We start from the raw sequence: 57,671 nt of genomic DNA on the forward strand, positions 1-57,671 counted from the left end.
CACATGCCGCGCGACTCGGCCTCCAGCAGGCGCTCCGCGATGCCGTGCAGGGCCCACGGGTTGGCCTCCTCCAGGAAGGCGCGGTTCGTCGGGTCCAGGACGTACGTCTCGGTGAGCTTGTCGTACATCCAGTCCGCGACCACGCCCGTCGTGGCGTCGTAGCCGAAGAGGTAGTCCACCGTCGCCGCGAGCTCGAAGGCGCCCTTGTAACCGTGGCGGCGCATCGCCTCGATCCACTTCGGGTTCACCACGCGGGCGCGGAAGACGCGCGAGGTCTCCTCGACCAGGGTGCGGGTCTTGACCGTCTCCGGGCGGGTGGAGTCGCCGATGTAGGCCTCAGGGGCGGTGCCGCGCAGGGCGCGGACCGTGGCCACCATGCCGCCGTGGTACTGGAAGTAGTCGTCCGAGTCCGCGATGTCGTGCTCGCGGGTGTCCGTGTTCTTCGCCGCGACCGTGATGCGCTTGTAGGCCGTCTCCATCTCGTCCCGGGCGGGGCGGCCTTCCAGGCCCCGGCCGTACGCGTAGCCGCCCCACACCGTGTAGACCTCCGCGAGGTCGGCGTCCGTACGCCAGTCGCGGGAGTCGATCAGCTGGAGGATGCCGGCTCCGTACGTGCCCGGGCGCGAGCCGAAGATACGGGTCGTCGCGCGGCGCTCGTCGCCGTGCTCGGCCAGGTCCGCCTGGGCATGGGCCCGGATGAAGTTGTCCGAGGCGGGCTCGTCCAGGGACGCGGCCAGGCGTACCGCGTCGTCCAGCAGGCCGATGACGTGCGGGAAGGCGTCGCGGAAGAAGCCCGAGATGCGGAGGGTGACGTCGATGCGGGGGCGGCCCAGCTCGTCGAGCGGGATCGGCTCCAGGCCCGTGACGCGGCGCGAGGCCTCGTCCCAGACCGGGCGGATGCCCAGCAGGGAGAGTGCCTCGGCGACGTCGTCGCCGGAGGTGCGCATCGCGCTCGTGCCCCACAGGGACAGGCCGACGGAGGCCGGCCACTCGCCGTTGTCCGTGCGGTAGCGGGTCAGCAGGGACTCGGCCAGGGCCTGGCCCGTCTCCCACGCGAGGCGGGAGGGGACGGCCTTCGGGTCGACCGAGTAGAAGTTGCGGCCGGTCGGCAGGACGTTGACCAGGCCGCGCAGCGGGGAGCCGGAGGGGCCCGCCGGGATGAAGCGGCCGTCGAGGGCGGCGACCACGTGGGCGATCTCGTCCGTGGTGCCGGCCAGGCGCGGGACCACCTCGCGGGCCGCGAAGGACAGGACCGCCGCGACGTCCGCCGGGTGGTCCGCCGCGACCGTGGACACGGCGCCCGGGGACCAGTTCGCGTCCTCCATCGCCTGGACCAGGGCGCGGGCCTGCTCCTCGACCGTGTCCGCGGAGGTACGGGTGGCCTTGGACTCGTCCAGGCCGAGCGCCTCGCGCAGTCCCGGAAGGGCCGTCGTACCGCCCCAGATCTGACGGGCGCGCAGGATCGCGAGGACCAGGTTGACCCGTGCCTCACCGGTCGGCGCGCCGCCCAGGACGTGCAGGCCGTCGCGGATCTGGGCGTCCTTGACCTCGCACAGCCAGCCGTCGACGTGCAGCAGGAAGTCGTCGAAGCCGTCGTCGTCCGGACGCTCCTCCAGACCGAGGTCGTGGTCGAGCTTCGCGGCCTGGATCAGGGTCCAGATCTGGGCGCGGATGGCCGGCAGCTTCGCCGGGTCCATGGCGGAGATCTGGGCGTACTCGTCCAGGTGCTGCTCCAGCCGCGCGATGTCGCCGTACGACTCCGCGCGCGCCATCGGCGGCACCAGGTGGTCGACCAGGGTGGCGTGCACGCGGCGCTTGGCCTGGGTGCCCTCGCCCGGGTCGTTGACCAGGAAGGGGTAGATGAGCGGGAGGTCGCCGAGGGCCGCGTCGGGAGCGCAGGCGGCGGACAGGCCGGCGTTCTTGCCCGGCAGCCACTCCAGGTTGCCGTGCTTGCCCAGGTGGATCATCGCGTCGGCGCCGAAGCCGCCGTCCTGCGCGCGCGCCTGGATCCAGCGGTACGCGGCCAGGTAGTGGTGCGAGGGCGGCAGGTCCGGGTCGTGGTAGATCGCGATCGGGTTCTCGCCGAAGCCGCGCGGCGGCTGGATGAGGATGAGGAGGTTCCCGCGGCGCAGGGCCGCGAGCACGATGTCGCCCTCCGGGTTGGCCGAGCGGTCCACGAACATGTTGCCCGGGGCCTCGCCCCAGTGCTCGGTGACGCTGTCGCGCAGCTCGGCCGGGAGCTCGGCGAACCAGCGCTTGTAGTCGGCCGCCGGGATGCGGACCGGGTTGCGGGCCAGCTGCTCCTCGGTCAGCCAGTCCTGGTCGTGGCCGCCGGCCTCGATCAGGGCGCGGATCAGCTCGTCGCCGTCGCCGGAGACCAGACCGGGGATGTCCTCGGTCGGTCCGAAGTCGTAGCCGCCCGCGATGAGCGTGCGCAGCAGCTCCACGGCGCTGGCCGGGGTGTCCAGGCCGACCGCGTTGCCGATGCGGGAGTGCTTGGTCGGGTACGCGGAGAGGACCAGCGCGACCCTCTTGTCGCGGCGGTCGATGTGCCGCAGGCGGGCGTGGCGTACGGCGATCCCCGCGACCCGGGCGGCCCGCTCGGGGTCGGCCACGTAGGCGGGCAGGCCGTCCTCGTCGAGCTCCTTGAAGGAGAACGGGACGGTGATCAGGCGGCCGTCGAACTCGGGCACCGCGACCTGGGTGGCGGCGTCCAGCGGGGACAGGCCCTCGTCGTTCTCCTCCCAGGCGGCGCGCGAGCCGGTCAGGCACAGGGCCTGCAGGATCGGCACGCCGAGACCGGCGAGCGCGCCCGCGTCCCAGGACTCGTCGTCGCCGCCCGCCGAGGCGGTGGCGGGCTTGGTGCCGCCGGCCGCGAGGACGGTGGTGACGACCGCGTCGGCCGACTCCAGCGCGGCGATCAGCTCCGGCTCGGGGGTGCGCAGGGAGGACACGAACAGGGGCAGGGCCTGGGCGTCGTGGGCCTCGATCGCGTCGCACAGGGCGTGCACGAAGGACGTGTTGCCGCTCATCTGGTGGGCGCGGTAGTAGAGCACGGCGATCCGCGGGCCCGTGGTGGTCCCGGGCGTGCGCTCCAGCGGGCCCCAGGTGGGGGAGGCGGCCGGGGGCTCGAAGCCGTGGCCGGTCAGCAGGACGGTGTCGGAAAGGAACCGGGCCAGCTGCTCCAGGTTGGCCGGGCCGCCGTGCGCGAGGTAGCCGTGGGCCTCGGCCGCGATGCCGATGGGGACCGTGGAGGCCTCCATGAGCTGGGCGTCCGGGGCCTGTTCGCCGGTCAGGACCACGACCGGGCGGGTCTGGCCGGGGGCGAGGAGCAGGTCGAGGCCGTCCTGCCAGGCGCGGAGGCCGCCGAGGAGGCGTACGACGACCAGGTCGACCCCGTCGAGGAGTCCGGGGAGGTCGTCGAGGGGGAGACGGGAGGGGTTCGCGAACCGGTACGGGACGGGGCCGTCCGCCGTGTTCGCTGCGCGGGCGCTGAGCAGATCGGTGTCGGACGTCGACAGCAGCAGGATCATGCGGCGGCAGGCCTTCCTCGGGGTTTCCGCGCCCCGGGCAGTGTGAGGACAGCGGGAGTTCCTGACTCACCCCGGGTGCGGGATCGCTCCGCGGGGTTCACAGTGGCGGGACCGCGCCGGAATCGCACCGGGCTTCCTCCCATGTCGCCGTCCTCGGCGACGGCGGGCCGTATGGTCCGCCGGAAGGTCATCTTAGGGGCGAGTGGCGGGCGGCTCCCGCCGGGGTGGGCGGGGTGGCGTGCGGGGCGCGGCGCCGTTGCCGGGGCTCTGCCCCGGACCCCGCGCCTCAAACGCCGGCGGGGCTGAGGTCGCCTCGAGCGTCGGCGGGGTCGGAATCGCTGGTCGGGGTGGTGACGGACACAGGTCCGGGGGTCGTAATCGTGGGTATGCTCGCGGCCATGCCCCAGCCCCCTTCCCCCGCATCGCGGGACGAACCCGTCATACGGGAGCGCGGTGACGCCTGCCCCGGCGCGCTGCGGCTGCACGCGGCGGACGACGGGTTCCTGGCGCGGGTCCGGCTGCCGGGCGGGCTGCTCACCGTGCGGCAGGCCTCGGTGCTGGCGCTCGCCGCCGACCGGTTCGGCGACGGGCACCTGGAGCTCACCTCGCGCGGCAACGTGCAGCTGCGCGGACTGGCCGACGGGTGCGGCGGCGGGCTCGCGGAGTTGCTGGACGGGGCCGGGCTGCTCCCCGCTCCGAGCCACGAGCGGGTACGGAACATCGTGGCCACGCCGATGTCGGGCCTGGACGGTGCTGACGGCGCTGACCGCCCGGACGGTGCTGACGGCCCGGCGGGCCCGGACGGCCTCGACGCGCCGGCCCTGGCCATGGAGTTCGACCGGCTGCTGTGCGCGAGCCCCTGGGCGGCCGGGCTGTCCGGGCGGTTCCTGTTCGCCTTCGACGACGGGCGTGGGGACGTGGCCTCGCTCGGCCCGGACGTGACCGTCCTCGGTCGCGCCGCCGGCCGGGCGCTCGTCCGGCTCGGCCGCGCCGCCGACGCCGTGGAGCTGGCCGGGCCGGACGCGCCCCGGGCAGCGCTGGCGGCCGCCCGGTACTTCCTCGACGCCGCCGCCGAAGCCGGCACGCAGGCCTGGCGGGTCTCCGAACTGCCTGCCGAACACGCCCTGAGAACAGCCGAGTTCGTCCGGCGCCTCGAGGATGCGGGGATCGCCGCGCATGCCGTCGGCGCCGTGGACTGGCCCTACGCGGCTCCGCCCCGGCCCGGGCCGCACGGCGCGGGCGGGCGCGACCGCGCCACGCTGTGCGTGCTGCCCCCGCTCGGCCGGGTCGGCTCCGCCCAATGGCGGGTGCTGGCGGCGGTCGCGGAGGAGGGGGGCGGCGGGCTGCGCGTCACCCCGTGGCGCAGCGTCGTCCTGCCCTCGGTGAAGACGGACGCCCCCGCCCGCGTCGAGGACGCGGGGCTCGTGATCGCTCCCGACAGCCCCTGGGAGACCGTCACGGCCTGTACGGGGCGGCCCGGTTGCGCGAAATCCCTCGCGGACGTGCGCGCCGACGCGCGGGCCGTCGCCGACCGGGCGCGCGGACCGCTGCCCGTGCACTGGTCCGGCTGCGAGCGCCGCTGCGGCCACCCGCGCGGCACCGCCTGGGTGGACCTGGTCGCCACCGGCGCCGGATACCGGATCACCGCCCCCGGCCGCCCCGTACCCCACGACGTACGGCCCCCCGAACTTGCCGCGGCACTCGCGGACGCCCGCAACGACCCCGACGTAGTGAAGAAATGAGCGAGTACACCGTGTTTGAGTACGAGAAGGACGGCGCGGCCATCTACCGCCAGTCCTTTGCCACGATCCGCGCCGAGGCGGACCTCTCCGGGCTGCCCGACACGGTCGCCCAGGTCGCGGTGCGCATGATCCACGCCTGCGGAATGACCGACCTCCCGCAGGACCTCGGGTACACCCCCGAGGTCGTGCTGCGCGCTCGCGCGGCGCTGGAGGCGGGCGCGCCGATCCTGTGCGACGTGCAGATGGTCGCCAGCGGTGTCACCCGTAAGCGGCTGCCCGCCGACAACGACGTGATCTGCACGCTCTCCGACCCGGCCGTACCGGAGCTCGCCGCGAAGATGGGCACCACGCGCAGTGCCGCCGCCCTGGAGGTCTGGCGCGACCGCGGCCTGCTGGAGGGCTCGGTGATCGCCGTCGGCAACGCGCCGACCGCCCTGTTCCGGCTGCTGGAGATGATCGAGGAGGGCGCCCCGCGCCCCGCCGCCGTCATCGGGGTCCCGGTCGGCTTCATCGGCGCCGCCGAGTCCAAGGACGCACTCGCCGCCCACCCCTCCGGGCTCGACCACCTGATCGTACGCGGCCGGCGCGGCGGCAGCGCGATGGCCGCCGCCGCCGTCAACGCCATTGCGAGCGTGGCCGAATGAGCGCCGCCGAGGCCAAGGGGCGGCTGTACGGGGTCGGGCTCGGCCCCGGCGACCCGTCGCTGATGACCCTGCGCGCCGTCGAGGTGATCGCCGAGGCCGATGTCGTGGCCTACCACAGCGCCCGCCACGGCCGTTCCATCGCCCGCTCGATCGCCGCGAAGCACCTGCGCGCCGACCACGTCGAGGAACCGCTGGTCTACCCGGTCACCACCGAGACCACCGATCACCCCGGCGGCTACCAGGGCGCGATGGAGGAGTTCTACGAGGCCGCGGCCGCCCGCCTCGCCGCCCACCTGGACGCCGGCCGGACCGTCGCCGTCCTCGCCGAGGGCGACCCGCTCTTCTACAGCTCGTACATGCACATGCACAAGCGGCTCGCGGACCGGTACGAGACCGAGGTCATCCCCGGCGTCACCTCGGTGAGCGCAGCCGCCGCCCGGCTCGGCACCCCGCTGGTGGAGGGCGAGGAGGTGCTGACCATCCTCCCCGGCACCCTGCCCGAGGAGGAGCTCACCGCGCGCCTCGCCGCCACCGACTCGGCGGTCGTGATGAAGCTCGGCCGGACCTTCCCCGCCGTGCGCGGCGCGATGGAGAACAGCGGCCGGCTCGCCGAGGCCCGGTACGTCGAGCGCGCCACCATGGCGGGCGAGCGCACCGGCCGCCTCGCCGACACCGACCCGGAGTCCGTGCCGTACTTCGCCGTCGCCGTGGTCCCCAGCCGCATCGGCAACCCGGGCAGCGTGCCGTCCGGCCCGGGCGAGGTCGTCGTCGTCGGCACCGGCCCGGCGGGACCGCTGTGGCTCACCCCGCAGACCCGGCGCGCGCTGGCCGACGCGGAGGTGCTGGTCGGCTACACCACCTACCTGGACCGGGTACCCGTCAGGCCCGGCCAGATCCGGCACGGCTCCGACAACAAGGTGGAGTCGGAGCGCGCCGAGTTCGCCCTCGACCTCGCCCGGCGCGGGCAGCGGGTGGCCGTGGTCTCCGGCGGCGACCCCGGTGTCTTCGCCATGGCCACGGCGGTCCTGGAGGTGGCCGGGCAGGCGGAGTACAAGGACGTGCCGGTACGGGTCCTGCCGGGGGTGACCGCGGCCAACGCGGCGGCCGCCGCGGCCGGCGCCCCGCTGGGCCACGACTACGCCACGATCTCCCTCTCGGACCGGCTCAAGCCCTGGGAGGTCATCGCGGAACGGCTGCGCGCGGCCGCCGCGGCCGACCTGGTGCTGGCCCTCTACAACCCCGGCTCGCGCAGCCGGACCTGGCAGGTGGCCCAGGCCCGTGAGCTGCTGCTGGAGCTGCGCTCGCCCGAGACCCCGGTGGTCGTCGCGCGCGACGTGGGCGGCCCGGCGCAGTCGGTGCGCGTCGTCACGCTCGCCGAACTGGAGCCGTCCGAGGTGGACATGCGCACGATCCTGCTCATCGGCTCCTCGCAGACCCAGCTCACCGACCGGCCCGACGGGTCGCGGATCACGTGGACCCCGCGCCGCTACCCGTGATGACCGGGTGAGGCGGAGCGGAACGTGAGGCAGGCCCGGGGCGAACACCGCACCGGGCCTGCCCGCGTACCCGGGCCGAACGCCTCGGGGTGCCTCAGCCGGCCGCGGGCGCGCCGACTTCCGCTGCCGCGTCACGGGCCAGCCTGAACAGCACGTTCGGACGCAGCGGTCCTTCGGGCGCGTCGGGGTCGTCGAAGTTGCAGGCCGGGTCCCGGGTCATGCCGATCCGCTGCATCACCGCCTGGGAGCGGAGGTTGCCGGCCGTCGTCACGGCGAGGCCGTATCCCCGCCGGTCGAACGCGGCCCGGAACCGCACCACGGAGGCCTCGGACTGCCCGCGGGTGAGCAGGTCGCCCAGGTGTCGGCGCACTTCGGGATCGGCGTTCATCTCCGCCCACGGGTCGAGGTCGGAGTCCCGCCATGGGCGCAGGACGAGGCGGTCGGTGTGCAGTGCGGTCATGCCTCCCACCCGACGTGAGCCCCGCCCTCCGGGCAATCCGTTTTCCCCCAGGGCGGAACCGCTCCGCGCCCGGCGCGCTCCACAGGCGGAGCCGACGGCCCGCCCCGAACGGGGCTAGGCTCGCAGCCAGTCGAGGACGGCCTCGACCGAGTCCGCCTCCGGTACGCCCTGCGGTACCGCAGGGCGGCGCACCACGAGGACCGGGATACCGGCCTCGCGGGCCGCGGTGAGCTTGGGGGCGGTGGCCGAGCCGCCGCTGTCCTTCGTCACCAGGACGTCGATCCGGTGCCGGGCGATCAGCTCCCGCTCGTCGTCGAGGGTGAACGGGCCCCGGGCGAGCAGCACTTCGAGCTGCGGCGGAGCCGGCGCCGCCGGGGGGTCCACCGAACGCACCAGGAACCAGGTGTCGGTGAGGTGCGCGAAGGTGTGCAGGCCCATCCGGCCGGTGGTCAGGAACGCGCGGGAGCCGAGGCCGGGCAGCAGCGCGGCCGCATCGGCGAGGGATTCCGCGAAGGTCCAGTCGTCGCCGGGTTCCGGCGTCCAGCCGGGGCGCCGCAGTGCCAGCAGCGGGACTCCCGTGAGCGCCTGCGCCTCGGCGGCGTGGAAACTCATCCGCTCCGCGAAGGGGTGGGTGGCGTCGATGACGCGGGTGACGTCATGGGCGACGATCCAGGCCGCGAGGCTCGCGATACCGCCGAAGCCGCCGATCCGGGTGTCACCCGGCGGGAGCACGGGCGAGGCGACGCGGCCCGCGAGCGAGGTGGTCACGTGGCACGAGGGGTCGGGGGCCAGTGCCTCCGCGAGGCGGCGGGCCTCCGTGGTGCCGCCGAGGATCAGGACGTGGTGGGCGGGGAGGGGGGACGGTTCAGCAGACATGCCGGTCGCGTTCGGGCGAGTACAGGTGGCTGTCGCGGAACTGCTCCGCGCCGAGCGTGCGGCCCACCATGATGACCGCGGTGCGCACCAGGCCGTGCGCCTTCACCTGCTCGGCGATGTCGGCCAGGGTGCCGCGCAGGATCAGTTCGTCGGGGCGGCTGGCCATCGCCACGACCGCCACCGGGCACTCGGCCCCGTAGTGCGGCAGCAGCTCGTCGACGACCCGGTCCACGTAGCGGGTGGCCAGGTGCAGCACCAGCAGCGCGCCGCTGCGGCCCAGCGTGGCCAGGTCCTCGCCGGGCGGCATCGGGGTGGCCTGCTGGGCGATCCGGGTCAGGATCACCGTCTGCCCGACGGTGGGGACGGTCAGCTCCCGTTTGAGGGCGGCGGCCGCCGCGGCGAAGGCCGGCACGCCCGGGACGACCTCGTAGGGGATGCCGGCCGCGTCGAGCCGCCGCATCTGCTCCGCGACGGCGCTGAAGATCGACGGGTCGCCGGAGTGCAGCCGGGCCACGTCCAGGCCCGCGGCGTGGGCCCGTAGGCATTCGGCGACGATCTCGTCCAGGTTCAGCTGCGAGGTGTCGACCAGCCGCGCGTCCGCGGGGCACTCGGCCAGCAGCTCGGGCGGTACGAGGCTGCCCGCGTACAGGCAGACCGGGGCGGCGGCCAGGGTCCGGGCGCCGCGCACCGTGATCAGATCGGCGGCGCCGGGGCCCGCACCGATGAAGTACACGGTCATGTTCGATCCTTCTCCTCGGTCGACCCGGCGATGGAGCCGTCCGACTTCGTCACTGACCACTGGGTGACCGGCATCGCCTGCCGCCACCCCGTGAAACCGCCGACCGGCACGGCGTGCGCGACGGCGAGCTTCACCAGTTCGCCGCCGTGGCGCCGGTAGCGCTCGGTGAGCGCCGCCTCCGACTCCAGGGTGACGGTGTTGACCACCAGACGGCCGCCGGGGGGCAGCGCGGCCCAGACCGCGTCCAGCAGGCCGGGGGCGGTCAGTCCGCCGCCGATGAAGACGGCGTCCGGGGCCAGCAGCCCGGCCAGTGCCTCCGGTGCGGCGCCGATGACCACGCGCAGGCCGGGTACGCCCAGCGCAGCCGCGTTACGGGTGATGCGCCCGGCCCGTTCCGGAACGCGCTCCACCGTCACGGCCCGGCACGAGGGGTGCGTGCGCATCCACTCGATGCCGATGGAGCCGGAGCCGCCGCCGATGTCCCACAGCAGTTCGCCGGGGGCCGGGGCCAGCGCGCACAGGGTCGCGGCGCGGACGTGGCGCTTGGTGAGCTGCCCGTCGTGTTCGTACGCGGTGTCCGGCAGGCCGGGGGTCGCGCCGAGGCGCGGTGCGTCGTGGGCCGGGTCGCGGCGGCAGTCGAGCGCCACCACGTTCAGGGGGTCGCCGGGCGCGTGGTCCCAGCCGTCGGCGTGCCCCTCGTACGTGTCCTCGCGCTCGGACCCGAGCTGTTCCAGCACCCGCATCCGGCTCGGGCCGAAGCCCCGCTCGCGCAGCAGGGCGGCGATCTCGTTCGGGGATCCCGCTCCGGCGCTGAGCACCAGCACCCGGCGCCCCTCGTGGAGCGCGGCCGCCAGGCGGGCCACCGGGCGGCCGACCACCGTGACCACCTCGGTGTCCTCCACCGGCCAGCCCAGCCGGGCGCAGGCGTAGGAGACCGAGGAGGGATGCGGGTGGACCCGCAGGGACCGCGGCCCGAGCTCCTCGGCGAGAGCGCGGCCGATCCCGTAGAACATGGGGTCGCCGCTGGCCAGTACCGCGATGCGGCGGCCGGCGTGCTCGGCCATCAGCTTCGGCACGGCGGGCCGCAGCGGGCTCGGCCAGGCCACCCGCTCACCGGCGCACTCGGCGGCCGGCAGCAGGTCCAGCTGGCGCGGCCCGCCGATCAGGACCTCGGCCGAGGACAGCGCGGAGCGGCCGGCGCCGGAGAGCCCGGCCCAGCCGTCCGCGCCGAGGCCGACGACCGAAACGGGCAGGGGGGGCGGCGGGGAGCTCACTGCGCGGTTCCTCGGGGACGGGATGGGGAAAGCGGGCGGACCCGCAGCCTACTGGCCTGCGGATCCGGGGTCCGCGCCCACCCTCCGAACACCGTCGGAGCACCCGCCGAACACCCTCCGAACACGCTCCGAGCACCCTGCGGGCCCTCGCGGAGCCACCTCGGACTACCCTCGGTAACCCACCGCTTCACGAGGGAGTCGCCATGCCCGGCTGGAACGCCACGCACATCCCCGACCAGAGCGGCCGGACGGCCGTGGTGACCGGCGCCAACAGCGGCATCGGCTACATCGCCGCCCGCGAGCTCGCCCGGCGCGGCGCCTCGGTCGTGCTGGCCTGCCGCAGCGCGGCCCGCGGCCGGGCCGCCGTGATCCGGCTGCGCGCGGAAGTACCGCGCGCCGAGGCGGAGTTCATGGCGCTGGACCTCGCGGACCTGGCCTCCGTACGGGAGTTCGCCGCCGCCTACGGGAGCCGGTACGGCGTCCTGGACCTGCTGATCAACAACGCCGGTGTGATGGCGCTCCCGTACGGACGGACCGCCGACGGCTTCGAGACGCAGTTCGGGGTCAACCACCTCGGGCACTTCGCCCTGACCGGGCTGCTGCTGCCGCGCCTGCGCGCCGCCGCGCCCGGGGCCCGGATCGTCAACGTCTCCAGCGGCTTCCACGTGCTGGGGCGGATCGACCCCGCCGCGACGGACCTCGCCGACCCGGGCGGCGCGCACGGCTACCGGCGCTGGGTCGCCTACGGCCGCTCCAAGACCGCCAACCTGCTCTTCACGCACGAGCTGTCCCGCCGCTTCACGGCTGCCGGCTCCCCCATCACCGCCGCCGCGGCCCACCCCGGCTACGCCTCCAGCAACCTGCACTCCGGGGCGTCCAAGCTGGAGGGCCCCACCCTCAACTCGCGGGTGGCGGCCTTCGGCAACGCGGTCCTCGCCCAGCCCACCTCCTCGGGCGCGCTGCCCACCCTCTACGCGGCGACCGCGCCCGGGGTCCGGCCGGACGCGTTCATCGGACCTCGGTTCGGCTGGCGCGGGGCGCCCGCGCCGTTCTGGCGGGCCGGGTGGACCCTCGACGACCGGTCCGGCGAGCTGCTGTGGGCCGCCTCCGAGAAGCTGACCGGGGTCTCGTACGCCGCCCTGCCGCGCTGATCCGGCCGAGAGGGTCGCTGCGGGGGCGCCCCATGTGATCCCGTCCGCCCCCGGGTTGCCCCCGGGCGCCCCGAACCGTGCCTGCCCCGCGGCGCCTCGGGCGCAGCAGAATCTGCGGCATGAACGACGACGAGCCGGACAACCACCCAGATCGGGTCAGGCGGGATCGGGTCAGGCGGGATCGGGGCGCAGGGAACGCCAGATGTGGTCGGGGAGGTAGCGGGCGGCCTCGGTGAGGTCGATCTCGTAGGTGCTGGACAGCCAGCGCCGGGCCGCTTCGGCGAGCGGGCCCATGACCAGCACCTCGATCACGGGGGCCGGGAGCGGAGCGATCTCGCCGCGCTGCATGCGCACCCCCAGCCACTGCATGATGGCCGCGAACTTGTCCGCCTTGGCCGCGCCGATCTCCTCTGCGTGCGCCACCAGATAGCCGGAGTAGGCGGAGGCGTGCAGGAACAGCGCTACGTCCCGGTGCTCCTGAGTGAACGTCAGGTAGGCCGTCACCCAAGCGTGCACTCCCGTACGGGCGGTACGGCACCGGGTGAGGGCGGCGACCATGTCGTCGCACAGCTGGTCCATGCATCGGATGTAGAGGGCGGCGGCGAGGCCGTCGAAGCTGCCGAAGTGGTGGTAGAGGCTGCCGAGGCTGACCCCGCTGGCCGAGACGACCGAGTTCACGGTGAAGCCCTGCTGGCCGGATTCGGCGAACACCCGCAGCGCGGTGGTCAGGAGCAGGTCGACGGTGGCCTCGCCGCGTTGCTGCTTTGGAGACATGGTGCGGTCCCGTCGGTCTGCGTCCTGCGCTGCCCGCACTGTGGTGCGCCGGCGCTGCGCGACGAGCCTAGCAACTCCGCCGAACCGGAGGGCCTTTCCGGAGGCACCCACCGGCGTGGGTGGGTCGGTCAGGGTGCGGGGGACGTGGTGGAACGTTCGTACAGGGCGCGCACGCCGTCGCCGAAGCGGACGCTGTACGAGGTCTCCTCGTCGCCGCCCCCGTCCCGGCCGCCGATCACCCCGATAAGGGTGCTGCGGCCCGTCGTCACCGGACCGCCACTGGTGCCGTTGGGCACGTCGGCGCAGTCCAGCCGCACCTGTGTCGGGCCGGCCGCGACGGCGGTGTTCCGGCATTCCAGCGGCTGCTCGGAGAAGTTCGGATAGCCCACGAGCCGGGCCGGCGCGGGCAGCTCGGCCCCGAGGCTCAGGGTCATGGCCCCCGTGACGTCCTCCAGCCGCTGGCCGGGATAGCCGGGCCGGCGCAGCCGGAGGAAGGCGACGTCGTGGTCGGGGTCCTGGTCCTGCGTCCAGCGCGGGTCCACGTCGATCCGGGTCGGCACCCAGATGCCGTACGGAGCCACACTGTCCCGGTAGCCGGGGGCGAAGGCGAGGTTGGTGCGGAAGCCGCCGGCGTACACGCAGTGCGCGGCGGTGGCGATCAGGTCGCCGCCGGGGGAGTGGACCACGACGGCCGAGCAGTGGTGGTCGGGGTCGCCGTCGCCGCCGGGGGAGAACAGGGCGCCGACGGCGGGTTCGGCCGGGGCGGGCCGGGCCTCCAGGGGGTCGGAGGGCTGCCACCCGGCGTACCGCCAGTCCGGCGCCGGGCCGCCGTCGGCGAAGGCCTTGCCGTCCGTGGGCGGTTCCGGGGCGTCCTGGACGATCCCGTCCAGCACGGCGGCCGCCGTCCTGTCGGCGCGTTCCGGGTCCTGCTGGTAGACCCCCTGCGCCGGATCGCCGTCGGCGCGGTTGGCGGCGATGCCCCGCAGCTCCCAGGCGGCGTACCCGACGCCCGCGAGGACCACGGTGCACAGGAGGCCGACGACCATGGATCCCCGTGCGGGGACCCGGCTCCGTCTGCGCTCCCGGTCCCGCCCGTCAACCCTGCCGACCATGTGTTTCTCCCGCCCCAGACGCTTTCCGGCGCTTCGTTCGATGGGGGAGCGGCGGCTCGGGTTCCGGGAACGGGACGTGTCCGTTCTCACAGCCGGCCGCACCGCCGTGTGCACGTCCCCCTCTCGCCTTCCGTGGGTCATCCAACCCCCTTACCCTCCTCGCGACTTGGGATGGACATGATCGACGGCGCGATCGACGGGAGTCCGAAGGATGAGCATGCGGCCCACAACGTCGCCCCCGCCATCGACTCCGCCCGCCCGCCCGCCCGACCGAGGCCCAGGCCCGCGAGCGCCTCGCGCTCCTCGCCGGCCGCCACGCCACGGTGGTCTCCGCCGACTGGTACCCGCTGGCCCGGGTCCTGGGGACGGTGGTGCCGCGCGGCGAGGCCGTCTCCTCCGGATCTTGCCGGGCCGGCGTGCCGAACTCCGCGTTCCATGGCCCGTGTTGCCCGTGCCGGGCTATGGTGCCGGGCGGGGGACGACTGCGCGAGGGGGCCGGGCTGCGATGCGTTTTCTCTTTGTTCACGGTACGGGGGTACGGCGCGAGCGGCACGACCGGCTGTTCGCGCAGGTCCACGAACGGCTGACGGCGAGATTCCCCGACGCTGCCGTCGACTCCTGCTACTGGGGCGACCGGTTCGGCGCGACCCTCGGCGCGGGCGGCCGCTCCGTACCGGGACTGCGCCCCGGCCCTCAGGACGCACCCGACCCCGCGGACGCGGAGACCGCCGAATGGGCGCTGCTGCTCGCCGACCCGCTGTGCGAGCTGCGCGTCCTCGCCGAGGCGGGCCCGCAGGGCGCGGACGGGGACAGCGCGGACGACCCCTTCGCGATGCCCGGCGTACAGTCCGCCGGGGCCCGGGTGCTCGGGCTGCTCGAAGGTCTGCCGCCCGAGCCGCCGCGCACCGGCGACGAGCTCGGCGCCCTGCTGCACGGCACCGGCCTCGCCGCCGACTTCGCCGCCGCCCTGGACTCCACCACCCGTTCCGCCGAAGCCGCCCGGGCCGGCGAGCGCGCCGCCGACGAACCGCAGGCCCGCGAGCTGGCCACCGCCCTCGCCCGGGCCGTGACCGCCGCCGCCCTCGCCGCCGCGGGGGAGGAGGCCGACTGCACCGGAACCGAGCGCGACCGGCTCGTCGAACTGCTCACCGCCCGCCTCGGCGGTGACGGCCGCGTCCCCGGCGCCCGCGTGGCCGCAGTCCTCGGCCGGCTCGCCCTGCGGGTCACCACCCAGCCCCTGCTCAACGCCCGGCGCGGCTCGCTCACCGTCGGCGCCACCCCCGTGCTCGGCGACATCCTGCGCTACCAGTCCCGCGGCCGCGAGCTGCGGGAGTTCCTGCACGAGCGGATCACCGCCGAGCCGGGACCGACCGTACTGATCGGCCACAGCCTCGGCGGGATAGCCCTGGTCGACCTCCTCACCCTCGCCGCAGCCCGCGGCGAGGCCGTCCCCGGGGCGGAGCTGCTGGTCACCGTCGGCTCGCAGGCCCCGTTCCTCTACGAGCTCGGCGCGCTCACCGCGCTCGAACCCGGCGCGAAGCTCCCCTACGGCTTCCCGCGCTGGCTCAACGTCTACGACCGCCACGACGTGCTCGCCTACCTCGCCGGGCCCGTCTTCCCCGGCGACCCGCGCGTCACCGACCACGAGGTCCGCAGCCGGCAGCCCTTCCCCGCCTGCCACAGCGCCTACTGGAAACAGGACTCCCTCTACGCGCGCATCGAACAGGCGGTGGCCGAAGCGGAGATCGGGTGACCCCCGCCGACTTCCTGCCCCCGGCCCTCGGCCCGCAGCGCACCTTCGCGCTCGTCGCCGGCGTCGAGCGCTACGAGATCAGCCCCCGCTGGAACCTGCGCGGTCCGGCCCGCGACGCCCTGCGCTTCGCCCGGTGGCTGACCGGCCCGGCCGAGGTGCCGCCCGGCAACGTCCGGCTGCTGCTCTCACCGCTCGAGGACCCCGACGCCCTCGACTGGCCGGACTCCCCGGGCATGGCCGCCCTGCGCAGCGCGTACCGGCCGGCGACCGAGCAACACGTGAAGGCGGCGCTGCTCGACGAGCTCCCGAAGTGCGACGGAGACCTGCTGTGGATCTTCTGGGCCGGACACGGCTACCTCGGGCCGCGCCAGGAGCTGATGCTGCCCTGCGCCGACGCCAGCAGCGGCCTGATCAGGCACCTCAACCTCGACTCGGCGCTGCGCTGGTGGCGCACCGACCTGGTCGGACAGCGCAGCTTCCCGCTCCAGGCCGCACTCGTCGACTCCTGCCGGGTCGACGCGCCCCGCGACGCCCGGTGGAACTTCGGCAACAACGACTACGGCGGAGGGAGTACGGTCCCGGGCCGCCGGCAGTTCCGGCTGTACGCCTCCCGCGAGGGCGAGGTCGCCCGGAACGATCCCGAGCGCGGAGCCGGCCGGTTCACCGAGGCCCTGCTCGGCGAACTCGGGGGCCGGTCCGTCCGGGAGAGTGTCAGCGGCCTGCCCGGCGCCGCCCTCAGCATCCACCGCTCCTTCCAGGAACTGCGCGAGCGCGGCGAGGGCTGGCAGCTGCCCCAGTTCATCGTGGACCGGAACTGGGACGCCTGCTCCTTCCTCGACGACGAGCTGTCCGGCGCCGGACCGGCCGGGGCGGCCCGCCTCGACCAGGAGGCCTGGGACGCGCTCGGCGAGCTCTTCGAGGGCCGCGAACTGCCGCGCTGCGCCTACGAGGCCTACGCCTGGGCGTTCAAGGCGGCCGGCTGCACCACCCCGGCGCGCGGCGGCCTGCCCGGGGACGACCTGCTGGAGGTGGTCCAGGACCTGGACGAACGCCAGGGCGGGTGCGACGGGATGCCGCTGGCCGTGCCCTTCGTACGGTTCCTCGCGGACCGGGCCGCCGCCGCGGGCGACGTGCGCTGGGCGGACCGGCTGACGGACTGGGTGCGCGCGACCCGCGAACGCCTCGCCCTGCCGGTGCTGCGGCCGCCCCCGCCCCCGGCCCGCCGCAAGGTCCTGCACGTTCGGCTGGAGACGCCGCCGGGCGGCGAGTCCGGGTTCCTGGCCCGGATGTGGCTGCGGGGCGAACGCATGCAGCACATATGGGAGTCGGAGGGTCAGCCGGTACCGCTGGACGAGGTACGGGAGGAACTCGTCCGGCAACTCGCCCTTGCCGGAGGCGCGTCGGGACCCGGCGCCGCGGCCGGGCAGCAGATGCACGAGGCGGTGGACCGCGTCGAGTTCCACGTGCCGTACGAACTGCTGGACGCCGACTTCGACCAGTGGCAGGTACCCCGCGGCCCGGTCGGCCGGCGCCGCGCCCTCGGCCTGCTCCACCAGGTGGTGGTGCGTTGCCCGGACGAGCGGGCCGACACCCGTGCCGAGTGGCACGCCACCTGGCGCTGGCTCCACGACCGGGGCGGCCGGCACCCCGATGCCGTACGGGTCGTGACGGACGCCGAGGTCACGGACACGCTCGGCATGGAACTGGCCGCCGGGCCGGAGCCCGCCTGCGTGCTCGCCCACACGACGGCCGCCCCGCACTCCGGACTGCTGGAGGCCGTACTCGAAGGCGGTCTCCCGGTGGCCGTGTGGCGGCGCGGGGGCGGCGCACCCGCCACCGCCCTCCTCGACCTGCTGGCCCCGGCCGGGCCGGACGGCCGCCCCGACCCCGGCGCACTGGACGTACTCGCCCTGCCCGCACGCGTGCGGGAGGTGCGCCGGGCGGCCGTCGGCGCGGCCGCGGGAGCCGCGCGCGCCCACCAACCACCCGCAGGGGGAGACCGGTTGGTACTCCTGTGGGACGATCCCGACGACATGCCGGGCCTGCGGTCCCTGGCCTGACCCCCGACCCCCCGACCCCCGACCCCCGACCACCGACGGACGGCGAAACCGAAGATGGAGGCAGAGGCAGTGGCGAAGGACTGGTGGCTGTACCACGGGAACGGCGAGGGCGCGGCCCGGCGCGCCCGCCTGGAGGCCGGATCCCCGCCACCCTGGCGGGACTTCGGCGGCGCGCTCGACCCGGGATACGCGCCGCCCGGGTGCGCGGGAGAGGCCTGGCAGCGCACGGCGGGGCGCGGCGAGGGATACGTACCCGACGAGCCGGAGAAGGACGTCGTCAACACGGCCCTGCACCTGCGCAGGCCGCTGCTGGTCACCGGAAAACCGGGCGTCGGCAAGTCCACCCTCGCCTACAGCATCGCCGCCGACCTGAACCTGGGGCCCGTCCTGCACTGGCCGATCACCAGCCGGACCGTACTGCGCGACGGGCTGTACCTGTACGACGCCGTCGGGCGCCTCCAGGAGGCCGGGATGGAGCAGCTGCGCACGCCGGGCGGGCTGCCCGCCGCCGGGACCGCAGCCGCGACCGCCGCCGGGACCGCAGCCGCGACCGCGACGGGGGCCGCCGCGGGGGCGCCCGTGGAGGACACCCCCTCCGCGCCCTCGATCTCCCGCTACCTGCGCCTCGGACCGCTCGGCACCGCCCTGCTGCCGCAGGACCGGCCCCGCGTGCTGCTCGTCGACGAGATCGACAAGAGCGACATCGACCTCCCCGGCGACCTCCTCACCGTCTTCGAGGACGGCGGCTTCCTGATCCCCGAACTTGCCCGCCTCGCCCAGGAGGACCCCGCCGTCGCCATCGGCACCGACGACGACCCCGACGCGGTCGTACGGATCACCCAGGGCCGCGTCCAGTGCCGCTACTTCCCCATCGTCGTCCTCACCAGCAACGGCGAACGCGACTTCCCGCCCGCCTTCCTGCGCCGCTGCGTCCGCCTCCACCTGGAGCCGCCCGGACCGGACAAACTCGCCCGGATCGTGCGCCGTCGGCTCGGGGTCGACGTAGCGTCCGGCGAGGAGTACCAGGACCTCGTCCGGGCCTTCCTCGACCGCGGCGAGGACGGGGACCTGGCCACCGACCAGCTCCTCAACGCGATCCAGCTCCGCCTCGCCGGCGCCTGGTCCGCGCCCGCGGACCGCGAACGCTTCCTCGACACCGTCATGCAGCACCTGACCGGGCCCACGGCGTGATCGAGAAGCTGCTCGCGGCCCTCGCCGACGGCGCCGACGGCAGCGTTCCGTACGCCGGCCTCGGCGCGGAGGAGATCGCCGACATCCTGTGGCTGGCGGCCCGGGTCGATCCGGGCGGAGCCCGTACGCCCGCGGACCCCGGCGCCGCCGGCCCGCCGGGCCGGCCGCCACCGCTGCCCGACACCCCGTCACCCGGGGCCGCGGGGCCCCTGCCCGAGCCGGGCACCCCGGCCGGGGCAGAGCCGGTCCAGTTCTTCCCGGCCGCCCGGCGCGACCCGGACGGGCAACCGGCCGAGGACGGCGCCGGGCGCCGGGGTTCCCCCCTGCGACTGCCCCGGGCCGCCTCCCTCGACGACCCGCTCGCCCTCATGCGCGCGCTGCGGCCCGTCGGCCGGCGCTCCATCGGCGGGCCGGGGGAGGAACTGGACGAGCAGCTCACCGTGGAACGCAGCATCGAGCGCATGGTGACCACCCCGGTCCTGCGCCCCGCCGAGAGCCGCTGGCTGGATCTGGCACTGGTCGTCGACACCCACCACTCCATGCTGCTCTGGTCCGACCACGTGGACGAGGTGCGCCGGGCCCTGACCCGCAGCGGGGTCTTCCGTGACGTCCGCACCTGGCACCTGACCGGCACCGCAGCCGGCGCCACCCCGATGGTCACGCGCGGCCACGGCGGTCCGCCCCGCACCCCCCTGGAACTGGCCGACCCCGCGGGCCGCCGACTGATCCTCGTACTCTCCGACACCGTGGCGGGCGGCTGGCGGGAGGCCCCCGTACAGGGCGTGCTCCGGCGCTGGTGCGCGCACAACGCCGTGGCCGTCCTCAACGTCCTGCCCGAACGCCTCTGGACGCGCGGCGCCGTCCGGCCCGTCCCCTTCGCCCTCCGCGCCGAACGGCCGGCCGCCGCCGTCCGCTCCTGGCAGCGGATCCCGGTCGCCCGCCGCGCCGGCCGCCGCCGGGCCGCGGCGGCCGTCGTCCCGGTCGTCGGCGTCGCCTCCGGCAGCCTGGCCCGGCTGGTGCGGGTGGTCTCCGGGGACGGCCGGTGGCGGCGCCTGGCCTGCCTGCGCCTGGACGCGACGGCCGGCACCGCGGCCACCCCGGCGGATCCCGCCCCCGGCGGCGGGCGCAGCGCCCTGGACGTGGTGGAGCACTTCCGGGCGAACGCTTCCCCGACGGCCCAGCAACTCGCCGCCCACCTGGCCGCCGTACCCCTCACCCTGCCCGTGATGACCCTGGTCCGGCGCTCCCTGCTGCGCGACTCGGAGCACGGCCACCTGGCGGAGGTCGCCCTCGGCGGGCTCTTCGAGGAGTGGGGGGACGAACAGGACCCTTCGGAGATGGAGTTCCAGTTCCTGCCCGGCGTACGGGAGACCCTGCTCGGCTCGCAGCTGCGCGGGGACGTGGCCGCCGTACGGGAGCTGGTGCGGCGCCGCGTCTGGGAGTTCATGTCCCGCAACCGGCGCACGGGCCCGGCCTTCTCCGCGACCCGCGTCACCACGGGCCGGGAGGGCAGCCGCCGGGTGGCGGAGGACGCCCTGCCGTTCGCGGTGCGGCCTGCGCGGGATCCGGGCCTGGCCGACCGGGTCGTCCGGGTCCGCTACGACGCGCTGCCCGAACCGCAGGAGGTCGGCACCCTGCTGACGCCGCGACTCGTGCTCACGGTCGCCGACGCGCAGCCGCCGCCGGGCGCGGTGGCCTGGGTGCGGCCCGGCGACCGGGAGATCCCCTGCCGCACGGTGTGGTCGGACGACGCGGCGCCCAGGATGCTGCTGCTCCAGGCCGACGAGGACCTGGTGGACCCCGCCGTGTGCGCCGAGCCGCTGCGGCTGCTGACGGCGGAGGGCCACCACGGCCCGGACCGCCTGCGGATCGACGGCCGCACCGACGAGGGAGACCCGGTCGCACTGACGGGCGCGGCGGCCCCGCACGACGGCGCCCGCAACGGCGAACTCGTCCGGCTCTCCGCGGAACCGGAGAGCTGGACGCACTTCCGGGGCGGCCCGGTCTCCGTGAACGGCATGCTCGCCGGCGTGGTGCACACGGTCTGGCCCAACCGCATGGTGTTCCTGCTGACCGACGCCCTGCTGGAACAACCGGACTTCCGCGCGGTGCTGGAGGGTGCCGGGCAGTCGCACGACACGGCCACCGGGGTGTGTCTGGCGGTGCAGCCCGGCGCCGACGGCATCGTCCCGATCGGGAGCTCGCCGCAGGCGGAGCTGAGGGAGATGCTCGTCGAGCTCATGACGGACACGGGCGTCAGCGGGCGGCTGGTCGAGAGCGAGGCGGATGCGCCCGTTCTCCTCGAACTGGGTGCGCCGGGTGCCCATGCCAAGGCGGGCCGGCTCCTGTCGGAACTGCCCGGCGCACTGGCCCGGCACCGGTACCGGCGGATGGACGGCGTCCAGCCCACCCTCGGCGTGGCCGTGGGCACCGGGACGGCGGAGACCCTCCGGCTCTCCCGGCACCCCGCGATCGTCGGGCTGCTGCGGCGGACCGAACCCGCCGGGGCCCTCGTACTCGCTCTCTCCCACCGGCTGCACGGAGATCTGGACGGTCTGTTCGGGTCCCCCGCCCGGCTTCCCCTGGAGCGGCTGGGCGCGGCCGACGAGGGATGGGTGTGCCCCGCCGACCATCCGCCCGCCGCCTTCCTCGGGCAGGTGCTGATGGAGGCGGGCGCGTTGCTGGAGCAGGCCGTGGACTGGCCGGTCTGCGGAGTCGGCGCCGCCCCGGCCGACCCGTGGGGCTGCATCGGGATCCGGCTGCCCGGGTACGAGCGGTGCCTGGCGCACGTGGACGACGAGCAGCGGCGGGCCCACCTCGGGACGCTGTCACCGGGAGCGCCGGTCGACTTCCGCGGGACCACTTTCGATCACGGTCTGCTCCCGCAGCTCCTGGCGGCACTGGAGCGGTACGGCTCGCCCGCACGGCTGGGAGCGGCCGCCTTCGACCGGGCGTTCTTCGTGGACAGCTGGAACCGGGTGGACGTCGAGTTCGGGGACCGCGCCTCCTTCGTACGGGCCGTCTTCGGCAGCCGAGCCGCATTCGTGGGGGCGACCTTCGCGGGACCGGTCTCCTTCGACGGTGCCGTGTTCCAGGGCGGCAGCGCCTTCGACCGGAGCCGTTTCCACGGGGCGAGCCGGTTCCGTCGTACGGTTTTCCGCGGCCCGGCGGCGTACACGAACGCCGTGTTCCAGGGGGACGTGTCCTTCGCGCGGGCCGTGCTGGAGGACGCGGCGGACCTGAGCGCCATGCACGTGACCGGGACGGCCGACTTCTCACGGACCGCTTTCGGCGGCCTGGTCAGGCTGAGCGGGACCAGGTTCGTCGGGTCCGTCTCCTTCGCCTCCGCGACCTGGGAACGCGAACTGATGAGCTCCGATGCCACGTTCGAGGAGTCGGCCGACTTCCGCAACGCCATGTTCCGGGGCGGGGTCCACTTCCAGGGCGTGCGCTTCAAAAGGGACCCCGAACCCCCTCTCCCCGGCTGGCCGGACCGCTGGAGCGTCGAGCACCTTCCGCACGGCGCCCGGAACATCCGGCTGATCGCTCGCGGCGACACCTGACCGGGCGCCGGCACCGAACTCAGGCCCCGGTGTGCGAGGCCTCCAGATGCCGCTCCGGCCGCTCGGCGGCCACCGGCAGACCGGCCTCGATCTCGTCCAGGGCCCGGCGGGCCGTGGCGATCCGGGCCCGGACGTCGGGGTCCGTGTCCGATGCCGCGGCGCGATTCGCCTCGTCCTCCATCTCGCGTGCCTCGTCGAGGGAGTTGAGGACGACCCCGATGAGTACGTTCACCAGCACGAAGGAGGCCAGCAGCGCGTACGAGGCGTAGTAGATGATGCTCAGCCGGGAGATCTGCAGTCCCGCGCGGACCGCGTCGGTCAGCCCGTCGAGCGTGGTCAGCAGGAAGAGAGTGAGCATGGCGCGCCCCACCGAGCCGTAGTGCCCGGGGTCGGACTTCGCGAAGCAGACCCAGCCGACCATGGCGTACACGTACAGCACCAGCGCGCCGACGAAGAGGAAGCTGGCGGTGCCCGGCAGGCTGCGGCCGACGGCGACCAGCAGGATGCGCAGGTGCGGCAGGAAGCGGGCGGTGCGCAGGACGCGCGCGAGGCGCAGCAACCGCAGCAGGGTGGTGTTCTCGCGGACGAGCGGGATGAAGGCGGAGGCCACGACCGCGAGGTCGAAGAGGTTCCACGGGTCGCGGAAGAATGCTTTCGGCCGATCGGCGCAGGCGCCCACGCGCAGCATCATCTCCAGGGTGAACAGGGCCAGGCAGCAGTTCTCCGCGCCCTGGAGTACGAGCCGGTACTCCCCGGCCAGCCCGCTGTACGTCTCCACCCCCATCAGCGCGGCGTTGAACAGGATCGCGCAGAAGACGACCATCCCGAAGGCGGGGGCCTCCGTGGCCACCCGGCATCGGGCTGCCAGCTTCATCCGGCCACGTCCGGCCGGCTTCGGGTTTCTCATGGTGCTCCTCGTACTCGCGTCTGAGCCGCGGGCGAAACGGCGGCCCAGCCTTCTAACGCCCCACTGCCGATCGGGTTTCACCACTTTCCGCCGTCAATGCGCCGTACTGCGCCGGGGGGACCGCGCCGGGGCTCTCGGGGCAGCGGGTGCAGGTCGCAGCGCCCGTTCCGTTCCCGACCGCCTGCTCCGACCGGCCCGCCCCCGGCCCGCGTCAAGTGCGTTGCGTGAACAGTCGGTTGATCTGCGCATGAGGTGACCCTTCGGCGCATATGCTCGCTTCGTACACCCGCATGACGTACATCCGTACGTCGTGCAGCTGTGCTTCCGCATGCCTCGCAGCCGTAAGGGGACCGCGCCGTGAGTGTCCGTATCCAACCCTCCTCCCAAGTGGACGAGAGCGCCGAACTCGGTGAGGGAACCACGATCTGGGATCTGGCGCAGATCCGCGAGGAGGCCCGGCTCGGCCGCGGCTGCATCGTGGGACGCGGGGCGTACGTGGGGCCGGGCGTGCGGATCGGCGATCACGTGAAGCTGCAGAACTACGCGCTCGTCTACGAGCCCGCGGAACTGGGCGACGGGGTGTTCATCGGCCCCGCGGCGGTGCTCACCAACGACTTCTACCCGCGTGCGGTCGACCCGGAGGGCCGGATCAAGCGCGACGGCGACTGGGAGGCCGCCGGGGTGGTGGTCGCCGAGGGGGCCTCGCTGGGGGCCCGTTCGGTGTGCGTGGCCGGGGTGCGCGTCGGGCGCTGGGCGCTCGTCGCGGCCGGGGCCGTGGTGTCCAAGGACGTGCCGGACTTCGCGCTCGTCGCGGGCGTGCCGGCCCGGCGCATCGGCTGGGTGGGGCGGGCCGGGGTCCGGCTGGTGGAGCGCGAGGGTGAGCCGGGCACCTGGGAGTGCCCGCGCACCGGAGCGCTGCACGACGAGAAGGACGGGACGCTCATCGAGCGAACCTGACGGAATGTCGGCGATTTAGGGCACCGGCATTTCCTCAAAACCACAATCAACGAACATCCGCGGGCATAACGTGTCCCTGCACACGGGATCTGAGCAGGCAACAGGCCATGTTCAGTGGGGGGTTGTGTACGACGCGGGCACCGATGGCAGTGCCGTGTCCGGCGTGGATCCACCACGCCCGACGACACTGCCGATCACACGTGTCCCGGTCCGAGGCATCGCTGGGGGGATCCAGACGCCGGCTCCGGACGGTTCGTGCCATCGGCGTGACATCGCCGCGGGCACGGACGCCGTCATGCGCAGTCCCCCTCCACGGAGCGACGACCGCCAGGTCCGTCCGAGGAGAACGATCAGAGGGGGTAGGTGTGTTGGAGCCGTACAGCTCGGACATACGGGGTGCGGGGAGCACCAGGGGATTCGGGATGGGGACCCGATGAACACCACACGATTAGAAGCACTGGCTCACGAGGACGCGTCGTTGCACGCCCTCGCCGAGCGGCTGCTCGCGCTGGCCGAGGCGGGGCTGCCCGCGATGTACCTGCCGGACGCCGAGAACTTCGTCTTCACCAGGGCGGGAGTGATCTCGCCCGACGGCACCCGCGGCCTGGAGCAGCGGGGAACGAGCACCCGGTACGCGGCCATCACCGCGCTCGGCGCCCGCTTCCTGCCCGAGGACCGCCAGCGGGCCCTCTTCGGCGGGCGCTCCGCCGCAGAGTTCACGGGCGTGCTCGTGGAGCGGCTGCCGGGGGTGGTGAACCTCGGCGACGCGGCGCTCATCGCCTGGGCCGCCGCGGAGACCGGCCACCCCAAACTGGCCGACGCGCTCGACCGGGTGGCCGCGCTGGACGTACCCGGCCGTCCGCAGTACACGGTCGAGGCGGCCTGGGTGCTCTCCGCCCTCACCGCCGCCCGCGCCGTGCTGGACGTGGAGGACCGCCTCGCGGTGGCCCGCGGGCGGCTGCTCGCGGCGAGGGTCGGCGACAGCCCGCTCTTCCCGCACGCCACCGCACCCGGCCTGGTCCCCGGCTACCGGTCCCACGTGGCCTGTTTCGCCGACCAGACCTATCCGCTGCAGGCACTGGCCCGGCTGCACGCGAGCGGGGACGACCCGGAGGCCCTCGCGGCCGCCGACGCCTGCGCCGCCCGCATCTGCCGGCTGCAGGGCGACGGCGGACAGTGGTGGTGGCACTACGACGCCCGCGAGGGCGGCGTGGTGGAGGGCTACCCGGTCTACAGCGTGCACCAGCACGCGATGGCGCCCACCGCCCTGTTCGACCTGGCCGAGGCCGGGGGAACGGACTTCGGCGCGGCGATCCGGCGCGGGCTGCGCTGGATGACCGACGTGCCCGAACTCGCCGATCCCACCGGGAACCCGCGGGAGCCGATCATCCGCGAGGACTTCGGCGTGACCTGGCGCAAGGTGTACCGCGGCGACCCCAAGAAGGCCGTCCGGGCCGCCCGCGGGCTCACCACCCGGGTGGCACCGCACGCCCGCCTCGCACCGCTCGACCGGATCTTCCGGCCGGGCGCGGTGGACCGCGAGTGCCGTCCGTACGAGTTCGGCTGGATGCTCTTCGCCTGGCTCGGAGGGCCCCGCAGATGACACGACGGCAGACCCTCTTCGGGGTCCCGCTCGACCCCCTGACCATGGACGAGACCGTGCAGCGCTGCCTGGACGCGGTGCGGCGCGGAGAACAGATCGAGATCGGCATGGTCAACGCGGCCAAGCTGGTCAACATGCGGCGCGACCCCATGCTCGCCGAGGCGGTCGCCGGCTGCGACCTGGTCCTGGCCGACGGCCAGGCGGTGGTCTGGGCCGGCCGGGTGCTGGGCGTCCGGCTGCCCGAACGGGTGGCGGGAATCGACCTGTTCATGCGACTGCTGGACGCTGCCGAGGTGGCGGACATCCCCGTCTACCTGCTCGGCGCCCAGGAGGACGTCCTGGAGATGATGCTCGGGCAGATCTCCGAGCGCTTCCCGAAACTGCGGGTGGCCGGCAGCCGCAACGGCTACTTCGGCGACGGTGACCAGGAGGCCATCGCCGACGCCATTGCCGACAGCCGGGCGCGGCTGCTCTTCCTCGGCATGACCTCGCCCAAGAAGGAGATCTTCACCGCCGGCTACGGCAAGCGCACCGGCGCCCACGTGGTCCACGGCGTCGGCGGCTCCTTCGACATCCTCGCCGGCATCACCAAGCGAGCCCCCGTGGTCTGGCAGCGGATGGGACTCGAATGGTTCTACCGCACCCTCCAGGAGCCGCGCCGTCTCGGCAAGCGCTACCTCACCACCAACGCCGCCTTCCTCGTCATGACGGTCCGGGAACTCATCCACCGCACACCGTCCGCCCCTTCCGCGAACAGGAGTTACTGATGCGCGTCGTCGTCGTGGGACAGGGATACGTCGGACTGCCGCTGGCCATCCGGGCCGCCGAGGTCGGACACCAGGTGATCGGATACGACGTGGACACCCGGCGGGTCAAGAGCCTCGCCGCCGGTGAGTCGTACGTGGAGGACGTCTCCTCCGAACGGCTGGCCCGCGCGCTGGCGCGCGGCACCTACCGCCCCAGCGAACTGGCCCGGGACTGCGGCGGCTTCGACGTCGCCGTCGTCACCGTCCCGACACCCTTACAGGACGGAGCCCCCGACCTGCGCTACATCGAGGAGTCGGCGCACACCCTGGCCCGCTTCCTGCGCCCGGGTGCCACCGTCATCCTGGAGTCCACCACCTACCCGGGCACCACCGAGGAGCTGTTCGCGCCGATCCTGGAGGACGGCTCCGGGCTCACCGCGGGGGCCGACTTCCACCTCGGCTACAGTCCCGAGCGGATCGACCCGGGCAACACCGTCTGGGGCTTCCAGCAGACCCCCAAGGTGGTGTCCGGCGTCGACGCCCGGTCCCTGAAGGCCATCGAGGCCTTCTACGGGGATCTCGTCGACACCACCGTGCCGGTGCGCTCCCCCAAGGAGGCCGAGCTGGCCAAACTGCTGGAGAACACCTTCCGGCACGTGAACATCGCCCTCGTCAACGAGATCGCCATGTTCGCCCGGCACCTGGACATCGACGTCTGGCAGGCCATCGAGGCGGCCTCCAGCAAGCCCTTCGGCTTCATGAAGTTCACCCCCGGCCCGGGCGTCGGCGGCCACTGCCTGCCCATCGACCCCTCGTACCTCAACTGGCGGGTGCAGCGCGAGCTCGGCCAGAACTTCCGCTTCGTGGAACTCGCCAACGACATCAACAACCACATGCCCGAGTACGTGACGAGGCGCGTGATCGACGCGCTCAACGCCAAGCGCCGCTCGGTCAACGGCTCCAAGATCCTGCTGCTGGGCCTCGCCTACAAGAAGAACACCGGCGACGCCCGGGAGTCGCCCGCCGTCCGCATCGCGAAGCTCCTCCTCGACATGGGCGCCAAGGTCCGCGCGGCCGACCCCCACGTGGTGGAGAGCATCAAGGTCGACGCCCGTCTCGTGCGGGTCGAGCCGACCCGCAAGGAACTGGCGGCGGCCGACGTGGTGGTCCTGCTCACCGACCACGACTCCTTCGACTACCAGCTGGTCACCGAGCACGCCTCCTTCGTCCTCGACTGCCGCAACCGGGTCTCCGGACCCACCGTGGAGGTGCTCTGACCCCGTGACCAGGATCGTCTGCGTGGCCGGAGCCCGGCCCAACTACATGAAGATCAAGCCGGTGATGGACGCACTGGAGCGCCGCGGCGCCGAGGTGATCCTCGTCCACACCGGACAGCACTACGACGAGTCCATGAACGACGTGTTCTTCCGCGACCTCGGCATCCGGCCGCCCGACCGCTACCTGGGCGCCGGATCCGGCAGCCACGCGCAGCAGACGGGGCGGGTCATGGCCGCCTTCGAGCCGCTGCTCGACGAACTGGCCCCGGACGCCGTCGTGGTGGTCGGCGACATCAACTCCACCCTGGCCTGCGCCCTGGTCACCGCGAAGGCCGGCCCGCTGCTGGCCCATGTGGAGGCCGGGCTGCGCAGCCGTGACTGGAGCATGCCGGAGGAGGTCAACCGGGTCGCCACCGACCGGCTCAGCGACTACCTGCTGGCGCCCTCGCCCGACGCCGCCGTGAACCTGCGCGCGGAGGGCTACCGGGAGGACCAGATCCATGTCGTCGGCAACGTCATGATCGACACCCTCCTCGCCAACCTGGACCGGGCCCGGCAGTCGGACATCCTGGACCGGTACGGGCTCACCCGCGGCGGATACGGCCTGGTCACCCTGCACCGGCCGGCGAACGTCGACGACCCCGGGGCGCTGCGCGGCCTGCTGAAGGCCCTGGGCGAGATCGCCGACCGCTGTCCACTGCTGCTGCCCGTGCACCCGCGGGCCGCCGAGCGGCTGGCCGAGCTGGGCGTGCCCGGCGGCATCCGGACCGTACCGGCCGCCGGGTACCTCGACTTCATCGCCCTGCAGGACTCCGCCCGCGTGGTGCTCACCGACTCCGGGGGCATCCAGGAGGAGACCACCGCGCTGGGGGTGCCCTGCGTGACCCTGCGGGAGAACACCGAGCGCCCCATCACGGTGGAGGAGGGCACGAACGTGCTGGCGGGCACGGATCCGGAGCGCATCACGGCCACCGTGAACCGGGTCCTCGACGATCCGCCCCCGCCGCGCTGCCCCGAACTCTGGGACGGCCGGGCGAGCGAGCGGATCGCCGCGGTCCTGCTCGACGGGCCGCCCGCGCATTCCCGGCCGCGCCCGACCGACCTCGTGTCGCGCGGGCCGGCCACCGATCGACAGCACGTGCTGTAAACGCAATTCGAAGGGGAAGACCATGGATCTCGCGGAGATCTGGCGGGTCATGCGCAGGCGCTGGTACGTGCTGCTGCCCGGACTGCTGATCACGGCGGCGCTCACCGCTGCCGTGTACCTGCTGGTTCCGGTGGAGTACCGGTCGCAGAGCACGGTGACCCTGCTGAACTCGAAGAAGGCCACGGTGGCCTTCGACGGCAACCCCTTCCTGAGCACCCAGGCCTCGCTCACCGGAATGGCCGACGGCCTGGCCCGCAACCTCAACTCCGACGACTCCAAGGCCGACCTCAAGGCCCTGGGCGTCACCGGAGTGCACGAGGCGAAGATCGCCGACAACGCGCTGGGCCCCTACATGTGGCTCAGCGTCGTCGGGACCGACCCGGCCGCCGTGCTGAAGTCGGACGAGATCCTCACCACGTACGCCGAGAAGCGGCTGCTGGAGTTCCAGAACCAGCAGTCCGTGACCCCCGACGCCATGATCCGGATGGCCACGATCGTGCCTCCCCAGAAGCCCGAGGCGCAGACCAAGGCCAGGCTCCAGTTCCTGGTCATGGCGGGTGCAGTGGGCTTCGTACTCAGCCTGGTGGCCACCTTCTTCGTGGAGGCCCGGCGGCGCCGGGGGGCAGCGGCCGGCAAGCACCGGCCCGCCCCGGGCGAGGGCGGCGAACAGGCCGCCCGCGACGCCGGTGACCCGACGGCCACCCTGCGCATGACCGTCGCCCACCCGGCCGGCTCCGGCGCGGCCGGCTCCCGTACGTCCGGATCGTCGTGACCGGCCCCGCGGCGGACACCGAGAGCGCCGCCCCGGCAGCGCCCTCGCTGGGGCGCAAGGTCGGCTCCGCAGCCAAGTGGAGCCTGATCAACACCGTGGTCATGCGCCTCGGCAACTTCGCGACCGGCATCGTCCTGGCCCGCTTCTTCCTCGGCCCCGAGGCCTGGGGCGTGTACGGCATCGCCCAGACCGTCCTGCTGGTCCTCCTCTCCGCCAACGAACTCGGCGTCTCGCTGGCGATCGTGCGCTGGGAGGGCGACCCGCGCCGCTTCGCCCCGACCGTCCTCACCCTCAGCGCCGTCTCCAGCTGCCTGCTCTACGCGGTGCTGTTCGCGGTCGCCCCCGCGGTGGCCGGGGTGCTCGGCTCACCGGAAGCATCCGGGGTCCTGCGCGTGATGTGCCTGTGCGTGGTCCTCGACGGCCTCTCCCAGGTGCCCGCCGGCTTCCTCACCCGGGAGTTCGCACAGGGCCGGCGGATGGCCGTCGACGGCCTCAACTTCGTCCTCAGCACCGCCGTGACCCTGCTCCTCGCCGTCGAGGGCTGGGGAGCGATGAGCTTCGCCTGGGGCTCCGTGGTGGGCAATGCGGCCGCGCTCATCGGCTGCTGCCTCGCCGCCCCCGGCACCCTCAGGTTCGGCTGGGACCGGGAACAGGCCCGGGCGCTGCTCCGGTTCGGACTGCCGCTCGCCGGGGCCAGCATGCTCGCCCTCGGCGTGGTCAACGTGGACACCATGGTGGTGGGTTCGGCCCTGGACCCCCTCGCCCTCGGCTTCTACGTGCTCGCCTTCAACATCTCCGGCTGGCCCGTGCGCATCATTTCCGAGGCCGCCCGCCGCGTCTCCTTCGCGGGCTTCTCCCGGCTGGCCGACTCACCGAAGGCGCTGGCCGCCGGATTCAGCCGCGCCCTCGGAGTCGTGATGGCCGGCACCGTACCGATCTGCGTCCTGCTCGCCGCCCTCGCCGCCCCCGTCGTGGAACTGATCTACGGCGAGCGCTGGCTGCCCGCCGCCCGGGCCCTGCCCTGGCTGATGGCACTCGGCCTGGTCCGCATCGGCTGCGAACTCGCCTACGACTGCCTGGTCGCGATCGGCCGCCGCCGCTCGCTCATCGGCGTCCAGGGACTCTGGCTGGTCATCCTGATCCCGGTCCTCGTGATCGGCGCCCGCACCGGCGGGATCGTCGGCGTGGCCCAGGGACACGTCCTGGTCGCCGGGGCCGTCGTGGTGCCGGTGTTCCTCCTCGCCCTGCACCGCGGGGGCATCCGCCTGGGCACCGTGGCCCGGGCCTGCGCCCGGCCCCTCCTCGGCGGAGCGGTGATGGCAGCCGTACTCCTCCTCCTGGAGCGGTACCTGGGCGACAGCGTGCCCGCGCTCCTGGCGACCGGAGCCGCCGGCACCCTGTGCTACGTCCTGTGCATCCTGCCCGGCCGGGCATTACTCAAGGGGTAGGCCGCCGTGACCCAGCACCGAAGGCGCCTGACGGCGTGGCTGCTCGCCGGAGTGGTCCTGGCCGTCGTCCTCACCCTCTACCGGGCGGACCGCACCGCCATGAGCGAGCACTCGGCGGCCCCCGGCGCCACCGGGAGCCCCACACCCTCCGCCACGGCGCCACTCGTCCCCTCGGCCCCGCCGGCCACCTCCGGCCCGCCCTCCCCGACCGCCGCGCAGGGAACGGGCGAACCGCCGCCCGCCACCCCCGCCCCGGCCTGCACCTCGCCCGGCACCTGCGGGTTCCCCGACGCCGACAGCACCGGCCCCCGGATCGGGCTGGAACGGCACGACATCGGGAACATGTCCGTCAAGAAGGACGGCACGGTCATCAAGGGCTGGGACATCCAGGGCTCCCTCGACATCTACGCCAACGACGTCACCGTCATCGACAGCAGGATCACCTCGACCAACTGGTGGGGCATCAACCTGCGCCCCGGCTTCAGCGGACTGAAGGTCCTGCACACCACGATCACCGCCGTGCCGGGCAAGGGTCCCGACAACGGAGGCGTCAACTACGCCGTCTCCAACATGGGCGGCAGCTCGATCGAGGTCGGCTGGTGCGACATCTCGGTGTTCGGCAACGCCCTGTCCATGGGGCAGGGCGATCTGCACGACAACTACGTCCACGACCTCGTCGCCTTCCGCAACCAGGGCGGCGAGTGGCAGCACACCGACGCCGTGATCAGCGGAGGCGGCAACAAGGGCCGGCTGACCATCCGCCGCAACACCCTGCTCAACCCCACCGGGGTGGACCGGGGTGCCACCGCTGCCGTGGGCCTGTTCGCCGACACCGGAGTGGTCTCCTCCGTCGTCGTCGAGGGCAACTGGCTCGCCGGGGGAGCGTATGCCCTCTACGGCGGCGGCCCGGGCGCCACCGGCATCCAGGTCACGAACAACGTCTTCTCCACGCAGTACCACCCGGCCGGCGGCGCCTACGGCGCGGCCACCGCCTGGAACGCGGGCGGCGCCGGGAACGTGTGGAAGGGCAACCGCATGTCCGACGGCAGAGCGGTCGACCCACCACCCGCCTCCTGACCACCGAGAGGACCGACAGCACATGATGCGCCGGATCGCGCGGGCCCCCTGGGAACTGCTCAAGCGGACCTTCGGCTGGCTGGTGCTCTTCGAAGCCAGGAACAAGGTCCTGCTGGCGCCCTCCGCGCTGCGGCTGCGCCGCCTGGAGGACACCGAGACGCGCCGGCTCGCCGCCGACCTGGGCGAGCCACCGGCCGCCCTGGTCGCCACCGTCATCCCCACCCACCGGCGCCCCGACGCCCTGCGCGCGGCGGTCCGCTCCGCCCTGGACCAATCGGTTACCGACCAGGTGGTCATCGTCGTCGACGACGGCGCCGGCCTTCCCGAACTGCCCGCAGACCCGCGGCTGTTCGCGGTGTCCCTGGCCCGCAACACGGGGACCGCCGGAGTCGTGCGCAATGTCGGCATCCGGCTGACCAGGTCGCGCTACGTCGCCTTCCTGGACGACGACAACCTGTGGGAGCCCGACCACCTGGAGCAGGCCCTGGCTGCGCTGGAGGCACCCGGCGGACCCGACGCCGTCTACACCGCGCTGCGCAGGGTGCTGCCCGACGGCACGGACCACGACGTCCTCTCCGTGCCCTTCGACCGCCGCCGCGCCGCCCGCGAGGCCTTCCTCGACACCAACGCCTTCGTGGCGCGCCGCAACCGCTCCCTGTACTTCAGCCGGCTGCGCCGCACCCCCGAGGTACTGCCCAGGGAGGACTGGGAACTCGTACGCCGCTACGGCCGCCGTCACGAGGTCCGCCACCTGCCCCGGCCGACCGTCCGCTACCTGGTCAACCCGGCGAGTTTCTACACCGTCTGGGACGGCCCCTGAGCCCTGTCGTCGAAGCACTGCGCGGCCGGGCAGGCTGCACGGCGCCGGTGCCGGGCGGTCCGTCCGGCTGAATGGAAACCCGCTGGTGGGCGCGGATTCGGCCCCCGTAGACTCCGGTGCTCGTGACCGAGATCAGCACCGCCCCGACCACCGTCCCCACCGCGCCCGCCGCGTCTGCCGCGTCTGCCGCGTCCACGCTCGCCGCGGACGCCGAGTCGGTCGGCGCTGCCGTGGCCGCCGCAGGCCGGGGCCTGATCGACCGCGAGACGGTCGCGGAGGTGGTCACGCTCTGCGCGGTCGCCGGTGAGCACCTCCTGGTCATCGGCGCGCCGGGCACCGCCAAGTCCGAGGCCGTGCGCCGGATCGCCGGTCGGCTCGGCGGCCGCTACTTCGAGTACCTGCTCGGCCGGTTCACCGAGCCGAACGAGCTGTTCGGCCCCGTCGACCTGCGCGGACTGCGTGAGGGCCGGGTCGAGTTCGAGACCGCCGGGATGCTGCCCGAGGCCGAGATCGCCTTCCTGGACGAGGTGTTCCTCGGATCCACCGCCGTGCTCAACACCCTCCTCGGACTGCTCAACGAACGGGTCTTCCGCCGCGGCCGCACCGTCCTCGACAGCCCGCTGCGGGTCTGCGTCGGCGCCGCCAACCACCTGCCCGACGACCCCGCCCTGGCCGCCTTCGCCGACCGCTTCCTCGCCCGCGTGTTCGTCGAGCCGGTGGCCGACGCCCGGCTGGAGGAACTGCTGGAGGCCGGCCGCCGCCCCGCGGCCCTGTCCGCAGCGCCGGCCGTCCCCGGAGGCATGCTCGCCGCCCTCGACAGGCTCGCCGCGGCCGCCCGCGCCTGCGACCTCGACGAGGTCACCCCGCTGGTCGGTACCGCGCTGCGTCGGCTGCGCAGTGCCGGGGTGCCGGTCGGCGACCGCCGGGCGGTGCGCTCGCAGAAGCTGGTCGCGGCCGCCGCCGTGCTGGACGGCCGGACCACCGCATCCGCGCGTGACCTGTGGGTCCTGCCGCTGATCGCCCCGACCGCCGACACCCAGGCGCTGGCCCGCGACACCCTCGCAGACCTGGTGGAGAAGGCCGCCAACCGCAGCCTGGTGCACGCCGCCGAAGAGCTGTCCCGCAGCACCGCCGCGCGCGCCGAGCGGCTGGCCCGCACCGGCACGGCCCTGCTCGCAGCGCACCGGAACCTCCCCGAAGGACGGGACTCGCGGCTGCGGTTGGAGGCCGCTCTGCGCGAGATCGACGCGGGCTTCGAGCCGGCCGACCTGCCCGCCGCGCTGGCCGGGATACGTGCCGAGCTGGTCGCGGCGGTCGCCCCCTCGTGACCGCCGCCCAGCCGTCTCCGCCCGCCCCTGAGCCCGCCCTTCCGGCGTCCTTTCCGCTCCGGTGGGAGCGCCGTGAGCCCCCGCTCCCGGCCGCCGCCGTCCTCGCGGTGGGCGACGCGGTGCCCGGCCTGGCCGCGGCGGCCCTCGAGCGGGTCCGCGACGGCGCCCGCCTCGGCGTGCTCGCCGACGACGGTCCGGGCCTGCCGGCCGCCGACCGCGCGCTGCTCGTGCTCGGCGCCGAGGCGGACCTGCCGTGGGCCGACGGCGCCCGCTACCTGGGCCGCGACGCCGGCCTGCTGGTCCCCACCACGGCCCGCCCCGCGCCGGCCGCCCCGCTCTGGCGCCGGGCCATCGGCGCGGCCGAGGGCCAGCTCTGCGTGCTCGTCCCGGGCCGTGCGCTGGTCGCCGACCCACCCGCGCCGGTCACTTCCCCGGACGAGCTGGACGCCTTCACCCGGCCGGAGGGCGCCGACCCGGACGGCGCCGGGGGCGGCACCCGATGATGCGGCCGCAGCAGCCTGCCCGCCGCCGAGCCGCCGCGGGGCAGCCGTGTGCCGCGCCGTCCCCGGCCGGGGCCGCCGGCCCGGCGCCCGTACCGCCCCGCGTATCCGTTCCCGGCTCCGCCCAGCAGCCCCGCGGCCGGGCCGCCTCTCCGTGGAGTGCCCGCCGATGAAGACCACCCGCCTGCCCGCCGCACTCGCCCCCTGGGCCGGCACCCTCTCGGCCATCACTCCTGAACTCGCCGTCGCATTCGGCCCGTTGCTCCAACGCCTGGACGCCCTGGTCGGTGAGCGCGAGCCCGTCGCCGATGTGGTCGGCGACCCCGACGGCCTCGGCGGCCTCGCCCGCTCGGGCCGGCCGGACCGGCTGCTGCCGTCCGAGTGGCTGCTCGCCGACGAGTACCCGGACGAGTTCCTGCGCCGCTTCGTCGACGGCGAACTGCTCCACCTGGCTCCCGAGTTCCGCACCCCGGCGGTCCGCGGCAGGATCGCCGCCCTGGTCGACACCGGCCCGACCCAGGCCGGCGCTGGCCGGTTGGTCCAGCTCGCCGCGCTCCTCGTCCTGCACCGCCGGGCGGCCGCGCGCGGCACCGAACTGGTCGTCGTCGTCCTCGGCGACCCGTACGGGCGCCGGCTCACCGGCGACCTCGCCGAGCTGCTTCCGGCCTGGCTGGCCGCACGCCGACCGGTCGACCCGACGCCCTGGGACGTGCAGCACGCGCTGGACGGCCTGGACACCGCCGATCAGGCCTGGCTGCTGACCTCGCCGCGCCTCGCCGAACGGCTCCCGGCGCGCTCCAGGGTCCTGACGAGCGAGCCCACCCGCTGGTCCGCCGACGGCGCCGGCCATGCCGCCGTCCGGCTCGACGGCGCGACGGTCGAACTCCCGCTGCCCGCAGGCGGGATCGCCGTACGGGCGCTGCGCGGGGCGGAGTTCCGCCGGGCCGAGCCGGTCCCGGCCGGCGGGCCGGCCACCGATCCCGGGGGAGCGGCCGGCCGGGCGCTGCCCGCCTTCACCACCCACGCCCACACCCTGCTTGCCCGGGGCCGGCGGGCCACCACCCTGCTCGCGGCCAACCTGCCGAACGGCGACGCCCGCATCACCACCACCGTCCGGGCGCGCCGCCACGACCTGCCCGGGCCGGTGCTCGCCGCCGGCCGGACCGGCCGGCGCCTGATCGCCCTGTACGTCCGGGGCGGCGAGCTGGTCCCGTACGTCAGTGGCCGGCCGCTCGGCGAGCGCGGCGGGTACACCGCCGATCTCGCCGCCTTCGGTGTCGGCCGCGACGATGCCGTGCCGGAGGAACTGTTCGCCCGCCCGGTCCTGCCGCTGCTGCGCGCCGGTACCGACCTGCTGCTGCCGCTGGCCGGGCGCTGGTGGCGGATCGGCCCGGACGGCAGCGTCGCCGAGGACGGTGCGCTCGGCCGGGGAGCGCAGGACCGGCCGCACTTCAACCGGTTCCGCGAGCCGAGGCTGCTCGACAGCCAACCCCTTCACGGGGCGGCCCGCGACGCCCGCCACTTCCTGCACGGAGGCGGCTCCCAGGCCTGGTCGCAGGACGGCCGGACCTGGCAGGTGCGGACCAGGTCGGGGGACGAGAGCCGCATCTCCTTCCGCGAGAACGCCGACGTGATCGGCCTCGTCCACGACGGGGGGACGCCCGCGCTGATCACCGTCAGCCGCAGCGGCCTCGTGGTGCGCGGCGTGCGCGCCGACGGTGTGCGGACCCTGACCCGCTTGTCCGGCGGCTCCGGGCCGCCGGCCGTGCACTCGTCCCTGCCGCTGATCGCCGCCGAGACCCGACCGGGCCGGATCGTGGTCGGCGACGCCAACACCGGCAGGATCCACTTCTCGATCGGGGACACCGAGTGAGCAGCGCCACCCAGGGCACGGCGTTCCGCGCCACCGTCACGGCCACCGGGTTCGTCCTCGACGTGCCCGTGATCGGCCCGGCCGAGGCAGCCGAGCGTGCCATCGCCTCCTGGCAGGACGGTGCCGAGTTGCGGCAACTGCCGGACGGGCGATGGCTGTTCGTCCTGGCCGCGCCCGTGGAGATCCGCGCCGACCGAGCTCCCGGGCTGCCCGTCGTGCGGACGGACCGCGGCGCGCAGGCCGCCGTCGGAGCCGACGCCACCGCAGCGGTCGCCGGGCACCTCGCGGTGGCTGCAGGAGGAGTGACGGTCATTCATCAGATCGCAGAACTGGCGGAGCTGGACCCTGCCGGGTGGCTCGACCTGTCCGGGCTCACGCTCCACCGTCCTCGACCGGTCGGCGCCACCGAGCCCGAGGCCGAACCCGTCGTGGAGTCCCTGCCGCGGCAACCAAGGCCCGACCTGCGCGCGGCCGCCGGCATCGCACCCCGGACGGAGCGGGCCCGGCGGCTCACCGAGGACACCCCGGCCGGTGCCCGTCGCCGGGGGGCGCCGTTCGCGGGGCGTCCGCGTCCGCGGCCGTCTTCCGTGACCGGCCCGTTCGCCTTGGCCATGGTCGTCCTCCTCGTGGTGCTACCCCTCCTCGTCGTCGTCGCGTCGCAGGGCGGCACCTTCCACGTCGGCGTGCTGCTGCTCGCGTTCGCCGCCGGCCCGACAGCCGCCCGCCTCCGTAAGCGCAACAGCGGCGCCGTACCGGGCCCGGAAGGCTCCGCCGCCGGGGCCGGCGCCCGCGCCTCTGGACCGGAGCCCGGCCGCTCGCGCGGCCGCGCCCGCCGCCCCCTGTTCAACGCACTCCTGGCCCGCCTGGCGATGCGTACGGCGGGCCCGCTGATCCAGGGCCGGCACGCCCGCTACCTGCGTGAGCTGACCGCCGCGTTCGAGCAGCGCCGCTGGGAGGACGCCCTGCGCGACGCGATCCGGCTGACGGCCGGCCGGCCGGCCGAGCAGAAACCTTGGCTCGCCCTCGGCCTGCCCAGCCGTTACGAGGGCGCCCTGCGCCCCACGCCCCGGGCCGGCGGTTCCGGCGCCGCCTCGCCCCTCTCCGGGCCCACCGTGCACCAGCACCTCGCCGCGCTCTACCAGCGGGCCGCCGAGGGCCTGGAGCGCGAGGGCAGGATCGACGAGGCCGCATTCGTCCTCGCCGACCTGCGGGACGCCCCGGCCGAGGCGGTCGCGTTGCTGGTCCGGCACGGCCGCACCGTACAGGCGGCCGAGCTGGCGGAGGGCCGCGACCTCGGCGCAGACCTCGTGGTCCGGCTGTGGTGGCAGGCCGGCGAACGCGAACGAGCCGTCCGGACGGCGTACCGCAGGGCCGCATTCGCCTCCGCCGTGGAGCGCCTCGCCTCCGACGACCCGGCGTCCGCCCGCGAGCTGCGCGCCGCCTGGGCCGCGCACCGCAGGGAGTCCGGCGACCGTCTGGGCGCCGCCGAGGTGCTCTGGGCGGACGAGTCGCTGCGCCCGTCGGCTGTCGCCGACCTGCGTGACGCGGTTGCGCTCGGCGGGCCGACCCGGAGCCGGGCGCTGCCGTACCTGCTGGCGCTCGGCGCCGGAGAGGCGACCAGGGCGCTCGCCCTGGCCGTCCTCGACAGCGACGGGGACCCGGCCACCACCGGACGGTCGGCGCTGGCCGCCGCGCTGGCGGAACTCCCGGCCGCCGACCCGGCCCTGGACCGTGAACTCGCCACCGCGGCGGCCCGGGCGGTCGTCCGGGACGGCGGCTTCGGCGGCGTCCTCGGCGACCGGGACGCGGGGGCCCGCCACCAGCGGCTGCTGAAGCGGGCCGACCCGCTGGTCGCCGCAGACCTGGCCCGGCCGAGCCGCGCGGCCCCCGCGGCACACCTCACCGCGCACACCGCCGCCGACCGACCCGGCACGCTGCCGGTGATGGACGCGGCGTTCCTCGGCTCCGGCGCCGTCCTGGTCGCCTGCGGACAGGCGGGGGTCCGGCTGCTCACCGCCGACGGTCGGACCAAGGCCCGTTGGGACGTGCCCGCCGACCAGCTGGTGCTGGCCGATCACGGCGGCGTCGCCCTGCTCGTGGCGGGCTACGGGCGGGTCCGGGAAGTCTCCCGGCTCGACCTCGCCACCCGCTCGGTCCGGCGCTGGACGACGCTGCGCGCGGAGCAGATCGTCCCCTCCTTCGACGGCCGGCACCTGATCACGGCCGACGACGACGGCATCGCGGTCCTGGACACCCTCGCGCCCCGGCCCACCGTGGTCTGGCGCGAACTCGGCGGCGGCGAGCGGCTGGTCGGCCGGCTCGCCCGCACTCCGGCCGGATGCACGGGTGTCGTGGTGTCGCCGCTTCCCGACGGCACGCAGGCCGTCGAGCTCTGGCGCTGGGACCTGCCCGGCTGGGAGTTGCGCTCCCGGCTCAGGCCCGACGCGTTCCGCCCCGGCCGCTCCGCGGCGCTCGCCGCCGGCAGCCTGCTGGCGGCCGACCTGCAGCCGGCGGACGGGTCACCGGACAGGACCGTCCTGCACTGGACCACCGAGAGCCCGCTCGCCCGCCCGGGCGCCGGCCCGGGCATCGACGGCGTCGCGCCGCACGGCCCGATCGTCGACGGCGACCACTGGACGCTCGCGGTGCCCGGCCCCGACGGCACCGGAGTCCTCCTTCACACGGGCGCGGGCGCCGGCTCCGCGCCCACCGCGACCGTGTTCTTCCCGCAGGCCGGCACGCAGGCCGACACACCGGCCCCGGGCCTTCGCCGGCACGCCGACGCGGTCACCCACTGGCACCGGTCCGGCCGTGTCCTCGCCACCACCCCCGACGGAGCCACCCTGCTCGCCAACCTGCGCGTCACGGTCGGCTGAGGCTGAGGCTGAGGCTGAGGCTGAGGCTGAGGCGGGGACGGGGACGGGGGTGCTCCGGTCCGACGCCGTCTCACGGCCCCGGCGTGGCCCGCAGGGCAGACGGGCTGGCCAGGGCCTTCGCCGCCGCCAGGCTCGCGGGCCGGCCGAGCAGCGCCCGCGAGCCCTCCCGCAGCAGTACGGCCGCACGGAACGCGGTGGTCGCCGCGGGCCCGTGCCGGCGCCCGTAGAGCCGTACCCGGTTGAGCGTGAGCAGGGTCCACAGCCGCGGCGAGACCTGGGAGTCCCCGCCCAGGTGGGTGGCCGTCGCCGCGGGTTCCAGCCGGGTGACGAAGCCGAGGTCGCGGGCCCGCAGGCAGTATTCGGTCTCCTCCGAGTACAGGAAGAAGGACTCGTCCCAGGCCCCGCAGGCCTGCAGGCACTCCCCGGACACGGCCATCAGCGCGCCCGTCGCCCAGTCCGCGACCGTGGCCCGCTCGTACGCGACCGGGTCGGTGACCAGTTCACTCCAGCGCGGGAACCGCCCGGCCCGACGGTTGCCCAGCACCGCCTCGCCCAGCGCCCGGGTCACGCGCGACTCCCGGCGCAGCGAGAGCAGCAGCGTACGGCCGTCCTCCTCGTACAGCAGCGGGACGCTGATCCCGACCCGGCCGCCCCCCGGAAGGGCCTCGCCCAGCGCGTCGACGAGCACCTTGGCGCAGCCGCGGCGCATCCGGACGTCCGGATTGCAGACCAGGGCCGTGCCGAAGCCGCCGTCCCATGCCGCGGCGGCCGCCAGGGCGGCGTTCACCCCGGCCGCATAACCGGCGTTGCGGCCGGTCTGGACGATCGTCGCGTCCGGGGCCAGCGAGCGGATCAGGTCCACGGTGCCGTCGGCCGAGTCGTTGTCGGCGACGACCAGGCGCCAGTCGAGCCCGGCCGTGCCCTCCGGCAGCGAGGCGAGGAACTCCGGGAGCACCTCGGCGCTGTTCCAGGTGACGACGATGACGGCTACGGGGCCGGTACCCGGATCCGGGCGGCGGGCGGCTGGCTGGCTGAACTGCATGGGGACTCCACGGTTGCGGGCTGCGGCGCCGTACGCCGGATGAACCCGAGGTAGCTGCCTCCGGCGGCGATCGTCAGGAAGAACACTCCGGCGAACATCGGGAAGCTGAGGGCGTCGAACGTGGCGGCGATGACCAGGGAGACGAGGGCCGAGGCGAAGAAGGCCTGCCCCAGCTCCCGGTCGGACTCGGTGCGGGCCAGCCTGCGGATGGCACCGCCCTGGTGGATCCCGGTGAACAGGAGGACCAGGAGCGCGAGCAGCCCCACGAGGCCCATCTCCGCCAGGGTGAGCATGTACTGGTTGTCGGTGAAGAAGAACAGCTCGGGCAGGAAGGTCCCGGAGCCCCGGCCGAACAGCGGCCGTTCGCCGAGGTACGGCACGATCGCGCTGTACTTCACGGTACGGGCCTGGGTGCTGCTGTCGGAGTTCGTCAGGAACGAGGCGAAGAGCGCGGTGATGGTGCCGATCAGCCCGGGAATGATCACCTTGAAGCAGGCCACCGAGCCCATCAGCAGACCGATCGCGGCCCACCGGCGCTCCGGCTTCCAGCGCAGCACCATCACCAGCACCACGATGAGCGCCCCGATGATCGAGGTCCGCGACACCGTCAGCGGCAGGGCGCCCCCCATCAGGACCACGGGCCCCCAGCGCCGCCAGGCACGCAGGTGCCGCCGGACCGGATCGAAGGCCTGCTGCACGGCGAAGGGCAGCAGGATGGCGAGCATCCCGCCGAACTCGAGGGGCTGCGCCGTGGTGGACCGCGGCCGGGTGAAGGAGCCCCGGTCCAGGGTGGTGATCTGGGCGACGCCGGATTTCAGGCCCGGGATGCTGATGCTGTCCGCGATGTTCGTCGCGGTGAAGAAGTCGTAGAAGCCGATGGCCGCCACCACCGTCCCCATCACCACCGCCCGGCGCAGCAGCACGTCCAGGCGGTCGCGGTCCTGGATCCCCGCGGAGACCAGCACCACCAGCGAGACCCACACGAGCAGCCCGATCAGACCGCGGTCCGCCGCGAGGACCTCCTTGTGGGAGCTGCCCCGCATCGCGTTCGCGAGGTAGGAGCCCAGTACGGAGAAGGCCAGCAGGCACATCACCACGCGCGGCAGCCGGGTGCCCGGGGCGGGCAGGATCCGGCCGGTGATCCAGGCCGCCAGGTACCAGAACAGGCACAGCAGCGCGAAGACGTTGGCCGGGGTGCCCACCCCGCCCATCCCGGGCAGGGTCAGGTTCGAGGGGATGAAGAAGGCCAGGGCCAGGTAGCAGCTCAGCAGGGCGGTCGCGTCCAGCTGCCGTCCCCACGGCTTGCGGCGGCCGCGCCCCCGCGCCGGGGCGGCCGAGGCCGCGCGCCGCCTGCGGAGCGCGGCCAGCAGGCTGTCCGTCAGGAAGGAGAGCGTGAAGGCGGTCGTGGTGCCCAGGATGACGACGCCCAGCACCTGCTGGTAGCGGCTCTTCATCTGCGGCACCGGAGTCTGCGGCAGCACCACGGGGGCCGTCTGCACCATGTACGCGGGCTTGACCTTGGCCGCCGCCTGGAGCGCGTTGAGCGTCTCCCCGGCGAAGGCGGTCAGCTTGTTGGTCTCCTCCAGCACCTTCGCCCGGTCGGTCCCCGTGACGGTCAGGGTCAGCATCGGCCCCGAGGTGTTCGCGGCGAAGCCGACCGTGTAGGGGTCGGTCACCCCGATGCCCTGCAGGTCCCGCGCCGCATCCGTCCCCGACAGCGTCCTGATCAGCACGTCCGCGGTGACCACCAGCGAGCCGCCGGCGTTCGCGATGGGATTGCCGAAGGCGGGGGCCAGTTCGGCCACGGCCGTGGAGTCCAGTAGCGCCACCGAGCTCTCCGACTGGTAGGCCACCGGCACCGAACGGTACAGGTGGGCCCCCGCGAGCAGGCTGATGAGCGTCAGCGGCACCATCACGTACCAGCGGCGCCGGAGCACCGCGACGATCTCACCGAGACTCATGAACACCCCCCGAGGAAGCCGCAATTGATGGCGGGCCTACCCATGTCCTGGAAAGATCGGTCACAACGGAAGGAATCTTTGTGTCGCCTGGTGAGTTGGTCCGTGCGCTGCGCCGGCGCTGGTACGTCCTGATCGTGGCGGCGGTGCTCACGGCTGCCGGAGCCGTCCAAGTGCTGCACCCCACCCAGACGTACCTGAGCACGGCGATCGTCGTGCTCAAGCCCCCGGTGACGGCCAACCAGCCCAACCAACTGGCGAACCTGCAACCGCCGCTCGCCGCCGTCTCCTACGCCGCGGTGCAGCAGCTGGAATCGCCCGCCGGCGCCGCGGAGCTCCGCGCCGCGGGCGTGAGCGGAACGTACCGGCTGATACCGCGCAACAGCGGGACCAGCGTCACCCCGCGCTACCTGATCCCCTCGCTCCAGATCCAGGCGGAGCAGGACAGACCGGTCGCCGCGGACACGGCCGTCCGGAAGATCATCGAGATTTACACCAAGCACCTCACCGACCTGCAGACACAGCAGGGCGTCCCGGACTCCGCGCGGATGAGCGTCACCCTGCTGGTACCGCCCACCGCGGTGGTGCAGACCGGCACCAAGAGCCGGGGACTCGCCGGGGCGGCCCTGCTGGGCGGGGTCGGCGGCGTGGTGGCGGCCCTGTGGACCGACCGGCTCCTGACGCGCCGGAGCCGGCGCCGGCGTACTGCCGCCGACGCCGGTCCGGTGGGGCGGGCCGAGGAGCCCGAGCGGGCGCCCCTCGTGGGGGCGGCCCGCTGAACCCGACAGATGGATCATCAAATCCCTCGACGCTTCCAGGACCGCCACCACAGCCACTCGCGCCCCCGGTCGGCAACGGCCGAGAGCACGAGCGGCTGGAGGTACGGCATGGCGCGCGCGCCGATGCGCCGGCGCCGCAGGAGCGCCCGGTACTCGGCGAGCGACGTGTAGTCCCCGGGCAGGCACTCGGCCGCGAACTCCACCAGCTCGTCCACCGGAACCACCGCGGTGCGCCCCCGGTCGTACGCCCGGTAGGCGCGCCGCAGCGCGTAGCGGGCCAGCCGGGTGCGCGCCGCCAGTGCCAGCCGGTCGGACCCCGGCAGCAGCCCGCCGCACTTGTCGAGCACCGAGTCGAAGGCGACGAGGCGCTGGCGCAGGTCGTCGAGCTGACCGCCGAAGTCCGTGGTGGACATGTTGTTGCCGTGGACCCGGTAGAAGGCCTGGTCGGCCCCGCGGACGTAGCCCACGTCGGCGTGGGCCGCGAGCCGCATCCACATCTCGATGTCACCGGCGTGCGGCAGCTCCGGGTCGTAGCCCCCGACCTTGCGCTGGAGACTCGTGCGGACCACCACCTCGGGTGAGGTGATGCACCCGGTGCCCTCCCGGAACCGCCGGTCCAGCCACCACCGTCCGGGGTAGACGACCGATCCGGTGCTCCGGGTACGGGCCGCGGGCAGCGGCCCGCCGTGCTGGAAGCGCAGCGGCCTGCCGTAGCAGAAGCCCGCCTCCGGATGCGCGTCGAGCAGGGCCGCCGCGCGCACCAGGGCCCCGGGGACCAGCCGGTCGTCCGCCGACAGCAGGGCGACGTAGTCCCCGTCGGCCCACTCCAGCAGGCCCTCGTTGTAGGTGGCGATGTGGCCCTTGTTGCTCTCGTGGACCCGTACCTCGATCCGCGGGTCGGCGGCCGCCAGCGCGCGGGCGACCTCCGCGGAGTCGTCGGGCGAGGCATCGTCGATGATCAGCACCCGAACGTCGACGCCCTCCTGCTCGTCCAGCACGCTCTTGACGCAGTCGGCCAGGAAGTGGCCGTACTTGTAGCAGGGGATCACCACGCTGACCGTGCTCACTGCCCGCTCACCTCCGTGGACAGCCCCTCCTGCAGGGCGGGCGGCGCGGTGGTGGTGAAGATCGGGCCGACCCAGTAGTTCACCGAGCCGAAGGTGTTCGTCGGGAAGGCGGTGGCCGCCCCGTACTTGTAGAGGCCGTTGGCACTGCCCGCCGTGTCGGCGGGGGCCACCAGGGGATAGGAGCGGTGCGCGCCGGCGAAGTAGCCGCCGTCCACCGAGTAGTTGCCGTTAGGCGCGTGGTAGGAGGCCACGTACGTGGTCCCCGCCGTGATGGGCACCGGCGTGGCGAACTGCAGCTGCTGCCAGCCGGTCAGGGTCTCGCTGCCGAAGGTGCCGGTGGCGAGCAGGGTCCCGGAGGCGGACCACAGGCTGCCGGTGTGCGTACCGGTGTTGCCGGGGCCCTTGTAGAAGGTGACACCGGTGATGTAGCCGTTCACCGCGGACTGGAAGCGGGTGCCCAGCTCCACGGAGTTGGCGTCGTCACCCACGTTGGCGGTGCTGGGGGTGGTGGTCCCGTTCCACAGGGTGCACGGGCAGTTCACCGCCGGCGGGTTCGGGCTCGTGGTGAAGTTCCACGTGACCGGTGCGGCCATCGCGTTGCCCCACAGGTCGGAGGCCTGGACGGACGCCGTGTAGGTGGAGTTCAGGGCCAGTTCGGAGGACGGGGTGAAGGTCGCGCTGTTGGACGCGCCCAGCACCTTGGTGCCCGGAACGGCCGCGCCGCCGGAGTCCTTGACGGAGAACACCAGGGTGTCCGCGTCGATGGCGTTGCTGAAGGTGGCCGAGACGGCCGCCGTGATCTGGGTGCCGGTCGCCGCGGACTGCGGCGAGGTGGCGGTGACGGAGGGCGGGGTCGTGCTCGCGGTGGAGGTGTCCAGGACCGCGTCCACCCAGTAGTTGCTGCCGGAGGAGGCGGTGGACGGGAAGCCTCCCGTGCCGCTGTAGCGGTAGACGCCGTTGCCGCCGTCGGTGCCGCTCTTCAGCGCGGTGAGCGGGGCCAGGCCCGCGTCGCCGGTGGCGAAGGTGGTGTCGAAGGAGTAGCCGCCGTGCGGGGCGAAGTAGGAGGCGACGTACGTGGTGTTCGCCTTGACCGGGACCGGGGTGGCGAAGTTCAGCTGCTGCCAGCCGGACGCCGTCTCATTGGTGAAGGTGCCGGTGGCCAGGCGCTGGCCGGTGCTGCTCCAGAGGCTGCCGGTGTGGGTGCCGGTGTTGGCGGGGGACTTGTAGAAGCGGACGCCGGTGATCGAACCGGCCACCGAGGAACGGATCTTCACGCCGAGCTCGACGGCGCTGCCGTCACCGGCGTTGACGGTGCCCGGTACGGCCGCGGCGGGCCAGACGGTGCAGGGGCACTGCTGCGGCCCCACGGTCAGCGGCACCGTGGTGGTGGCACCGATGTTCACGCTGTCGTCCACGGCGCGCACCTTGATCTGCGCGGCGCCCTGCACGGTCGGGGTCCACTTGTAGCTCCAGGAGCCGAGTCCCGTGGTCGCCTTCCAGGTCGTGCCGCCGTCGGTGGACACCTCCACCCGGGCGACCACGCCGCCGCCGGTGTCGGCCGCCGTGCCCGTGATGGTCACGGGCCGCAGCGCCGGTACGGTGGCGTTCGCCGCCGGGGTGGTCACCGTCACGCCCGGACCCACGGAGTCCGTGGAGGCGGTGGAGGCGATCAGGTCGCTCTGCAGCGACTTGGGCTGGACGCCCATGTCGGCGAAGACGTTGACCGTCGCCTGCTGCATCCGCTTGTCCGCGGTCACCACCGCGTCGTCCGGGTTGCCGGTGGGCATGTTGGTCAGGCCCCAGGACCACTGCACCGTGCCCGCGCCGAACACCAGCGCGTGCGAGGTCTGGTCGCGGAAGGCGACCAGGCTGTGCGTGGCGGTGCCGTTCCCGTACGTGTTGCCGTAGTCCTTGAGGAGCTTGCCGTCCTCGATGTCCACCGTGGTGGAGGACATCGTGATCTGCCCGGCGGGCCGGCTGGCGTTCTCCACGTCGCTGTCCCACTCGTAGCCGAGCGTGCCGGTGGGGAACGTGGCGGTCTGCGAGGGAGTGAGGTTCGCGACCGTGGTGTTGCGCCACAGCCGCTGCTTGGCGAAGGTCCCGGGCACCGTGATCGCGTCGCTGCGGTAGCCGTTGACGCTGAACATCGAGCCGGTCAGCTGGTTCTGCGGCTGGTAGGGCCGACCGCCCGTGGCGCTGGCCGGGTCCATGAAGGTGCCCGTCCAGATCCCGCTCGGGTCGGGGATGCCGTTCGGCTGGGGGAAGGACAGCTTGGTCTCCTTGTACGAGACCAGGGTCCGGTTGGCGGTGCCCGCGCCGTCGATGCTCGGCGCCAGACGGGTCTTCCAGAAGACCTCGTTGCCGCTGAAGTACGTCTGGTGGACCCCGGCCCGGCGCGCGTTCAGCGCGTTGGTGAACTGCTCCTGGGTCCAGTACTCGTCGTGCCCGGAGGACAGGAAGACCTTGTGGTTGCGCAGCAGGGTCCCGCCGCGCACCGACATGTCGACGCCGGACATGTAGCTCACGTCGTAGCCGTTGCGCTCCAGCCACGCCACCATCTGGAACTCGGACCCGTAGATCCCGTTGTCCCCTCCGATGTCCATGGGCCGGTTGTAGCTGACCTCGTACGCCCGCCCGTCCGGGGCGGGACCGCCGCCGTCGTACAGGTCCTGGCCGCCGTAGTTGTTGTAGGCCTGCCAGGTCTGGTCACTGGTCTGCACGACGATGTCGGAGTGGCTGGCGTCGTTGCGGACGACGAACGGGTAGGGCATCACCCCGTTGCCGTCCGCCTGGTCGAAGTTGACGACGTAGAGCCCGGACACGGCGTCGGCCGGCACGGTCCACGTCGTGGTGACGGGCCAGTTCCCGCAGTCGACCAGGCCGGTGGCGGCCTTCTTGGCGCAGGTCTGCGGGGCGCCGCCCGGCGCGAAGTTCGCCGGGTACGTCTGGGCCGCCTGGGCCGCGGTCGACATCAGGCGGGCGCCGTCGCCCCCGTAGTGGCCGAGGCGGTAGACGGAGACGCGGTACGGCGTCGGCGACTGGACCTTGAACTGCACGGTGTCGCCGGCCTGGACGCTCGTCTGGGCCGGGAAGCCCTTGATGTCGCCGTACGCGCTCGGCGCGAACCAGTCGGACATCGGTGTGCCGGGTTTGGAGTTCTCGCACACGATCGCGTTCGTACCGGGACCGCAGGGATCGACCGCGCCGGCCAGCGCGGCCGGCGGCAGGACCGTGGCCATCAAGGCCGCGATCACGGTGAAGAGACCGTAACGGAGCAACCTTGTCCGTCTGTTCATCTGGACCTCATTGTTTGCGTGAGCGCGGGGGGTCAGCGCAGGGCGTTGCGGAGGGTGTCCACGACCCGCTGCTGCTGGGCGGCGGTGATCTGCGGGAAGAGGGGGAGCGAGAGCATCCGGTCCGCCGCCTGTTCGGCGTGCGGGAAGTCGCCGCGGCCGTGGCCGAGACGACCGAAGGCCGGGGTGAGGTGGACCGGGGCCGGGTAGTGCACACCCGCGCCGATGCCCTCCGCGTTGAGCTTGCCCACGACGGCGTCGCGGTCCGCGTCGGCGACCCGGACCACGTACAGGTGCCACACGTGGACATTGCCGGCGGCGGTGACCGGCAGGGTGACCTGCCCGGCGGCGGCGAGGTCGGCCAGCAGCTCGTCGTAGCGGGCGGCGGCCGCCCTGCGGGCCGCGTTCCCGTCGGCCAGCCGGGCCAGCTTCGCCCGCAGGACCACGGCCTGCAGACCGTCCAGCCGGCTGTTGAACCCGGCGACGTCGTGGCGGTACTTGGCGATGCCGCCGTGGTTCGCGAGGGCCCGGACCAGGTCCGCGCTCTCCTCGTCGTCGGTCACCACCGCGCCCGCGTCCCCGTACGCACCGAGGTTCTTGCCCGGGTAGAAGCTGGTCGCGGCGATGCCGCCGCTGCCGGGGGAGCGGCCGTCGCGGGTCGCGCCCTGGCTCTGCGCGGCGTCCTCGACGATCCGCACGTGCGACGGCAGCCCCGCCGCGAGCGCCGCCGTGTCCGCGCACTGCCCGTAGAGGTGGACGGGGACCACCGCTCGGGTGGCCCCGCCCACGGCCTCCAGAGCGGCCCGCGGGTCCATCAGCAGCGTGTCGGGCAGGCAGTCGACCAGCACCGGTCGGGCGCCGATCCGGGCGACGGCGCCCGCGGTGGCGATGAAGGTGTTCGCGGGCAGCACCACCTCGTCGCCGACGCCCACCCCGCTCGCGCGCAGGGCCAGTTCGAGGGCGTCGGTGCCGTTGGCGACCCCCACGCAGTGCCCGACCCCCGCGAACTCGGCGTACTCGCGCTCGAACGCGCGGACCTCTGCACCGCCGATGAAGGCGGTGTCGGCGAGCACACGGTCGAATCCTGCGCGTAATTCCTCGGCGACCTCGGCGTGCGCCGCCTTCAGGTCGACCAGCGGTATCTGGTTCATGCGACTGTGCTCCCCATCCGTGTCTCCGGCCACCGGCCGGTCTCCTCGCCATCGGCCCGCAGCTCGTCGAGCGCCGGACCACCCGCCTCGCGCAGCCGGCGGGCGGGGCTTCCGGCCCACACCTCACCGGGCGGCACATCGGCCAGGACCGTGCTTCCCATCCCGGTCAGCGACCAGGCGCCGACCGTGGTGCCCTCGCGCACCAGCGCCCCCGCGCCCACGTACGCCCCGCGCCCCAGCCGCACCCCGCCGCCCAGGCGGACGCCCGAGGCGAGCGTGGCGAAATCCCCGACCCGGTCGTCGTGGGTGAGCACCACGTGCGGCATCACGGCCACGTGGGACCCGACCCGGACGGCCGCCGTCAGCACGCTGTGCGCGAGCAGGACCGAGCCCGCGCCGAGCAGCGAGGACCCCGAGACCACGGCCGTGGGGTGGACCACCGTCGCGTAGCGAGTCCCGGACAGGCCCAGGCGCCGTACCAGCCGGGCGCGTACCGCGTAATCGCGCGGGCTGCCCACGCACACCACCACCCGGGCGTCCGGGAGTTGGTGCACGAGGTGACTGCCGCCCAGCACCGGCACCCCGTCGACCTCCCGGCCGTGCAGGGCCGGATCGTCGTCGAGGTGACCCGCGAGGCGCCACCGCGGGGCACGGCCGTACGCCGCGGCCGCGGCGCCCGCGTCCCGTACCGCCTGAGCGGTCTCGCGGGCGAACCCGCCCGCGCCGACGATCAGCAGGTCCTCGGTCCGCTGCTGCGGGCCGCTCATCCGCCCGCCTGCTCGCGCAGCACCGCCACCACCCGGTCCTGCTGCTCCCGCGTCATCGTGTGGAACAGCGGCAGGATCAGCGAGTCGCGGCTGATCCGCTCGGTGACCGGCAGGGCAGCCGCGCCGTGGTCCGCGTACGCGGGCTCCAGGTGCGAGGCCATGATCCCGCGCCGGGCCGAGATCCCGGCCTCGGAGAGCACCGCGAGCAGCTCGTCCCGGCCGACCGGGAAGTCCTCGGCCAACAGCACCCAGTACGACTGGAAGTTGCCCCGGCCGTGACCGGGGTCCCCGACCGGGCGCAGACCCGGGGCCGTGCTCAGCAGCTCCGTGTACCGGGCCGCGAGCGAGCGCCGCCGGGCCACGATCTCGTCCAGCCTGCCGAGCTGCACCAGGCCGACCGCGGCCTGGATGTCGGTCATCCGGTAGTTGTAGCCGACCTCCAGGTAGCTCTCGACGATCGGCTTGCTGCTCGCGTGGCGCTGTGCGGCGGACACGTTCATGCCGTGCTCGCGCAGCCGCCGCAGCCGCTCCGCCCAGTGCGCGTCGTCCGTGGTCAGCATGCCGCCCTCGCCGGTGGTGATCACCTTGCGGGGGTGGAAGGACCAGGCGGCGAGCAGGGCGCCGTGGCCCACCGACTTGCCGCCGACCGTCGCGCCGATGCCGCAGGCGGCGTCCTCCACCAGGGCCACGTCCCAGTCCGCGCACGCCGCGCGCAACGCGTGCACGTCCGCGGGCACCCCGCCCTGGTGGACGACGAGCACCGCCTTCGTCCTGGGCGTGCGGACCGCGTCCACGGTGGCCGGGGTGAGGTTGCCGGTGGCCTCCTCGACGTCCGCGAACACCGGCTGCGCACCCACGTAGCGCACGGCGTTGGCCGTGGCGATGAACGACAGGGAGGGGACGATCACCTCGTCGCCGGGACCGAGGTCCAGGGCGATCAGGGCCAGGTGCAGGGCGGTGGTGCACGAGCTCACCGCGATGCCGTGCTCGGCACCCACCCGCTCCGCGAAGGCCCGCTCGAACTCGGCGACCCGGGGACCCTGGGCCACCCAGCCGGAGAGCACCGCGTCGGCGGCGGCCTGCGCCTCCTCCTCGCCGAGCCAGGGCACCATCACGGGGATCCGGGCCGGGGCGGCGTCGGGCGCGGCGTCCGGGACGGCGTTCACCGGGTCGTCCCCGCGGCCGTGTCGGAGGCGGCGGCCGTGTCCGCGGCCCGCTCGGCGCGCCACCAGTCCACCAGGTCCCGCAGCCCGCTGCGCAGGTCGATCCCGGGGGTGAAGCCGAGGCGCCCGGCGGCCTGCGAGGTGTCCGCGAGCCGGCGGGTCACCCCGTTCACGGCACGGGCCGGCCCGTGCTCGGGCACCAGGCGGTCCGCCTCCATCGCTTCCAGCAGGCCCTGTGCGAGTTGGAGCAGGCTGGTCTCGGTGCCGCTCGCGACGTTGAAGACCTCGTCGGTCAGGTCCGACTCCGCGGCCAGCAGGTTGGCGCGCGCGATGTCCCGGACGTCGACGAAGTCCATGGTCTGGGTGCCGTCACCGAGGATCAGCGGCGGCTCGCCCGCGGCGATCTTCTCCATCCAGCGGATGAGCACCTCGGTGTAGAGCCCGTGGATGTCCATCCGGGGGCCGTACACGTTGAAGTAGCGCAGCGCGACGTAGTCCAGCCCGTACATCGAGTGGAAGCTGCGCAGCATCCCCTCGTTGAAGGCCTTCGCGGCCCCGTAGAAGGTGTCGTTGTTGTACGGGTGGTGGCGCTCGGTGGTCGGGAAGGTCTCGGCCAGGCCGTAGACCGAGGCGGAGGAAGAGGCGATCACCTTGCCCACTCCGGCGGCCGCGGCCGCCTCCAGCACGTTGAACGTGCCGTCCACCATGACCTCGTTGGCCAGGCGCGGCTCCTCCGCGCACTGGGTGATCCGGATGGCCGCGAGGTGGAAGACCAGCTCGGCCCCCTCGGTCACCTTGCGCACGGTGGCCGCGTCACGGATGTCGCCCTCGACGACCTCCACCACCCCGCTCGGCAGGGCGCGGGCCAGGTTGGCCCGCCGCCCCCGCACGAAGTTGTCGAGCACGACGATCTCGCGCGCTCCGCCGTCCACCAGTTGGTCCACCACGTGCGAGCCGATCGTGCCGGCCCCGCCGGTGACCAGAATCTTCTTGCCTCGTACCCTGCTCAACGCCCTGCCCCCACTGGATTTGTTCGTGGTCATGCGTGTGAATCGGACTGCGGGGACGGTCAGCGTCCGGTGCGCAGTCCGACGACGGCTCCGCGGAACTCCAGGCTCCGGGAGGCGGCTTCCAGGATGTCCAGCACCTTCAGTCCGGCCCGGCCGTCGGTCAGCGGCGCCCGTCCGGTCCTGATGGACGCGGCGAACTCCTCGACCATGCTGCGCAGGGCCTCCTTCTCACCGATCGCGGGCGCCACCATGTCGCCGGTCCGGTAGGAGACGAGCATGTCCCGGCGCTCGTCCGCGCCGATCTCCTGCGGGGCGCTCAGGTCCACCCCGCGGTCGAACACCGCGACGCGCTGGGTGGGGTTGAGGTCGTCCCACACCAGGGTGCGCTTGGACCCGCCGACCATGGTGGTGCGCACCTTCGTCGGGGAGAGCCAGTTGACGTGCACGTGCGCGATGGCGCCGGTGCTCAGCTGGAGCGTCAGGTAGGCCACGCAGGACTGGCCGGCCCCGATCGGGTCGGCGCCGTGCGCGGCGACGGCGACCGGCCGGACGTGGTCCGGGAGGATGAAGTCCAGGACGGACAGGTCGTGGGGGGCGAGGTCCCACAGGACGTCGATGTCCTTCTGGACGAGCCCCAGGTTGATCCGTACCGAATCCACGTAGTGGATGTCGCCGAGTTCGCCGGAGCGGACCATCTCGCGGATCCGGCCCACGGCAGGGGTGTAGCAGTACGTGTGGTCGCACATCAGCGTGAGACCGCGCTCCTCGGCCTCGTCGACCAGCCGCAGCCCGTCCTCGTACGTGGCGGCCAGCGGCTTCTCCACGAGGACGTGCTTGCCGGCGCGCAGGGCGGCCAGGGCGACGTCCAGGTGCGTGCCGGCCGGGGTGGCCACGGCGACCGCGTCGACCTCCGGGTCGGCGAGGACCGCCTCGTAGTCGCCGGTCGCCTGGACCGTGGAGTACCCGCCGAGCACCTGCCGGGCCCGGTCCACGTTCAGATCGCAGAGCCACCGCAGCCGGAACTGGTCACTGGACTGGAAGTTGCGGACGAGATTGGGGCCCCAGTAGCCCGCGCCGACGACGGCGACACCTAAGGGTGCGGACCCCTTGCCGGTGTCGCCCGCGCCCTGCCCCGCGTCCTTCGCGGTGTCCTTCACGGCGTTCCCCTTCCTTCCGCGCACGCCGGACGGCGTGTCGCCAACTCATGGCCGGGACGCGTGTGATGGAGGGAAATGCCGTCGAGGGCAGCCCGGACGCCTACGCGTGCCGTGCGTGACCTGCTCAACGGTGATGGCCCCCCACAACCGATGCTCTACGTGATACGTGTGCCCGCCCCCCGGCCCGGCAGCCTGTTCCCCACAAGCAGCCGAACCCGTACCGCCCACCGCTCCGGGCCGTATCGGCCCGTTCCGGATCCCGGCGCCGCCGAAGCGTGCCGATTCCGGTCGGCGGCGCTCAATCTAGTCCACCGGGCGTACCCCCGGGCAGAGTTGGCGTAATCGCCTGGCGCGGGTGTTCGACCATGCATACTGCCCGGGTGACCAGCATCGTGATACCGGCCCACAATGAAGGCCGGGTCATCGGCCGGCTCCTCGACGCGCTCCTGGCCGACACCTCGGCGACCGGGGCCGACATCGTCGTGGTGTGCAACGGCTGTACGGACGACACCGCCCGCGTGGCCGGTGAACGCGGGGACCGGGTGCGCGTGGTGGAGGTGCCGACTCCCTCCAAACACCACGCACTTCGGGTGGGCGACGAGCACGCCCGGGGCTTCCCCCGGCTGTACGTGGACGCCGACGTGGTCGTCGGCGCGGCCGACGTACGGGCCCTGCTGGGCGCGCTCGACCGGAGCCCGGAACTCCTCGCCGTGGCCCCCGGCCGGGACATTCCGCTCGCCGGCTGCGCCTGGCCGGTCCGGGCGTACTACCGGGTGTGGCAGCGGCTGCCCGCCGTCCGTGAGGGCCTGTTCGGCCGGGGGGTCATCGCGGTGACCGAGCCGGGGCACGCGCGGATCGCCGCGCTGCCGCCGCTGATGGCCGACGACCTGGCGGCCTCCCTCGCCTTCGGGCCCGGGGAGCGGCGCGTGGTCGAGGAGGCCCGGGTCGTCGTCCGTCCGCCGCGCACCTGGTCCGACCTGATCAGGCGGCGGGTCCGCGCGGCGACCTCCTCCGCCGAGTACGAGCGCTTCCGGGCGGAACGGCAGGCCGAGGCGCCGCAGCAGCCACCGGGGACGGAGCGGACCGAGCGGACCGCGCGTACCGGAACGGCCGATCTGCGCGCCCTGCTGTGGGCCCGACCGGCGCTGCTGCCGGGGGTGGTGGTGTTCGTGGTGGCCGCACTCGCCGCCCGCCGGGGCTCCCGGAAGGCCATCCGCGACCAGGACTTCTCCACCTGGCTGCGGGACGAGAGCAGCCGGCAGGGCTGACCCCGGGGCCGCCCCGGGGCATGCGGCCGAATCCCTTCGTACGCCCCACTGTTGGCCCGTACAACCATTAGGGTTTCCCTCGCGCGTTCGAGTGAACTCAGTCCGTCGGCATCGGGAGCTCCAGAGCATGTACCTCGCGGACCGCTCCGCGCCCGCGGGCGCGGAGCCCGCTCCGGACCGGGGGCCCGTCCGGGCCGCCGCGGTCGCCCCGACCGTCCTCGCACTGGGCACGGTCAGCCTGATCACCGACATCTCCTCCGAGATGGTCACCGCCGTCCTGCCGCTGTACCTGATCGCCGGGCTGGGCCTGAGCCCCCTCGGCTTCGGGGCCCTCGACGGCGTCTACAACGGGGTCAGCGCCCTGGTGCAGCTGACCGGCGGACACCTCGCCGACCGGGTTCGCAACCACAAGCTGATCGCCGGCATCGGCTACGGCCTGTCCGCCCTGTGCAAACCGCTGCTGCTGTTCGCCCACAGCCTGGGCCCGATCAGCGTGATCCTCACCCTGGAACGCACCGGCAAGGGACTGCGCACCGCCCCGCGCGACGCACTGATCTCCCTGTCCACCCCGCCCGAGTTACAAGGACGCGCCTTCGGTGTGCACCGGGCCATGGACACCACCGGCGCGCTGCTCGGCCCGCTCGCCGCGTTCCTCATCCTGAGCGTCGCGGTCGACGGCTACGACGCCGTCTTCGGCGTCAGCGCCTGTGTCGCCGCCCTCGGCGTCGTGGTGCTCATGCTCTTCGTCCCGTCCGGCGACGGCGACACCCGGCCCCGACCCCGTCCTCGGCCGCCCGTGCCCCGTACGGCCGAGGCCGATTCCGTCGACGCCGCCGCCGAACCTGCCGCTGTCGCAGCCGCTGCCGCCGTCCCCGCCGCGGACCGCCCGGCCCCCGTCCGGTTGCGCGACGCCCTCGGCCTGCTGCGTCTGCCCCGGCTGCGCAACCTGGCGATCTGCGCCGTCCTGCTGGGCCTGACCACCGTCAGCGACGCCTTCGTCTACCTGCTCCTGCAACGCCGCACCGGCATCGGCGACCAGTGGTTCCCGCTGCTGCCGCTGGGCACCGCCGCCGTGTTCCTGGTGCTCGCCGTGCCCGCCGGGGCCCTCGCCGACCGGATCGGCCGGCGCACCGTGTTCCTCACCGGGCACGCCCTCCTGCTGGCCGGCTACGCGCTGCTGCTGTGGGCCCCCGACCAGCCGGCGCTGCCCTACCTCGTCCTCGCCCTGCACGGCATGTTCTACGCCGCCACCGACGGCGTGCTGCCCGCAGCCGTCGCCGCCACCGTCCCCGCGGAACTGCGCGCCACCGGCCTGGCCCTGGTCGGCACCGGCCAGGCGCTGGCCCGCTTCGGCTGCTCGCTCGCCTTCGGCGCGGCGTGGACGCTGTGGGGCGCCGGCCCGGCCCTGGCCGCCGCCGCGGCCGGCCTGCTCTGCTGCGCGGCCGTCGCCGGCTTCGTCCTGCGTCCGGCCGCACCGGACGTCCCCCTCCCCGACCCGAACCGCACCGGAAGCCCGTGAGGCCCCCCAGATGACTCTGTCGTTGTCACGCCGCCTGATCGTCCTCGCGGTGGCGGTACTGCTGCTCGGGGGTCTGGCCGCCGCGCTCGTGCTGCGCGCCGCCTCCCGCGACGACAAGCCCTCAGCGGGCGGCCCGACGGTCGCCCCGGGGACCGTCACCCTCACCCGGCCGGGCACCTTGACCTTCCTCAACGGCGGTCAGGGCCCGCACCGCGGAGCCCTCGCCTCCGTCCCGGCCGACGCCCCCGACTCCGAGCGCACCGCCTCCGAGCTCAACTGCCGGCGCTTCTACGCCGCTTCGGGCACCGGCGTGTGCCTGCGCTCCACACCGGGCGCGCTCGCCCAGGACAACAAGGCGCTGATCGTCGACTCCGAGCTGCGCACGCTGCGCAGCTTCCCCCTCGCGGGAACCCCCAGCCGGGCCCGGGTATCGCCCAGCGGCCGGTTCGCCGCCTGGACGGTCTTCGTCTCGGGGGAGTCCTACGGCGCCGCGTTCTTCTCCACCCGGACCGCGATCGTGGACACCCGCACCGGGAAGCTGGAGGCGAACCTGGAGGAGTTCACGATCACCATGGACGGCCGGGAGCACCGCGCCCAGGACGTGAACTTCTGGGGGGTCACCTTCTCCAAGGACGACGACACCTTCTACGCCACCCTCTCCACCGGCGGCGAGACCCACCTCGTCAAGGGCTCGATCTCGGGGCGCTCCGTCACCACCCTCGCGAAGAACGTGGAATGCCCGTCGCTGTCCCCGGACGAGACGCGCATCGCGTACAAGAAGCGGGTCCGGGCCGGGGCCTCGCTCTGGCGCGAGCACGTGATGGACCTCGGGACGCTGCGCGAGCACGCGCTCGCGGAGAAGCGCAGCGTGGACGACCAGGCCGCCTGGCTCGACGACCGCACCCTCGCCTACGGCCTGCCCACCGACGGCGCCGCCGACAGCACGGACCTGTGGACCGTGCCCGCCGACGGCAGCGGCACCCCCCGGCTGCTGGCCCCCGGGGCCTCCTCCCCGGTCCGCCTGGGCTGAACACCGCAGGCGGACCGGGGGGAGCGACCGGGGCGGGCCGGGTGGGTCCGGGTCAGGCCCGGTCCACGAAGGTCCGTACCCGCTCGACGAGTCCGGCGTTGTCGCGGATCCAGCCGTAGTGCCTGCTGCCCCGCGTGCCGTCGCCCAGTACGAGCTCCCAGTGGGTCACCCGCGCGCTCGTGAGCTTGTCGCTGAGCCCCCGTACCCCGCCGGGCGGGGCCATGTTGTCGCCCCTGACGGTCACCGCCAGCACCGGCAGGTCCAGCTTCGCCAGCCAGGGCTCGAAATCCACCGGTGAGGACGGCACGTCGTAGCGGCCCGTCCGGACCTGGGTGGCCATGTCCCGCAGGATCTGCGCCGAGTCGTTCCCCAGCACCTTGATGCGCCGGCCGGGGAAGTACCCGTACACCGAGGCGAAGAGGGCCGCGAGCTGGAACCCCGCGAGCATCCCCAGGCTCCGCGGAAAGGGCCAGCCGCGCCAGTGGCAGGACGGGGCGCCCACCAGGATCGCGCCCGCCGCCATGTGCGGTTCCCGGCTTAGGTAGAGCGTGCCGAGCTGCCCGCCGAGGCTGTGCCCCAGCAGATGGCGCGGCGCCCCGGGGAAGGCCGCCGCCACCGCCCGGAACAGCGCGGGGTAGTCGTACGTCACCATCTCGTGGTAGCCGTACCGCACCCCGCGCCGTACCCGGACCGAGCTCGTGCCCTGTCCCCGCAGCTCACCGAGGGCCACCTGGAAGCCGGCCGCCACGAGGGCCTCCGCCAGGGGGG

Annotated in this window: 43 protein-coding genes and 1 riboswitch (2 of these 44 cut by a window edge); of the genes, 25 read left to right on the top strand and 18 right to left on the bottom strand. The window is 74.0% G+C overall.

Annotated elements, in window-relative coordinates:
* On the bottom strand, window positions 1–3,533 hold the 5' portion of the coding sequence (cobN, locus tag IE257_RS12065) for a cobaltochelatase subunit CobN (protein ID WP_189967686.1). It extends 85 nt beyond the left edge of the window; the window shows 3,533 of its 3,618 coding nt (coding positions 1–3,533); the start codon lies at window positions 3,531–3,533; the stop codon falls past the left edge of the window.
* A 42-nt stretch (window positions 3,534–3,575) separates the two neighbouring features.
* Window positions 3,576–3,707: riboswitch (cobalamin riboswitch) on the bottom strand.
* A 224-nt stretch (window positions 3,708–3,931) separates the two neighbouring features.
* Here cobN and IE257_RS12070 point away from each other — a divergent pair.
* From IE257_RS12070 to IE257_RS12080, 3 genes are read left to right on the top strand one after another with little or no spacing between them, the layout of a single operon-like run.
* Entirely contained in the window at window positions 3,932–5,275 is a 1,344-nt protein-coding gene (locus tag IE257_RS12070; protein WP_229920291.1) for a ferredoxin-like domain-containing protein, read from the top strand.
* Window positions 5,272–5,919, top strand: coding sequence for a precorrin-8X methylmutase (locus IE257_RS12075; protein WP_030011057.1), 648 nt, complete (start codon window positions 5,272–5,274; stop codon window positions 5,917–5,919). Before IE257_RS12070 ends, IE257_RS12075 begins: the two co-directional genes overlap by 4 nt.
* Window positions 5,916–7,415: a precorrin-2 C(20)-methyltransferase gene (locus tag IE257_RS12080; protein WP_189967688.1), complete on the top strand. Its 1,500-nt coding sequence runs from the start codon at window positions 5,916–5,918 to the stop codon at window positions 7,413–7,415. Before IE257_RS12075 ends, IE257_RS12080 begins: the two co-directional genes overlap by 4 nt.
* 94 nt (window positions 7,416–7,509) lie before the next feature.
* Here the strand turns inward: IE257_RS12080 and IE257_RS12085 are convergent, their stop codons facing one another.
* The 4 genes from IE257_RS12085 to cbiE all read right to left on the bottom strand — a co-directional run bounded on the left by IE257_RS12085 (window position 7,510) and on the right by cbiE (window position 10,764).
* Window positions 7,510–7,875, bottom strand: coding sequence for a GNAT family N-acetyltransferase (locus tag IE257_RS12085; RefSeq protein ID WP_189967690.1), 366 nt, complete (start codon window positions 7,873–7,875; stop codon window positions 7,510–7,512).
* A gap of 114 nt (window positions 7,876–7,989) precedes the next feature.
* Window positions 7,990–8,751 carry a cobalt-precorrin-6A reductase gene (locus IE257_RS12090; protein WP_189967692.1) on the bottom strand — a complete coding sequence of 254 codons (762 nt, stop codon included), beginning with the start codon at window positions 8,749–8,751 and terminating at the stop codon, window positions 7,990–7,992.
* Window positions 8,741–9,490, bottom strand: coding sequence for a precorrin-4 C(11)-methyltransferase (gene cobM / locus IE257_RS12095; RefSeq protein ID WP_189967694.1), 750 nt, complete (start codon window positions 9,488–9,490; stop codon window positions 8,741–8,743). The genes IE257_RS12090 and cobM overlap by 11 nt, the downstream gene beginning before the upstream one ends.
* On the bottom strand, window positions 9,487–10,764 hold the full coding sequence (gene cbiE, locus IE257_RS12100; RefSeq protein ID WP_189967696.1) for a precorrin-6y C5,15-methyltransferase (decarboxylating) subunit CbiE: 1,278 nt from the start codon (window positions 10,762–10,764) through the stop codon (window positions 9,487–9,489). The genes cobM and cbiE overlap by 4 nt, the downstream gene beginning before the upstream one ends.
* 203 nt (window positions 10,765–10,967) lie before the next feature.
* Here cbiE and IE257_RS12105 point away from each other — a divergent pair, with 203 nt between their 5' ends.
* Window positions 10,968–11,915: an oxidoreductase gene (locus IE257_RS12105; protein WP_189967698.1), complete on the top strand. Its 948-nt coding sequence runs from the start codon at window positions 10,968–10,970 to the stop codon at window positions 11,913–11,915.
* A 171-nt stretch (window positions 11,916–12,086) separates the two neighbouring features.
* On the opposite strand, the gene IE257_RS12110 is transcribed toward IE257_RS12105, so the two are convergent.
* Window positions 12,087–12,689, bottom strand: a complete 603-nt coding sequence (locus IE257_RS12110) for a TetR/AcrR family transcriptional regulator (RefSeq protein ID WP_189967699.1) — start codon at window positions 12,687–12,689, stop codon at window positions 12,087–12,089.
* A gap of 128 nt (window positions 12,690–12,817) precedes the next feature.
* Window positions 12,818–13,801 carry a trypsin-like serine peptidase gene (locus IE257_RS12115; protein WP_189967701.1) on the bottom strand — a complete coding sequence of 328 codons (984 nt, stop codon included), beginning with the start codon at window positions 13,799–13,801 and terminating at the stop codon, window positions 12,818–12,820.
* 505 nt (window positions 13,802–14,306) lie between these two features.
* Here IE257_RS12115 and IE257_RS12120 point away from each other — a divergent pair.
* The 4 genes from IE257_RS12120 to IE257_RS12135 are packed head-to-tail and all read left to right on the top strand — an operon-like array spanning window position 14,307 to window position 22,368.
* Window positions 14,307–15,554: an RBBP9/YdeN family alpha/beta hydrolase gene (locus IE257_RS12120; protein WP_189967703.1), complete on the top strand. Its 1,248-nt coding sequence runs from the start codon at window positions 14,307–14,309 to the stop codon at window positions 15,552–15,554.
* Window positions 15,551–17,614: a VMAP-C domain-containing protein gene (locus IE257_RS12125; RefSeq protein ID WP_189967705.1), complete on the top strand. Its 2,064-nt coding sequence runs from the start codon at window positions 15,551–15,553 to the stop codon at window positions 17,612–17,614. The genes IE257_RS12120 and IE257_RS12125 overlap by 4 nt, the downstream gene beginning before the upstream one ends.
* Before the next feature lie 54 nt (window positions 17,615–17,668).
* Complete coding sequence (locus IE257_RS12130) at window positions 17,669–18,805, top strand: AAA family ATPase (RefSeq protein WP_189967707.1); 1,137 nt, start codon at window positions 17,669–17,671, stop codon at window positions 18,803–18,805.
* Entirely contained in the window at window positions 18,802–22,368 is a 3,567-nt protein-coding gene (locus IE257_RS12135; RefSeq protein ID WP_189967709.1) for a pentapeptide repeat-containing protein, read from the top strand. The genes IE257_RS12130 and IE257_RS12135 overlap by 4 nt, the downstream gene beginning before the upstream one ends.
* Before the next feature lie 19 nt (window positions 22,369–22,387).
* Here IE257_RS12135 and IE257_RS12140 read toward each other — a convergent pair whose 3' ends face one another.
* On the bottom strand, window positions 22,388–23,275 hold the full coding sequence (locus IE257_RS12140) for an ion transporter (RefSeq protein ID WP_189967711.1): 888 nt from the start codon (window positions 23,273–23,275) through the stop codon (window positions 22,388–22,390).
* 357 nt (window positions 23,276–23,632) lie between these two features.
* Here IE257_RS12140 and IE257_RS12145 point away from each other — a divergent pair, with 357 nt between their 5' ends.
* The 13 genes from IE257_RS12145 (at window position 23,633) to IE257_RS12205 (ending at window position 39,699) form a co-directional block, all read left to right on the top strand.
* A complete protein-coding gene (locus tag IE257_RS12145) occupies window positions 23,633–24,232 on the top strand; it encodes an acyltransferase (protein ID WP_189967713.1) in 600 nt (199 codons plus the stop codon).
* Window positions 24,233–24,665: 433 nt separating this feature from the next.
* Complete coding sequence (locus tag IE257_RS12150; protein ID WP_189967714.1) at window positions 24,666–25,835, top strand: hypothetical protein; 1,170 nt, start codon at window positions 24,666–24,668, stop codon at window positions 25,833–25,835.
* Complete coding sequence (locus IE257_RS12155; RefSeq protein ID WP_189967716.1) at window positions 25,832–26,602, top strand: WecB/TagA/CpsF family glycosyltransferase; 771 nt, start codon at window positions 25,832–25,834, stop codon at window positions 26,600–26,602. The genes IE257_RS12150 and IE257_RS12155 overlap by 4 nt, the downstream gene beginning before the upstream one ends.
* Window positions 26,602–27,858 (top strand): nucleotide sugar dehydrogenase, encoded by a 1,257-nt coding sequence (locus tag IE257_RS12160; protein ID WP_189967718.1) that lies wholly within the window; start codon window positions 26,602–26,604, stop codon window positions 27,856–27,858. Before IE257_RS12155 ends, IE257_RS12160 begins: the two co-directional genes overlap by 1 nt.
* A 4-nt stretch (window positions 27,859–27,862) precedes the next feature.
* Window positions 27,863–29,005, top strand: coding sequence for a non-hydrolyzing UDP-N-acetylglucosamine 2-epimerase (gene wecB, locus IE257_RS12165; RefSeq protein WP_189967720.1), 1,143 nt, complete (start codon window positions 27,863–27,865; stop codon window positions 29,003–29,005).
* A 22-nt stretch (window positions 29,006–29,027) separates the two neighbouring features.
* The gene (locus IE257_RS12170; RefSeq protein WP_189967721.1) at window positions 29,028–29,777 is read left to right on the top strand and encodes a YveK family protein; all 750 of its coding nucleotides are present in this window, start codon (window positions 29,028–29,030) and stop codon (window positions 29,775–29,777) included.
* A complete protein-coding gene (locus IE257_RS12175; RefSeq protein ID WP_229920292.1) occupies window positions 29,774–31,225 on the top strand; it encodes a lipopolysaccharide biosynthesis protein in 1,452 nt (483 codons plus the stop codon). The genes IE257_RS12170 and IE257_RS12175 overlap by 4 nt, the downstream gene beginning before the upstream one ends.
* 6 nt (window positions 31,226–31,231) lie before the next feature.
* The gene (locus tag IE257_RS12180) at window positions 31,232–32,302 is read left to right on the top strand and encodes a hypothetical protein (RefSeq protein ID WP_189967723.1); all 1,071 of its coding nucleotides are present in this window, start codon (window positions 31,232–31,234) and stop codon (window positions 32,300–32,302) included.
* Window positions 32,303–32,324: 22 nt separating this feature from the next.
* Window positions 32,325–33,122, top strand: coding sequence for a glycosyltransferase family 2 protein (locus IE257_RS12185; RefSeq protein ID WP_229920293.1), 798 nt, complete (start codon window positions 32,325–32,327; stop codon window positions 33,120–33,122).
* A gap of 122 nt (window positions 33,123–33,244) precedes the next feature.
* Window positions 33,245–34,450, top strand: a complete 1,206-nt coding sequence (locus IE257_RS12190) for an AAA family ATPase (protein ID WP_229920294.1) — start codon at window positions 33,245–33,247, stop codon at window positions 34,448–34,450.
* A complete protein-coding gene (locus IE257_RS12195; RefSeq protein ID WP_189968367.1) occupies window positions 34,447–34,953 on the top strand; it encodes a bpX5 domain-containing protein in 507 nt (168 codons plus the stop codon). The genes IE257_RS12190 and IE257_RS12195 overlap by 4 nt, the downstream gene beginning before the upstream one ends.
* Window positions 34,954–35,119: 166 nt before the next feature.
* Complete coding sequence (locus tag IE257_RS12200) at window positions 35,120–36,823, top strand: hypothetical protein (RefSeq protein WP_189967725.1); 1,704 nt, start codon at window positions 35,120–35,122, stop codon at window positions 36,821–36,823.
* On the top strand, window positions 36,820–39,699 hold the full coding sequence (locus tag IE257_RS12205) for a bpX6 domain-containing protein (RefSeq protein ID WP_189967727.1): 2,880 nt from the start codon (window positions 36,820–36,822) through the stop codon (window positions 39,697–39,699). The genes IE257_RS12200 and IE257_RS12205 overlap by 4 nt, the downstream gene beginning before the upstream one ends.
* Before the next feature lie 70 nt (window positions 39,700–39,769).
* On the opposite strand, the gene IE257_RS12210 is transcribed toward IE257_RS12205, so the two are convergent.
* Window positions 39,770–40,741 (bottom strand): glycosyltransferase, encoded by a 972-nt coding sequence (locus IE257_RS12210; RefSeq protein WP_189967729.1) that lies wholly within the window; start codon window positions 40,739–40,741, stop codon window positions 39,770–39,772.
* The gene (locus IE257_RS12215; RefSeq protein ID WP_189967731.1) at window positions 40,687–42,702 is read right to left on the bottom strand and encodes an O-antigen ligase family protein; all 2,016 of its coding nucleotides are present in this window, start codon (window positions 42,700–42,702) and stop codon (window positions 40,687–40,689) included. The genes IE257_RS12210 and IE257_RS12215 overlap by 55 nt, the downstream gene beginning before the upstream one ends.
* Before the next feature lie 80 nt (window positions 42,703–42,782).
* On the opposite strand from IE257_RS12215, the gene IE257_RS12220 reads away from it, so the two are divergent.
* Window positions 42,783–43,478 carry a Wzz/FepE/Etk N-terminal domain-containing protein gene (locus tag IE257_RS12220; protein ID WP_189967734.1) on the top strand — a complete coding sequence of 232 codons (696 nt, stop codon included), beginning with the start codon at window positions 42,783–42,785 and terminating at the stop codon, window positions 43,476–43,478.
* Between the two features lie 17 nt (window positions 43,479–43,495).
* On the opposite strand, the gene IE257_RS12225 is transcribed toward IE257_RS12220, so the two are convergent.
* From IE257_RS12225 to IE257_RS12255, 7 genes are read right to left on the bottom strand one after another with little or no spacing between them, the layout of a single operon-like run.
* Window positions 43,496–44,545, bottom strand: a complete 1,050-nt coding sequence (locus IE257_RS12225; protein WP_189967736.1) for a glycosyltransferase — start codon at window positions 44,543–44,545, stop codon at window positions 43,496–43,498.
* Entirely contained in the window at window positions 44,542–47,841 is a 3,300-nt protein-coding gene (locus IE257_RS12230; RefSeq protein WP_189967738.1) for a DUF4082 domain-containing protein, read from the bottom strand. Before IE257_RS12230 ends, IE257_RS12225 begins: the two co-directional genes overlap by 4 nt.
* A gap of 32 nt (window positions 47,842–47,873) precedes the next feature.
* Window positions 47,874–48,989, bottom strand: coding sequence for a DegT/DnrJ/EryC1/StrS family aminotransferase (locus IE257_RS12235; protein ID WP_189967740.1), 1,116 nt, complete (start codon window positions 48,987–48,989; stop codon window positions 47,874–47,876).
* Window positions 48,986–49,756 carry a NeuD/PglB/VioB family sugar acetyltransferase gene (locus IE257_RS12240; protein WP_189967742.1) on the bottom strand — a complete coding sequence of 257 codons (771 nt, stop codon included), beginning with the start codon at window positions 49,754–49,756 and terminating at the stop codon, window positions 48,986–48,988. The genes IE257_RS12235 and IE257_RS12240 overlap by 4 nt, the downstream gene beginning before the upstream one ends.
* A complete protein-coding gene (locus tag IE257_RS12245) occupies window positions 49,753–50,922 on the bottom strand; it encodes a DegT/DnrJ/EryC1/StrS family aminotransferase (RefSeq protein WP_229920295.1) in 1,170 nt (389 codons plus the stop codon). Before IE257_RS12245 ends, IE257_RS12240 begins: the two co-directional genes overlap by 4 nt.
* Window positions 50,919–51,929, bottom strand: a complete 1,011-nt coding sequence (locus IE257_RS12250) for an NAD-dependent epimerase/dehydratase family protein (protein ID WP_229920296.1) — start codon at window positions 51,927–51,929, stop codon at window positions 50,919–50,921. Before IE257_RS12250 ends, IE257_RS12245 begins: the two co-directional genes overlap by 4 nt.
* 59 nt (window positions 51,930–51,988) lie before the next feature.
* Window positions 51,989–53,086, bottom strand: a complete 1,098-nt coding sequence (locus IE257_RS12255; RefSeq protein WP_189967746.1) for a Gfo/Idh/MocA family protein — start codon at window positions 53,084–53,086, stop codon at window positions 51,989–51,991.
* A gap of 380 nt (window positions 53,087–53,466) precedes the next feature.
* Here IE257_RS12255 and IE257_RS12260 point away from each other — a divergent pair, with 380 nt between their 5' ends.
* From IE257_RS12260 to IE257_RS12270, 3 genes are all read left to right on the top strand, one after another.
* Window positions 53,467–54,354: a glycosyltransferase family 2 protein gene (locus IE257_RS12260; protein ID WP_229920297.1), complete on the top strand. Its 888-nt coding sequence runs from the start codon at window positions 53,467–53,469 to the stop codon at window positions 54,352–54,354.
* 127 nt (window positions 54,355–54,481) lie between these two features.
* A complete protein-coding gene (locus tag IE257_RS12265; protein WP_189967751.1) occupies window positions 54,482–55,873 on the top strand; it encodes an MFS transporter in 1,392 nt (463 codons plus the stop codon).
* Between the two features lie 16 nt (window positions 55,874–55,889).
* Window positions 55,890–56,903: a TolB-like translocation protein gene (locus tag IE257_RS12270; RefSeq protein ID WP_189968317.1), complete on the top strand. Its 1,014-nt coding sequence runs from the start codon at window positions 55,890–55,892 to the stop codon at window positions 56,901–56,903.
* A gap of 52 nt (window positions 56,904–56,955) precedes the next feature.
* On the opposite strand, the gene IE257_RS12275 is transcribed toward IE257_RS12270, so the two are convergent.
* On the bottom strand, window positions 56,956–57,671 hold the 3' portion of the coding sequence (locus tag IE257_RS12275; protein WP_189967753.1) for an alpha/beta hydrolase family protein. 130 nt of this gene lie beyond the right edge of the window; the window shows 716 of its 846 coding nt (coding positions 131–846); its start codon lies beyond the right edge, outside the window; the stop codon is at window positions 56,956–56,958.

This window comes from Streptomyces avidinii (genome assembly GCF_014650695.1).
Taxonomy (GTDB): Bacteria; Actinomycetota; Actinomycetes; order Streptomycetales; family Streptomycetaceae; genus Streptomyces; species Streptomyces avidinii.

Coding starts and splice junctions, on each gene's coding strand:
- IE257_RS12090 (WP_189967692.1), bottom strand. CDS start 8,751: ATGTCTGCTGAACCGTCCCCCCTCCCCGCCCACCACGTCCTGATCCTC.
- IE257_RS12075 (WP_030011057.1), top strand. CDS start 5,272: ATGAGCGAGTACACCGTGTTTGAGTACGAGAAGGACGGCGCGGCCATC.
- IE257_RS12155 (WP_189967716.1), top strand. CDS start 25,832: ATGACACGACGGCAGACCCTCTTCGGGGTCCCGCTCGACCCCCTGACC.
- IE257_RS12120 (WP_189967703.1), top strand. CDS start 14,307: ATGCGTTTTCTCTTTGTTCACGGTACGGGGGTACGGCGCGAGCGGCAC.
- IE257_RS12070 (WP_229920291.1), top strand. CDS start 3,932: ATGCCCCAGCCCCCTTCCCCCGCATCGCGGGACGAACCCGTCATACGG.
- IE257_RS12160 (WP_189967718.1), top strand. CDS start 26,602: ATGCGCGTCGTCGTCGTGGGACAGGGATACGTCGGACTGCCGCTGGCC.
- IE257_RS12230 (WP_189967738.1), bottom strand. CDS start 47,841: ATGAACAGACGGACAAGGTTGCTCCGTTACGGTCTCTTCACCGTGATC.
- IE257_RS12150 (WP_189967714.1), top strand. CDS start 24,666: ATGAACACCACACGATTAGAAGCACTGGCTCACGAGGACGCGTCGTTG.
- IE257_RS12140 (WP_189967711.1), bottom strand. CDS start 23,275: ATGAGAAACCCGAAGCCGGCCGGACGTGGCCGGATGAAGCTGGCAGCC.
- IE257_RS12085 (WP_189967690.1), bottom strand. CDS start 7,875: ATGACCGCACTGCACACCGACCGCCTCGTCCTGCGCCCATGGCGGGAC.
- IE257_RS12105 (WP_189967698.1), top strand. CDS start 10,968: ATGCCCGGCTGGAACGCCACGCACATCCCCGACCAGAGCGGCCGGACG.
- IE257_RS12185 (WP_229920293.1), top strand. CDS start 32,325: ATGATGCGCCGGATCGCGCGGGCCCCCTGGGAACTGCTCAAGCGGACC.
- IE257_RS12170 (WP_189967721.1), top strand. CDS start 29,028: ATGGATCTCGCGGAGATCTGGCGGGTCATGCGCAGGCGCTGGTACGTG.
- IE257_RS12235 (WP_189967740.1), bottom strand. CDS start 48,989: ATGAACCAGATACCGCTGGTCGACCTGAAGGCGGCGCACGCCGAGGTC.
- IE257_RS12265 (WP_189967751.1), top strand. CDS start 54,482: ATGTACCTCGCGGACCGCTCCGCGCCCGCGGGCGCGGAGCCCGCTCCG.
- IE257_RS12240 (WP_189967742.1), bottom strand. CDS start 49,756: ATGAGCGGCCCGCAGCAGCGGACCGAGGACCTGCTGATCGTCGGCGCG.
- IE257_RS12130 (WP_189967707.1), top strand. CDS start 17,669: ATGGAGGCAGAGGCAGTGGCGAAGGACTGGTGGCTGTACCACGGGAAC.
- IE257_RS12080 (WP_189967688.1), top strand. CDS start 5,916: ATGAGCGCCGCCGAGGCCAAGGGGCGGCTGTACGGGGTCGGGCTCGGC.
- IE257_RS12210 (WP_189967729.1), bottom strand. CDS start 40,741: ATGCAGTTCAGCCAGCCAGCCGCCCGCCGCCCGGATCCGGGTACCGGC.
- IE257_RS12215 (WP_189967731.1), bottom strand. CDS start 42,702: ATGAGTCTCGGTGAGATCGTCGCGGTGCTCCGGCGCCGCTGGTACGTG.
- IE257_RS12115 (WP_189967701.1), bottom strand. CDS start 13,801: ATGGTCGGCAGGGTTGACGGGCGGGACCGGGAGCGCAGACGGAGCCGG.
- IE257_RS12110 (WP_189967699.1), bottom strand. CDS start 12,689: ATGTCTCCAAAGCAGCAACGCGGCGAGGCCACCGTCGACCTGCTCCTG.
- cobM (WP_189967694.1), bottom strand. CDS start 9,490: ATGACCGTGTACTTCATCGGTGCGGGCCCCGGCGCCGCCGATCTGATC.
- IE257_RS12200 (WP_189967725.1), top strand. CDS start 35,120: ATGAAGACCACCCGCCTGCCCGCCGCACTCGCCCCCTGGGCCGGCACC.